The organism is Methylobacterium sp. Leaf117 (assembly GCF_001422985.1).
Classification (GTDB): Bacteria; Pseudomonadota; Alphaproteobacteria; order Rhizobiales; family Beijerinckiaceae; genus Methylobacterium.
In genome coordinates, this window is sequence record NZ_LMNL01000034.1 from 113,774 (window position 1) to 168,636 (window position 54,863).

A 54,863-nucleotide genomic window follows, 5' to 3' on the forward strand; every position below is an offset into this window, starting at 1 on the left:
GATTCGTACCCGTTCACGTGCGGAGTGAGCAATGTCGACTCAGGCGCAGCCGGAGGGCCGTCGTGAAGGGCAAAACGCCCGGAATCCCCCCACATGGCTCAGATCCAATTTGACACCTGGTATTTGGTATGCCACCATTCTTGAACTGACAATGACCTTGTCAGAAATGAATGCACCGCACCCGACACAGTGATCGTAGCGCAATCTCTCTATGTGAGCACCGGTCCCCGAACAGTTTTGCATCTTGAAACTGAATTGGACCAATTTCCACGGATCGTTCACAGCAAAAGCCTCGACCCCGGAAGATACGCCACCGGTACACCGGACCGACGACCGATCCTTCTTTCAGAAACGATCAGGATCTCTGTCTAAGAGCTCGTCCGTCAACACCGCGTTACTCTGATTTACGATCAAGAACGGCGCGTCATCGAAAAATAAGCGCCCGAACCGGAGGAAACCATCATGGATAGAACCGCTGGCTCCGAGACCGCTCAGGCCGTCCACGACGTCGCAACCGGCGTGGGTGTCACGTCCGATCATGCGGGCGAGCAGATCGACGGCTTCCACCTCGTCATCGACGCCCTGAAGCTGAACGGCATCACCAATATCTACGGTGTGCCCGGCATCCCGATCACCGATCTCGGCCGCCTTGCGCAGGCCGCGGGCATGCGCGTCATCTCCTTCCGCCACGAGCAGCATGCCGGAAACGCCGCCGCGATCGCGGGCTTCCTCACCAAGAAGCCCGGCATCTGCCTGACGGTATCGGCGCCCGGCTTCCTCAACGGCCTGACGGCGCTGGCCAACGCCACCACCAACTGCTTTCCGATGATCCTCATCTCCGGCTCCTCCGAGCGCGAGATCGTCGACCTGCAGCAGGGCGATTACGAGGAGATGGACCAGCTCGCCATCGCCAAGCCCCTGTGCAAGGCCGCCTTCCGCGTCCTGCACGCCGCCGATATCGGCATCGCCGTCGCCCGTGCCATCCGGGCCGCCGTCTCGGGCCGTCCGGGCGGCGTCTACCTCGACCTCCCCGCCAAGCTGTTCTCCCAGGTGATGGATGCGGAGGCCGGCACCAAGTCCCTGGTGAAGGTGATCGACGCCGCTCCTGCGCAACGGCCGGCCCCGAGCGCCATCGCCCGTGCCCTGGACGTGCTCAAGGGCGCCAAGCGGCCGCTGATCGTGCTCGGCAAGGGCGCGGCCTACGCCCAGGCCGACGAGGAGATTCGCAACCTCGTCGAGCGCAGCGGCATCCCCTACGTGCCGATGAGCATGGCCAAGGGCCTGCTGCCCGACACCCACGCCCAGTCGGCCGGTGCGGCTCGCTCCCTCGTGCTGAAGGAGGCCGACGTCGTCCTGCTGGTCGGCGCACGACTGAACTGGCTGCTGTCGCACGGCAAGGGCAAGACCTGGGGTGCCCCCGGCTCGAAGAGGTTCATTCAGATCGACATCGAGCCCAAGGAAATGGACTCGAACGTCGAGATCGTCGCCCCGGTGGTCGGCGACATCGGCTCCTGCGTCACTGCTCTCCTCGAGGGCATGGGCCAGAACTGGCAGGCCCCCCCTGCGGCCTGGACCGACGCCATCCGGACCAAGAAAGAAGAAAACCTCGCCAAGATGGCCTCGAAGCTGAAGAAGAACTCGGCTCCGATGGACTTTCACGGGGCGCTCGGCGCACTCCGCACCATCATCAAGGAACGTCCCGACGCGATCCTCGTCAACGAAGGCGCCAACACCCTCGACCTCGCTCGCGGCATCATCGACATGTACCAGCCGCGCAAGCGCCTCGATGTCGGCACCTGGGGCATCATGGGCATCGGAATGGGCTTTGCGGTGGCGGCCGCCGTCGAGACCGGCAAGCCGGTCCTGGCGGTCGAGGGTGACAGCGCCTTCGGGTTCTCCGGGATGGAGGTCGAGACGATCTGCCGGTACGATCTGCCGGTGTGCATCGTGGTCTTCAACAACAACGGCATCTATCGGGGTACCGATACGGATCCCACCGGCCGCGACCCTGGCACTACGGTGTTCGTGAAGGATTCGCGCTACGACAAGATGATGGAGGCCTTCGGCGGTGTCGGCGTCCACGTCACGACCCCGGACGAGCTCTCCCAAGCCGTCAACGCCGCGATGGATTCGGGCAAGCCCACCCTGATCAACGCGGTGATCGACCCCAGCGCCGGGACCGAGAGCGGCAACATCGGGAGCCTGAACCCGACGAGCACGGTGGTTCGCAAGAAGACCGCCTGAACCTCCAGGCCTCCGGAGATCGACGTGGTCTCCGGGGACCATCGAGCGGGCCGGCTCCCCCGGGACGGCTGCCCGCTCGATGCCAGAGAGTTCGGCCAAGCGGCGCCGGAGGCCCTTCGGCCTCTCTCGTCGATCGCCTCGAAGGTCAGCGCTCGAATCCCCGTGCCGAAGTCTCCCTTGAAGCTGAAGTCTCCCGCGAAGGTGAGCCCGTGCCATGAAAGCCCTCGAAGGCGTCAAAATCCTCGACTTCACCCATGTCCAGTCGGGACCGACCTGCACCCAGTTGCTGGCCTGGTTCGGCGCCGACGTGATCAAGGTCGAGCGCCCGGGCGTCGGCGATGCCACGCGTCAGCAATTGCAGGACATCCCGGATGTGGACAGCCTGTATTTCACGATGCTGAACCACAACAAGCGCTCGATCACGCTCGACACCAAGCATCCCAAGGGCATCGAGGTGCTGTGGCGCCTCATCGATGAATGCGACGTCCTGGTCGAGAACTTCGCCCCCGGGGCGCTCGCCCGGATGGGCCTGACCTGGGAGGCGATCCACGCTGCCAACCCGCGCATGATCCTGGCCTCGGTGAAGGGCTTCGGCCCCGGCGCCTACGAAAACTGCAAGGTCTACGAGAACGTTGCGCAATGCGTCGGGGGTGCCGCCTCGACCACGGGCTTTCGCACCGACATCCCGATGGTGACCGGCGCGCAGATCGGCGATTCCGGTACCGGGCTGCATCTGGCGCTCGGCATCGTCACCGCCCTGTACCACCGAACCCAGACTGGCGTCGGCCAGCGGGTCGACTGCGCCATGCAGGACGGCGTGCTGAACCTCTGCCGGGTCAAGTTGCGGGATCAGCAGCGCCTGGAACGCGGCCCCTTACCGGAATACAGCCAGTTCGGCGAAGGCATTCCGTTCGGGGACTCGGTGCCGCGGGCCGGCAACGATTCCGGCGGCGGCCAGCCCGGCCGGATTCTGAAGTGCAAGGGCTGGGAGACCGACCCCAACGCCTACATCTACTTCATCACCCAAGGGGCAGTCTGGCCAAAGATCTGCGACGTCATCGGTGAACCCGCCTGGGCGACGCATCCGGACTACGCCACACCGAAGGCGCGGCTGCCGCACCTCAACGAGATCTTCACCCGCATCGAATCCTGGACGATGTCCAAGACCAAATTCGAGGCGATGGAGATCCTGAACGCGCTGCACGTGCCCTGCGGGCCGATCCTGTCGATGAAGGAGATTGCGGAGGACGAGTCCCTGCGCAAGTCCGGGACCGTCGTGGAAGTCGATCACCCGACGCGGGGCAAGTACCTCACCGTCGGAAATCCCATCCGATTATCGGCGAGCGAGACCGAAATCACCCGGTCGCCGCTGCTGGGCGAGCACACCGATGAAATCCTGACCCAGGTCCTCGGCTACTCCGAGGCCGAGCGTCTCAAGATCTCCGAATCCGGCGCCATCGGCACAACGCAACAGATCGCTGCCGAGTAGGCACGTCCCCCAACCCGGTCTCTCCTCTCCACCCGGTCTCTCCTCCCAACTTGGCACGGCTTCGATCCGTCGAAGCCGTGCTTCTTTTGAGGACGATCGAACCGAGGGATGCCCAGCGGCCCTTTCCGGCGCCGACGATCGGAGTGCGGCCCGAGGCGGACGTGTTATCCTGCTGAAGCCAGTTGGCGGGCTCGCTCGCCCCAGGCGCCAAGCGTACGCGCTTGGCTCGGGATCAGCACTTCGCCGGCATCCCCTAAGGTCGCGTCCATCCGGATCACGCCCAACTCCGTGAGTACGCGGTGGACGATCGGGTCCGCCTCCGCCAGCGCAGGTGCCAGACCGGTCACGCGGCCACGGTCGAGGCGAGCAAGAACGCGGCCGGTGCCCTGTTCGGCAAACCGGATCGTGATCATCCTGCGAAGGCAGTCGCGCAGGAAGCGCATGTCACCGAGCCTGTCCCGGGGCGGTAGGCCGACATACACCGCGTCGGGATCGCGCGCCTGGATGTTGATCGCCCGATAGCGATCGATATCGAGCAGGACCCGCACGTCGAGGATGTTCATGACGCCGCCCACCCCAAAGGCGACGGTTCGTGGCCGTTGGCCGTCCGGCACGCTATTGTCCAGAAACTCGAAATGGACTTCCTTGTCTCGCCGCAGCACCCAGGTGAAGAACAAGCGCGGCATGCCCGTATAGGCCTCCACGTTGTGCGCGAGCAGATCCTCGACCGCTTTGTAGCGGCCGAACTGCTGGCCCCGCTTCCAGGCCCGCTCCACCGTGGCGTCGGGCGGCGTGACCATGAACTGCATGTAGACCTGGTGCCCGAACCGGGTGAGGAGTTGGCTACCCATCTCGGTCCCGGGATTCACCGCGAAGCTGTCGAAGCGGAAGCGATCGATCAGGAGGTGGGAGATCCGACCTGCCTCCGCCTTGCGCGCCATGTAGCCGTCGAGCTTCCGGTCGACGATCTCGACCTCGTGCCCGGTGAGTGGGCCTGCATAGCGCCAGGCCGGGCCGAGGCTGTCGTAGTCGAGCAGATACTTGCGCCAGACATCCGGAGTGATCAGCGCAAAATCCGCCCAATCGAGCCCCAGGGATTCCACCAATGCGCGCTGATGCGGCCGGATCGTACTTTTGCCGGAGGCGGAGGACCCCTTCACGTTCAGAATGACGGGGCCGTCCTGCGGCCTGAGCCGCCCATAGCCCTCGCGGTCGATCACAGTCTGCATCCAGGGCTCGATCATCTCGCCGAGCGCACGACTGCCATAGCTGTTCGCGAAGAGAATGCCGGCGAGCTTGCAAAGCAGCGTCCGGTCGCGGAGCAGGAAGCCGCGACGGCCGATCACGCTGGCAACGACGGAGCGAAGCGCCGCGCAGGCTGCGATCGCCATAGGATCGGCGGCCTCGGCGGCGCGTTGCTGCCACGCATCGAGATGAAGCTCCGCCCTCCGCTCCGGGTCCAAGCCTGCACGCAGCGGGCGCGCCAGCGTAGAATCGTTTTGCCGGAAGGCGCTGGTCCAGAAAGTCAACCAGGACGGCGATGGGCGGATCGGCGGCGCGGACGGCAAGCCCTCGCCCAGCATCGCGGCGACTTCGATCTGGAGAAGGGCCGCAGCTTCCGCACGAAGCGCCGCGAGGCGGGTGGCGATCTGCGGAGCGTGGGCGGCGAGGCCGTCTTGGAGGATGGTGGAGACCATAGCGCGGAAGTTCACGCCAAGGTCGCCGTAGGTCTGCCCCATCGGCACGAAGAGATCCGCCATGACGCGGATCAGAACCTCATGGATCACCAGCCGTTCGGCCCGGAAGACCACGAGCTGAGTCAGTGGCAGACCGCTGACATCACTCATCTCGAAGGCGTCCGCGAGGGACGTCTCCACGTTCTCGATTCGAAACACCGTCGCCAGGGGCAGGATCGTGCGGGGAAGGCCTGACTCGAGACCCGGGTTCCAGGGTCCGCAGACATCATCGCGCGTGGCCGGCGGCGGGTCCTCCAGGGCACGGGTCAGCATGCCAAAACCTTCCGCCCCCCAAGAGACCCTTGCCCCGACGTCCCGGCTGAGACCTCGAAGATGAGAGCCGTCAGGCCGCCTGTGGCTCCTCGATCGCTTCCAGCCGGAGCTGATACTGATCGCCCCAGAGTTCACCGGCCTTCTGATACCAAGCGGTGTCGAAGTAGACGCGGCAGCAAAACTCGCTGGTCCAGATGCAGACTGCGATCAGACGACCATCGATGACCTTCACGTGGCGGCTGATCAGGCCGCCTGTAATTCCAGCTGATGGGCACATATCGATGCTGGTCATCCCGTAGCTGTTCTCGCCACTGAAGATCACGGGGCAGTCGAGGATGGCCAGAAACCGCATGGAAGTCCCTCCTTCATGAACCGACCGAGGATCGAGGCGTCACCGGGTGCGCCCTGTATGCTCGTCGGCGCCGGCCCCAAGAGCCAGCTTTGTTGTGCCTCATCCGCCAGACGAGGGTTTAGAAAAATCTGTGTTCAAACGAGATCAGGGTCAAGACGACCGCACCGCAAAAGCTTTTGTGCAGCACAAACCTTGCCTCACCGAATCTACATCTCGCAGTCCGATAAGTTGAAGACAAATCCTGTCACAACCCAAGCATCGGTGTCCTTTCCGACATCTTCCTACATTCCAACGGCTCATCACGGCGCAAGTTCGGTCACGCGACCTCGGCGCTTACCTCGGCGTTCGCCGTATCGCTTGGAGGCACCGCCGCAACGCAATCCCAGATGCTCTGGACAGAGTGGAGGGCGAACCCGTCCATGATCGCGATATGGTTGGTCTTGTGGGTGCAGAAGACGTGTAGACGATCAGCTGGGGGCGTCCGGATATCGACGGACACAACGTCTGGCGCCGTCAGCATCCACACCAGACTATCCAGGACCTCAAGACCCTGATCCGCCATGGCCTGAAAGATATCGCGCTCCGTCAGTAGACCCATGAAGGACCCGGTGTTCTCGCAACGCCCATCCACGACGATCAGGGCGTCGACATCGGGTAAAGACAAGGTTTGGATCGCTTCGCGAACGGAACGATCCATGCGGATGGCACGAACACGGGAGTCAGGACTGATCGGTGTCTGACGTAACTCCGTCATGCCTCCCCTCCCCGGATCTCGACGTCTTCTCGGATGAACACTGGTATACAGAATTTCAGCCGTCAACGCGCGCGCTGCAATATTATGCAAAAACCAGCAACAGAATCTCCCCTTTGTCGCCTTCGACGCTTCGGCCTGATCAGGCGTTCGCAAGCTGCGTTTTGCGAATCACCTCGGTATTTCGACGATTTCGTGCTGCATCGCAAAAATAATCGATCTGGGAGGCCAGTCTTCGCCTGGAACGGGCCACCCCGCGATTTTTTATGAACTTGGCTGGCAGACACGACCGTCTGGATACGAGAAGGTGCATTATCGCGCAGCTTCCGACCCCGGGAGCGCGAGGGTGCTGTCCGTCGCGGAGGCGCTCCGGTGTCAGGCGCAAAGTCGGTGGAATGGCCAAGCGATTGAGCCCGTTCCCCTCGAACGCACAGGTTGAGAAATCGATTGGCTCTTCCGACGCCAAAGCCCACGCTTTGTTATGAAGGCACTTCCGATTTTAATCCCTGTTGCTGCGTTGCGAAATCGATTTCTTGACCAAAGACCCTTGACGACTGCATCGGCGCGAGCGAGGCTGGTATTCCACATACCAGTCGGCACCAAGTTCGGCGGCGGGTGGCCTTTGCGCCCAGGATCGGCCCTCGAGCCGACCGCGTATCTCGTTTCAAAAAATGATGGAGGAAAGCCATGTCGAGGGCGGAAACTGCACCTGAGCGCGTATCCGACAGTTATCGATGGGGACAGCTCGTAATCGGCGTCATCTGCATGGTGATGATCGCCAACCTGCAATACGGCTGGACCTTCTTCGTCCCGGACATCCAGAAGAAATTCGGCTTCGATCGCGCCGCGATCCAATGGGCCTTCACCTTGTTCGTGCTGTTCGAGACTTGGCTGGTTCCGGTCGAGGGCTGGTTCGTCGACAAGTACGGCCCGCGCGTGGTGGTGCTGTTCGGCGGCCTGCTCTGCGGCATCGGCTGGGTGATCAATTCCTACGCCAGCAGCTTGAACATGTTCTATCTCGGTCAGGTCGTTGCCGGCATCGGCGCGGGCGCCGTCTACGGCACCTGCGTGGGCTCTGCCCTGAAGTGGTTCCCGGACAAGCGCGGTCTCGCCGCCGGCATCATCGCCGCCGGATTCGGCGCGGGCTCGGCCCTGACCGTGGCACCGATCCAGTGGATGATCGCCGATCACGGCTTCCAGGCCGCGTTCTTCAACTTCGGAATCGGCCAGGGCCTCGTCGTCTGCGCGCTGGCCTTCTTCTTCACCTCGCCGAAGAAGGGCCAGGTCCCGGAGGTCGTCGCCAACGCCAACATCATTCAGACCCGGCGCAATTACACGCCCGGTGAAGTCGCCCGCCAGCCGATCTTCTGGCTGATGTACTTCATGTTCGTCATCGTGGGCGCCGGCGGCCTGATGATCACCGCCAACCTCAAGCCCATCGCCTCCGACATCGGCGTCGACAAGGTTCCGGTCACGATCATGGGCATCACCATGGTGGCGATCACCTTCGCGGCCACCATCGACCGCGTGCTCAACGGTCTGACCCGTCCGTTCTTCGGCTGGGTCTCCGACAAGATCGGCCGTGAGAACACCATGTTCGTCGCCTTCGCGATGGAAGGCTTCGGCATCTACATGCTCTACCTCTGGGGCCATGATCCGCTGTGGTTCGTGCTGCTCTCCGGCTTCGTGTTCTTTGCCTGGGGCGAGATCTACTCCCTTTTCCCCTCGACCTGCACGGATACCTTCGGCACGAAGTTCGCCGCCACCAATGCGGGGCTGCTCTACACCGCGAAGGGCACCGCCGCCCTCCTGGTGCCCGTCGCGAACTACCTGCAGCAGGCGACCAACAGCTGGGACGGCGTGTTCCTGGTGGCCGCCGGCGCCAACATCCTCGCCTCGCTGCTCGCCATCGCGGTGCTGAAGCCCTGGCGCAAGCGGGTGGTGGCCCAGGCCCTGGCCGTCTCCGACGAGACCAAGCCGGCCTCGCGGATCGCGGTCGCCTGACTCTTCGGACCGAATGACAGCAGAGCGCGGGGGCCGGACCATCAGTCCAGGCCCCCGCGTCCGTTGCGGCCCCCAGGCAAAGCCTCGGTCTCAAGCAGGCAACGCCACACCTCAGGAGGAGATGTCCGATGCAGCCACTCGCTCCCTGGCGCCCGATGCACACCGCGCCGCAGACGATCGATCGGATCTGGCTCAATCATCTGACGCTCGGGCCGATCCTGGCGGAGGGACGGCCCGGACGCTGGTATGCTCCGAGCGCCGCCCATCAGGTCTGGCGCTGGTATCGCTCCGTCGAGACAAGCGCGATCGAACCGTTCAGCGGCTGGCTGCCCTTCGAGGCCGTGGCGGGCACGGCGCTCCCTGCGCGGCCCGCAGCCGACACCGGATTGATCCATCCCGGCCTGATCCGGACGGAAAGCACGTCGGAGGATCGGACGACGACGCGCACCTGATGTGTGCCGGGTGACCCGTCAGCCTGATCGCCCGGACCGATCCGGTCGCCCCATCGACGCCGGGTTCTGCGCGTCCACAGCCTGGATGCCCGTTCGAGGCATGCGCCGAGCGGCCTGTCCGCAGCGTGCCGAGCGCGTATGGTACAGGCCACGGTTGTCCTCAGGTCGAGACAGGACGTTGGCTACCATGAGCCCTGCCCGAACCCTGCAGCCGGTCGCGGATCTCGACTTCCACGATGTGCAGTCGATCCTGCTTCCCGTTGCGGTCACCCCGCTCGAGGCGTGGAATCTCATGACCGGCGCCCCCCGCCCCCTCATGCGGCTGGCGTTCCGTCTTCGCGATGCGATATCCGCGCCGTTCGGCGTCAAGCGCATCGGCGGATACGGCCGAGCGAACCCGAAGCAGGTCAGGGCCGGGGAGCGGCTGGATTTCTTCCTCGTCGAGCATGCTGAACCCGACGTGCTGATCCTGACCGAGCGGGACCGGCACCTCGACGTCATGATCTGCATCGCCACCGAGGGCCGCCGACTGACGATCACGGCCTCCGTCGTCACCCACAATGCCTTCGGGCGCCTCTACATGCTGCCGGTCGCACCGGCGCATCGGCGGATCGTCCGTCACGATCTCAAGCTCCTGCAGCGAATCCTGCGGGGCAGCGTGGCGAATTCTGCGGCCCCGTAACGTCAGGCGCCGCAGACCGTCGCACTGACCGCCACCGTGCGGTCCGATCCCTGGCCACATCGGAAGGCCGCATCCTCGCAGGGTAGCAGACCGCCCCCGGCGGGCGAACAGACCGCAGATCGTCCGGGCACGAACGAAGAACGGCGCGCCTCGCGGCGCGCCGTTGTATTCATTCTCGGGATGTTGCGGCGGATTTCGCCTCAGACGGCCCGGGCCTGGTGCAGATGCTCGATCTGCTGCTGCGTGTAGCCAAGGTCGAGCAGGACCTCGTCGGTGTGCTCGCCCAGCAGCGGCGAGGCCTTCACCTCGACCGGCATATCCGAGAACTTGATCGGGCTTCCCACCGTCAGGTACGAGCCGAGCTTCGGGTGCGGGACCTCAACGATGGTGCCACTGGCGCGCAGGGACGGATCGACCGAGAGTTCCTTCATCGACAGCACCGGCGAGCACGGGATGTCGAATTTGCGCAGGATGTCGACGGCCTCGAACTTGGTCTTGTCGGCCAGCCACGCCTCGATGGTACCGAAGATGTCCATGATCTTGTCCTGGCGAGCCCGGGCCGTGTTGTAGGCCGGATCGTCGATCCACTCTTCCTTGCCGATCGCCTTGCAGATCGGCGCCCAGGCATGGCCCTGGATGGTGAAGTAGATGTAGGCGTTCGGGTCGGTCTCCCAGCCCTTGCACTTGAGCACCCAGCCCGGCTGGCCGCCGCCGCCGGCATTGCCGCCGCGCGGCACCACATCCGTGAACTCGCCGTGCGGATATTGCGGGTATTCCTCGAGGTAGCCGAGGGCATCGAGACGCTGCTGGTCGCGCAGTTTCACGCGGCACAGGTTGAGCACCGAATCCTGCATCGACACGGCGACCTTCTGGCCCTTGCCGGTCTTGTTCTTCTGATGAAGCGCCGTGAGGATGCCGATGGCCAGATGCATGCCGGTGTTCGAGTCACCGAGGGCGGCGGCCGACACGGTGGGCGGGCCGTCCCAGAAGCCGGTGGTCGAAGCGGCACCGCCCGCACACTGGGCGACGTTCTCGTAGACCTTCAGATCCTCGTAATGGTGGCCGTCCGAGAAGCCCTTCACCGAGGCGAGGATCATGCCCGGGTTGAGTTCCTGGATGCGGGCCCAGGAGAAGCCCATACGGTCCAGCGCACCCGGACCAAAATTCTCGACCATCACGTCGGACTGCTTGATAAGGTTCTCGAGAACCTCCTTGCCCTCGGGGGTCTTAGTGTCGAGCGTCAGCGAACGCTTATTGGAGTTGAGCATCGTGAAGTAGAGCGCATCGGCATCCTCGACATGGCGAAGCTGCGTGCGCGTCACGTCGCCTGCACCGGGGCGCTCGACCTTGATCACGTCGGCGCCGAACCAGGCCAGGAGCTGCGTGCAGGCCGGGCCAGCCTGGACGTGGGTGAAATCGATGATCTTGGTACCCTCGAGCGGCTTGCTCATCGTGGCGTTCTCCCTGTCGCTTAAACCGATAGACTTGGTTGGAAGCCGTTATCCGACATTCTGCCCGGTCGATCCGGGTTCTGGTTTGGCCAACACGACCGGTGAAGACGCGGCTTCAGAGTCGTCCTGGTCCGATCCGGCGCGCCGCCTTCAAGCGACGCGGGATTCGAGGTCTGCGAGGCGCCGGCGCAGGGTGCGCTCGTCGTTCCAGCGTTCGGTCTCGTCGCGGATGATCGCGGCGATTCCGGTGACGTTCTGGTCGGGACCGTGGATCAGCCCGACCGTGAAGGCGATGGAGAGCGCGCGCCCGTCCTTGTGGATCGCCGGAACCCGCAGGACGTCGGCGCCATACTTGGTCACCCCCGTCGCCATGGTTTTGGCGTACCCGTCCCAGTGGCGCTTGCGCTGTCGCTCCGGGGTGATGAGATCGAGGGACTGGCCGATCGCCTCCTCCGCCGCGTACCCGAAGATGCGCGTTGCGGCCGGATTCCAGACGGTGATCGCCCCCGCAGGATCAGACACCACCACCGCGTCCCCCGCCGCCGCCACCAGCGCCGCGAAATCGACGTCCTGCGCCATGGTCATGCCGTCTGCCGGCGGCCTCGCACTCCGCATCGTCGGATCGAAAGGCTCAGGGATTTCGGCATCGGACACTCCTCTGTTCTCCGCCGGGCCGGAACCCAGACGTTGGCGTTGCGAGGACTTGCTGTTTCGACGACTTGCTTTTTCTCTGCTTCCGTCGTTGGTATTTGGTATGCCAACGATTAGAGGGTGTCAACCGAGGCGTTCCGCACCGCTCGTGGGTTTCACACCGGGGCCATGAGGCCGGCCGTGACTGCCCGCGGAAGGGGTCGGAGCAGGGAGGCGAGCCGGAACGTTCTCGGATCGGTGCCGACAGAAAATGGTCGTCTGAGGGAGACACGCGATGGGGCCGAGCCCGAGCATCACAATCACGCAGATCGAAGGCTACAAATTCGCGGTCGATTTCGGCAGCATCCTGCCACACTTGATCGTCGACGAGGCCGTGCCGATCGGCAAGGGCGAGGGTCCCTTTCCCGAGCAGTTGCTGATGAGCGCCGTAACCAACTGCCTGTGTGCCAGCCTCGTGTTCGCGCTCGGAAAGTACAAGCAGGATGCGGGCGGGATTCGGGCCGAGGCCCATTGCGAGGTCACGCGCAATGCCGAGAACCGCCTCCGCATCACCGGGATTACGATCGCCATCATCCTCGGGGCGACGGCCGACGCCGTGCCGCGCATCGACCGGGTGCTGGAGCAGTTCCAGCGCTTCTGCACCGTCTCCGAGAGCGTCCAGGCCGGCATACCCGTCGCGGTGGCTGTCCGCGATGCGGCCGGCACGCTGCTGTCCTGAGAGTCCACCACCTCCGTTACGGAAGGATCTGCCATGACCCATTCGGATCGCACCACCGACACGGCCCCGGCGTCAGCCGCACCTGCATTGACTGCGCAAGCCCCGGAAGATCTGGCCCGCCTCTTCAACGAACGCGCCAATGCGGGTGACGTGGAGGGCCTGGTGGCGCTCTACGAACCGGATGCCGTGCTGGCCGCCGGCCGGGTGGTGGCGACCGGGCATGCCGAGATCCGGAAGTTCTATGCCGACCTGCTCGCCCGCAAGTCGGACTTTCCGGCGGCCGAGGCCCTGCCGGCGATCCGCAACGGTGACCTTGCCATGACCTTTGCGCGCCTGCCCAACGGCACGATCTCGACCGAGACGGCCCGGCGTCAGGCCAGCGGCGGATGGCTCTGGTCGATCGACCAGCTGAAAATCAAACCGCTTCCGGTGGACAAGGCGGACTAGCAGGCCCTCGGCGCCGCCCCACCCATCCGCCACAGAGGTTCGCATGATCGATCCCCAGCTCGCCGGGCGGCTCACCTTCGCCCATCGGCTTCCGACGAAGCCGCCCCTGCCTCCGGGGCGCCATGCCCTGGAATTGTTTGCCGAACGCGACGCGATGCTGGTGGTGCCGGATGGGATCGTGCCGCGCCGGCCGACGCCCCTGGTGGTGCTGTTCCACGGAGGCGGCGGCAGTGCCGAGAAGATCCTGCCGATGCTGGAGGACCACGCAAAGGCACGCGGCTTCCTGCTTCTGGCGCCCCAATCGCTGTTCCCGACCTGGGATCTGGTGATCGGCGGGCATGGTCCCGACCGCGAGCGGCTCGATCAGGCGCTCGCCGAGGTGAGCGCGCGCTACCTCCTCGACCCGACGCACCTCATCTTCGCGGGCCATTCGGATGGCGGCAGCTACACGCTCTCCCTCGGCCTCGCCAACGGCCACGTGGTCACCCACCTCCTCGTCTCCTCGGCGGGCTTCCTCTCCGTCCACCTGCAATCGGGGGCGCCGCGGATCTTCCTGTCGCACGGCACACGCGACGAGCAGATTCCGATCGCCCGCAGCGCCCGGGTCCACGTCGCCCAGTTGCGAGAGGCCGGCTATGAGGTGATGGCGGTCGAGTACGATGGGCCGCACGCCTACGATCCATCCGTGGTGTCCGAAGGGATAAGGGTCCTCCTCGAGGGTACGACCTCCTGAAGGTCCGAACGCGCCGGACGAATGCCCGGAGTCTCGCCGGCCCCTCGCTTCTTTGCGCCGGCACGACCCGGAGGACCTGCTGCAGCCTGATCGACAACGTCCACGATGCGGTCCGACGGCACGCGGCGCTCGGTTTCTGCGCGCCGATCCGAACAGGAGCCACGACAGGACAGGTCGCCCGCAGATCACGCCCCGCTCTACGCGAGCAGATCAACATCAGTGCAGGACTGGCGCCGCAAATATAAGTATGAACCCTTTTCGCCAGCTCGACGTTAGGACGGAGTTAATCCTAATCTTGAGCACCGCGACGATGCCGTTTGGCCCTTGGAAGAACACATCGGATCGCGCTGCGCGAACGCTTGTGATGGCAAATTCACACGCGGACGCTCCGTCCATGCTGGAAGTGTTGGGCAAACGTGGATTGGATATTTCCGTTGCCGCCATCGCGCTCTTTCTGCTCCTCCCGCTGCTGCTGATGCTCGGCCTGCTTGTCTGGGCGAGCGACCGCAAGGCGCCGATCTTCCGCCACATGCGGATTGGACGCGATGGCCGCCACTTCGGCTGCCTCAAGTTCCGGTCCATGATCACGGACGGCGATGCCGTGCTGCGCGCGCATCTGGCGGCGAACCCCGCCGCGCGGCACGAATGGGAGGCGACGCACAAGCTCACTCATGATCCACGGATCACGAAGCTCGGCTCGATCTTGCGCAAGACCAGCCTGGATGAGCTGCCCCAATTGGTGAACGTCTTGCGCGGCGAGATGAGCCTGGTTGGCCCCCGCCCGATCGTTTCCAGCGAGATCGAGCGCTACGGCGCGGCGTTCGCGACCTGCTTTTCGGTCACGCCTGGAGTGACCGGCCTGTGGCAGGTGTCGGGGCGCAGCGATTGCTCGTACGCCGAGCGGGTCGCCCTCGACCTCGACTACGCCACGCGCTGGAGCTTCTCACGCGACATGGCCATCCTGTTGCGGACCGTCCCGACCGTGCTGACGCAGCGCGGCAGCCGCTGACATTCGGCAGCGCAGGCGTCGCTTCACAAGGTCGGGAACTCGATCGGATGGGACCCGGTCCGATTCGCCGGGGTGCCTTGCCTGCATTGCACCCGCACCTGGACCTGAACCCGGGAATCCCGATCGCGGCATGGCCGAACCCATGCCGTGTCTGCATCTATCGCGAAGCGCCCGTCCTGGATCGGGCGCGGTTCTCGGATGAAGACGGGATCGGGAACGGCTTTTCGCGGCGCGCCGGCGCGTGAGACGTCCGCGAACAGAATCAGCTGCCGGCCTCGGTCTTCGGATTGTTAACAATCCGAATTGCGCAGTATCCAAGCGCGTCATAAAATACTTGAACAATTAGGGAGGCCGATCATGGCAGCTGGCGGGAATCTTGCACCTGTGACCCAGGACGATATCCTCGATGTCCGTCCCTATTACGATGATTTTCAGCAGTTCTTCAGCTTCTCGGATCTCACCCAAAACGACAGAGATCCTGAGGATGGCCCTCTGACGCTGGTGGCGATCGAGCCAAAGCCCGGCACCGGCACGGGAGACTGGGCTTCCTTAAGTGACCCCAATACCGATGCCATCTATTTTTCCGTCGGCAATCCGTCCATCCGTGCTGAGGGCGTGGCCACCTTCGTCTACACGGTTGCCGATCAGGAGGGTCTCACCAGCACCGGCACGGTGCAGATCCTTTACGGGGAGCCCGCTCCGGAGCCGCGGTCGATCACGGTTTCGGAGGACACGCGCGTCTTCGTCGCCAGCTACATCATCGCCAATGGCGGAGGGACCAGCTACGATCAGCCCGAACACGGCGTGGTCTATCAAGAAGACGATCCGGAAAACGGCCGCAACCAGCTCATCTACTATCAGCCGGATCCGGACTTCAACGGTACCGATACCTTTGACCTCATATCCGGTCCCAACGGCGGCCCTCTCACTTACGCCCCCATCGTTCTCACGGTCACGCCGGTGGCGGACGCGCCCGAAGCCAGCAACGACAGCGGCGCCACCGGTGCCGGCCAGCCTCTGGTCATTCCGATCGCGCAACTCCTGAGCAACGACACCGACGCCGATGGCGACACGCTCACCCTCACGGCGGTCGGCGACGCCGCCAACGGCTCGGTGAGCCTCGGCAACGGGCAGGTCGTCTTCACGCCGAAGGCCGGCTTCACGGGTCAGGCCAGCTTCACCTACCAGGTCGAGGACGGGACCGGGCTCAGCGATACGGCCACCGTGAGCGTCCTCGTCGGGCAAACCGCGACCGGCAGCTATGTGCGCGGCACGGCCGGCGCCGATACGCTGGACTACGCCTCCGCCACCACGCGCGTGCAGATCGCGGGTCTGGCGGGCGACGACACCCTTCGGGGTGGGGCGGGCAACGACGCGCTCAACGGCGGTGCGGGCAACGACATCGTCACGGGCGGTGCCGGCAACGACAGCCTCACGGGCGGCATGGGCGCCGACCGCCTGGGTGGCGGTGCGGGCAACGACACCTTCCACATCGCGCGCGGCGATCTTTCCCTGACGGGTGCCACCGACCTGATCGTGGATTTCCAGGGCGCAGGCCAGGCTGGGGGCGATGTGATCCGCTTCACGGGCTTTGCCGCGGGCTCGACGCTGGAGCTGGTCGGTGTTTCAGGCAATGCGTGGGTGTACCAAGTCCAGGACGATGCGGGCCTGTCGGAGGGGCAGATCCTGGTCAGCGCGGGCGGTGCGCCGGGTCAGGTGCTGACGACCAGCGACTACGCCTTCGCCTGAACGCCAGGAAGGGGTCCGGTCCGAGCGCCCTTCCTGAAGGGTCCCAACTCCCCGACCGGACACGAGCAGCCTGCGCCCTCACGCGAACCGGCCCACCGGCTCCCCGGCCACACAGTTTGACTGAGATGACCGGCCGCGAGGTCCCGGCTCCGGCAGCACTGGTTCGGACCTGCGTTCGAAGGAGAAGGCCTTCGGTCGGCCTCTAAGCAAGGGCTCGGCTGAGCCCCGCGTTGTCGAGGCGTCCGCCAAAGGTTTGGGGGTGCGCCTTGCCGATGCTGATGCCCTGAATACTAAGGTTCTCGATGTCGCCCCCCAGCATGTCGCGGCCGCCCAAGCCGATGACGGTGGCAGTGCTAGCACCGGCCGTCTCGACGATCTTGGTATTCTGAATCCCGATCGTGTAGACGTCGTTCAAACGCCGCCGATGACGGGGACCTCGCTGGCCGTACGGTGGGACGTATCGGTCTCGAAAGGACTCACCAGGGCTGTATTCCGGTCCAGGCAAACCATCGCCGCGATCGTCCCTGGGCCAATCTCCGGCATCGGGTTGCCGGCATCATCGGGAGCGGGCGATGCGAGGGGCTTGACCGGGGTCTGTAAGAATATTTTCAAGACCAGACCGCATTCTTATAGGACTACATCTCTAGGAATTCAGCACTTTGCCAAATCGGCTAATATATTTCGCGTTGCCAAAAAACAACAAGGCATAAAATTCTGGTAGCGTCGATCTTTGTAGCTTCAAAGAAGCAGGGCTCGCGGTCGGATACAAGCGCGATTGCCTGCGAAATCTGGACGCACTGAGCCAATTACCGGCTCAGGGGTTGCATAAACTTGTTCATAGTGCTCTAGGTTCCCTCCGTCGGAAGCAAAATGTGAGTGACGGATGGCAAGTACAACCCAGTCGAAAGCGCAATACACCGCAGGGACTGCGAACGCGGATCGGATCGATCTCTCTTCTCGCGGCACGCAGACCCAGCTGATCGCGGGCGGCAACGGCAATGACGTCCTCATCGGGGGGACGGGCAACGACAAGATCAATGGGGGCGCCGGTCAGGACACGATTCGTGGTGGCCGCGGCGCCGACACCCTGACGGGCGGGGCCGGAGCGGACCGCTTCGTGTTCAGCAAGGCGGATCTCGCCGGCACGGCCAACCTGACGGGCGCAGCCCTCGATCGGGTCGTCGACTTCCAGGGGGCCGGCGTCGCCGGAGGGGACACCCTGGTGTTTGAGGGCTTCGCCGCCGATGCCAGCGTGGTCGAGATCAGCAGCCGCGGCGCGCTGCACACCTACGAAATTCAGGAGAACGGGACCGCCGTGGGCCGCTTGAACGTCGTTCATGCCGGCGACCTGATGGTATCCGTCGACGTTGTCGGCGCCTCTGCATCGACGACCATTCCGCTGCCGCCCGTGCCGCTGCCGCCGGTGGTGGTTGCCCCTCCGGTCGAGCCCAAGCCCCCCGTGGTGGTCGCGCCACCGGCTGAGACGGGCGAGTCGGCCCGCGCGAGTGCCACACCGACCCACACGATCAAGGCTAACAATGCGGTCCAGACCCTCAGCGGCACGGCCGGTCACGACGACATCTGGGGCTGGGACAAGGGCAATGCTGTCCTGAAGGGCGGCGCCGGCGACGACACCTATCATATCTGGCAATCGAGCGATCAAGTCGTCGAGGCGCCCAGCGGCGGCGTCGATACGGTCATCGTCGCCTGGCGCGACTACATCCTGCCCGACAATGTCGAGAACCTGCGCTTCAGCAACGCCAAGAGCGGCACCGGCAACGGCCTCAACAACATGATCATCGGCGATGGCGGCGCCCAGACCCTCAACGGCAAGGCCGGGAACGACATCCTGACCGGCCGCGGCGGGGCCGATACCTTCGTCATCGCCAAGGGCGAGGGCAGCGATATCATCACCGACTTCACCTCCGGCGTGGACAAGGTCCGCCTGGAGGGGGTGAGCCTCCACAGCTTCGCCGAGCTGAAGACGGCGGCCAAGCAGGTCGGTTCGGACACCGTCATCGCGTTGGGTGGCGGCGAGACGCTGACGCTGGACAATTTTTCCGTCACAAACCTCAAGGCGAAGGATTTCGCCCTGCCGGCGGACCCGTCGCATCCAGGCATGACGTTGAGCTTCGCCGAGGAGTTCAACGGCCTGAGCGCTTCGGCGACGGGCAACGGTACCGTGTGGAAGAGCTCGCTCGGCATCGGCAGCCAGGATCGGACCCTGGGGTCCAACAACGAGGCGCAGTACTACACGGACAAATCCGTCGGCTTGAACCCGTTCTCGATCTCGAACGGCGTCCTCAGCATCACGGCGGCTCCGGATCACGACGGCAACCCGCTGGGTCTGGCCTACACCTCGGGCGTGCTCACCACGGCCAAGTCGTTCGCCCAGACCTATGGCTATTTCGAGATGAACGCCGACGGGACGTGGCCGGCCGAACTCGACGTTCTGGAGTTCCTGGGCCACGACAAGGACACCGCCTACGCCACGGCGCATTCCTCGATCGGCGGCCACACTCTGACGAGCTTCCCCGTCAAGACGGACGACCTCACCGAGGGCTTCCACACCTTCGGGGTCGATTGGCAGAAGGACACGCTGGAATGGTACATCGACGGCGCGAAGGTGGCCGAGATGGCAACCCCGCGTGACATGCACAAGCCGATGTACATGCTGGTCAACCTGGCGGTGGGTGACACCGGCAGCTGGCCGGGCAAGTACGACGCCTCCATGCCGACCACGCAGCTGAACGTCGACTATGTCCACGCGTGGGCCAACGATGCCATCCACTGACCCGCGTCTGTTGGTGCCTTACCTCCGGCCCTGAGATCCGGCGGCTTCGTCGACGCCGCGGCCTGCAGAGGCCCGGGTCTTCGGGACTTCAGATCAGGCAGGGCTGACAGAAAAACACCGGATGCTGCTGGCACAGTCGGGTCGACCGACAGCAGCATCCGGTCCGGTGGCGGATCTTCCTTCCGGCGAGGAAGGTTTTAGCCCGCCACTCCCATGAAAACGATTTTGGCGGAAGCCAGGGCACGGCGCGTCTCGCGCTTTTGGCCACGGCGCACTGCCTCCCGGGAGCGACCTCGTCCGGTGAGGGGGCGACGTCCACCTGACGTCGGAACTCCGGATGGAGGGGTCTGGATCGTGCGGCAGGCCCGCGCAACCGCCCTCGACATAACGCAGTCGCCTGCGCCGGACCGCGAACCGATATCCGCCGCCCTCCCTGCCCATTGACGGCACGTCCGGGCGCTTGGCCAGATGCAGGCCGCGACCAGCTCCCGCACTCGCTCCATCCGGGGCCTTTGAACTCAATGTTTAGATTAATTTGTCTGTGTCGCGGTACTGATCTTTAACGAAACAAGTACCTCACTACGCTAAGTTGGGGAACAACCGGCAGTATTTGCCCTGCATTAACTTGGCTGCTCGCATCGTCCGTCATCGATCGCGAGAAAGTAAGCGACCCATGGCGGACACGGCATTGTTATCGGCTCAGTACACCGCAGGCAAAGCGGGTGCGGATCGGATCGACCTCTCGTCGCGCGGGACGCGCGCACAACTGATTGCCGGCCAGGATGGTGATGACATCATCATTGGTGCATCAGGCAACGATACAATCAACGGTGGCGCCGGAAACGACATCATGACCGGTGGGCTCGGCGTCGACACCCTGACGGGTGGAGCCGGGGCCGACCGCTTCGTGTTCAGCAAGGCGGATCTCGCCGGTACGGCCACCCTGACGGGCGCCGCCCTCGACCGGATCACCGACTTCGAGGGCNGGCCGACCGCTTCGTGTTCAGCAAGGCGGATCTCGCCGGTACGGCCACCCTGACGGGCGCCGCCCTCGACCGGATCACCGACTTCGAGGGCGCCGGCGCCGCGGGCGGCGACATGGTGGTCTTCCGCGGCTTTGCCGCCAATGCCAACGTGGTCGAAATCGCCCGGCAGGGCACGCTGCACACCTACGAAATTCGGGAGAACGGCGTCGCCGTCGGCCGTTTCACCGCCGTCCATGCCGGGGAGGCGCTCAAGTCAGGCGACTTCGTGTTCGAGGCGTCGGAGGCGTCCGTGGTCAAGCCTTCGCCGGAAGCGCTGATCACGCCGGCGGCGTCGAGCACGCTCGCGCCGGTGGTTTCCGCAACCGCACCGGTCAGTTCGAGCAGCGGCCCGATCGCACCCCTGGGCAACGACACCATCAACGGCGGCGCCGGCAACGACATCATCACCGGTGGGCTCGGCGTCGACCTGCTGACGGGCGGGGCCGGAGCCGACCGCTTCGTCTTCAGCAAGGCGGATCTGGCCGGGACGGCCGGCCTGACGGGCACGGCCCTCGACCGGATCACCGACTTTCAGGGGGCCGGCGCCGCCGGCGGGGACACACTGGTGTTCCGCGGCTTTGCCGCCGATGCCAACGTGGTCGAGATCGCCCGTCAAGGTACGCTGCACACCTACGAGATTCGCGAGCATGGCACGGCCGTCGGCCGCTTCACCGCCGCCCATGCCAATGGCACGCTGAAGTCCGGCGACTTCGTCTTCGAAGCCTCCGCGGAGACGCCCGTTGTCGCTGCTCCCCCCGTGCTGTCGAAGCCGCCCTTGGTCGTGGCTCCGCCCGTGCTGGCTGCGCCCTCGGCTGAGACGGGCGAGGCAGCCCGCGCAAGTGCCACGCCGACCCACACAATCAAGGCCAACAATGCCGTCAAGGCCCTGAGCGGCACGGCCGGGCACGACGACACACGACGACATCTGGGGCTGGGACAAGGGTGGTGCGGTCCTGACCGGCGGCACCGGCGACGACACCTATCACATCTGGCAATCGAGCGATCAGGTCGTCGAGACGCCCGGCGGCGGCGTCGACACGGTCGTCGTCGCCTGGCGGGATTACACGCTTTCCGCCAATGTCGAGAACCTGATCTTCAGCAACGCCAAGAGCGGCACCGGCAACGGCCTCAACAACATGATCACCGGCGATGGCGGCGCCCAGACCCTCAACGGCAAGGCCGGCAACGACATCCTGACCGGCCGCGGCGGGGCGGATGTCTTCGTCATCGCCAAGGGCGAGGGCAGCGACATCATCACCGACTTCACCTCCGGCGTCGACAAGGTCCGCATGGAGGGGGTCAACCTGCACAGCTTCTCCGAGCTGAAGCTGGCAGCCAAGCAGGTCAGTTCGGACACCGTCATCGCGCTCGGCGGCGGCGAGACGCTGACCTTGCAGAACGTGGCGCTCACGAACCTCAAGGCCGGCGACTTCGCCTTGCCGGCGGACCCGTCACATCCGGGCATGAAGCTGAGTTTCGCGGAAGAGTTCAACACCCTCAGTGCCTCGGCCAACGGCAAAGGCACGGTGTGGAAGACGACGTACGGCATCGGCAGCCAGGATCGGACCCTGGGGGCCAACAAGGAGGCGCAGTACTACACGGACAAATCCGTTGGCACGGACCCGTTCTCGATCTCGGACGGCGTCCTCAGCATCACGGCGGCCCCGGATCACGACGGCAACCCGCTGGGCCTGGCCTACACCTCGGGCGTGCTCACCACGGCCAAGTCGTTCGCCCAGACCTACGGCTATTTCGAGATGCGTGCCGAGCTGCCGGCGGGCCAGGGCATGTGGCCGGCTTTCTGGCTGCTGAACGCGGCCAACAATGGACGGACCGAACTCGACGTCATGGAGCTTCTGGGCCACGACACGGACACCGCCTACGTGTCAGCCCATTCCAAGATCGGCGGTCACACCCTGACGAGCTTCCCCGTACAGACCGAGGATCTGACGGAAGGCTTCCACACCTTCGGGGTCGACTGGCAGAAGGACACGCTCAAGTGGTATATCGACGGGGCGAAAGTCGCCGAGATGGCGACACCACGCGATATGAATGAGCCGATGTACATGCTGGTCAACTTGGCCGTCGGCGACACCGGCAGTTGGCCGGGCAAGTACGACGCCTCCATGCCGACCGCCCAGATGAACGTCGACTACGTTCGGGCGTGGGCCAACGACGACCTGCTGTAAGATCCAGCTGGCTCGATTGAAGCGCTGATTTGCATCAGCCCGGCAGGCGTGTGGCTGCCGGGCTGAACGACACCGACCGCGTTCCGCATCCACGGCTCGGCAGCGTCTCACCTGCCCGAAGCAAGCGATCGACAGGCGCCTTCTCCGCCGAATCTCACGCCTCGTATCGGTGCAGAGCGCGCCAGGACCACCTCCGCACACATGACCGACAGGCTAAATGCGAAGCGGTGGAACCGCAGCGCAGGCAGGATCCGGCGACCGTGGCGCCAGCCGAGACCGGCCCCGATTGGACGAGCCGTCGTCATGATGTTCGCAAGATTCCGAAAACACAAAAGCTCCGGACGTAGGTCCAGAGCTTCGGCCGTCTGAGGAGATTTGGTGGGTGCACAAGGGTTCGAACCTTGGACCCGCTGATTAAGAGTCAGCTGCTCTACCAACTGAGCTATGCACCCAACGCCTTGCGGCGGTCGCTGCGGCCCACCAAGTCCGCCGCGACGAGGGGGCTGATAGCAAAGGGCTCCGGAGGTGTCCACCCCCGGAGCGTTATTTTCTCGGCTAAACCGCCGCCGGGCTCTGGGCGTGCAGGCGAACGGCCGAGGCCGAGAGCTTGTTGAGGGCGGAGAGATAGGCCCGGGCCGAGGCCACCAGGGTGTCCGGGTCCGCGCCGCGCGCGGTGACGCTGCGTTCGCCGCTCTTCAGGCGAACCGAGACCTCGGCCTGGGCATCGGTGCCCTCCGTGACCGCGTGGACCTGATACAGCTCGAGGTCGGCCTCGTGCGGCACCAGGGCCTGGATCGCGTTGAAGACGGCATCGACCGGACCGTTGCCGTCGGCCTCCTCGGTGACCACGCGTCCCTCGATGTCGAGCTTGAGGGTGGCGCGCTGCGGGCCGCGCGTGCCCGCGATCACCGACAGGGAGACGAGACGGATGCGGTGGTGCGCGGTCGTGAGGTTCTCATCGACCAGGGCCTCGATATCCTCGTCGTAGACATGCTTCTTGCGGTCGGCCAGGGCCTTGAAGCGCTCGAACACGTCCTGCATCTGGTTGTCGCTCAAGCTCAGGCCGAGCTCTTCCAGCTTCGAGCGGAAGGCGGCGCGGCCCGAGTGCTTGCCCATCACCAGCGACGTCTTGGCGACGCCGACCGAGGCCGGGGTCATGATCTCGTAGGTCTCGGTGTGCTTGAGCATGCCGTCCTGGTGGATGCCGCTCTCATGGGCGAAGGCATTCCGACCGACGATCGCCTTGTTGTACTGCACGGGGAAGTTCGTCGCGTGGCTGACCAGCTTCGAGGCGCGCGTCAGCATCGTCGACTCGATGCCGGTCTCGTAAGGCATCACGTCGCCACGGGTGCGGATCGCCATCACGATCTCCTCCAGGGCGGCATTGCCGGCGCGCTCGCCGATGCCGTTGATGGTGCATTCCACCTGCCGTGCACCGCCCTCGAGCCCCGCCAGGGAATTGGCGATGGCGAGGCCGAGGTCATCGTGGCAATGCACCGAGAAGATCGCCTTGTCGGCGTTGGGCACGCGGTTTCGGACGTCCTGGAACATTCGACGGTACTCGTCCGGCGTGGCGTAGCCCACCGTGTCGGGCAGGTTGATGGTGGTGGCGCCCGATCGGATCGCCGCCTCGACGCAGCGGCAGAGATAATCGATCGGCGTACGGGTCGCGTCCATGGCCGACCATTCGACATCCTCGACAAGGTTGCGCGCCTGGGTCACGGTTTTCAGGATGATCTCCACCACCTCGTCCTCGGACTTGCGCATCTGGTGCGCGAGATGGATCGGCGATGTCGAGACGAAGGTGTGGATCCGTCCCCGGACAGCGTGGCGCACCGCCTCGCCCGCGCGGGCGATATCGGCCGGGATCGCCCGGGCGAGACCCGCGATCGTGGCGCGCTTGGCCCGGCGCGCGATCTCGGACACGGCCTCGAAGTCGCCATGCGAAGCGATCGGGAAGCCCGCCTCGATGATGTCGACGCCCATCGTGTCGAGGAGTTCGGCCACCGCCAGCTTCTCGTCGAGCGTCATGGTGGCGCCGGGGCATTGCTCGCCGTCGCGCAGGGTGGTGTCGAAGATGAGGACGCGGTCTTTGGGTGTGGAATCGGTCACGGAAGCGGTCATCGGAGGAATCCTGTCGCGGCGTGGCCCCGGACGGGCGCGGACGCCGGTGGTGTCGAGGGAGCCCGGGCGGCCAGCGCCGTCACGGGTCTCGCGGATGCGCTCCCCTGAGAGCCCAGGCGCACGCGCCCGGACGGCCCTCAGGGGCGGATAAGGAGACGCAGGAGGACGAGAGACGCGCGCGACCGAGCCGCCGCGGAAGCGGCGTCGGTGAAGCGGCGCGTGGAGCCGGCACTGGCCAAGGCTCGTCTCTCCCGAGGGGCAAGGGCGCGTCGACGGGGCGCGCGAACCGTTGCGAAGGCGGCTGTCGTAGACCCTGGGCCGCGGATTGACAAGGTTCGGGGCTGGCTGGGCAAGCTGCAAGCTGCGGCCGGGACGCAGGAATTTCGGTCGAAGGCAGCTCCGGGGCGGTTCTGGCGCACGATCGCAGGCGATAACCACCACGATCGGATCGCTGCGCATTGCCGCCAGCGCAACTCTGCCTAGCTTGCCATTCGGGCCTCGCACGGTCCGGCGGGCAAAACAGTCCGCTCACCCAAGAAAAAACATCAGGAAGGAACCCCCACCATGCTGCGGACGCTCACGCGCACCCTCGCGCTGCCCACCCTCGCGCTCCTCGCCGGCACCCTCCCGGGCTATGCCCTCGACGTCGCCAAATCCACCGAGGTCGCGGCGCCCCCGGCCAAGGTCTGGTCGACGATCGGGGATTTCTGCGGGATCGGCCAATGGCATCCGGCGATCGAGAAGTGTGTCCTGTCGCAGGAGGGCGGCAAGTCCCTCCGGACCCTCAGCCTGAAGGGCGGCGGTACCATCGTCGAATCGCAGACGGCCCGTGACGACAAGGCGATGTCCTACACCTACGCCATCGTCTCCGGCCCGTTGCCGGTCAGCGATTACAGCTCCACTCTGTCGGTCATGCCGAAGGGCACGGGCTCGACGGTCAAGTGGACCGGCAGCTTCAAGGCGAAGGGCGCTCCGGACACCGTCGCGGTCGATGCCATCTCGGGCATCTACGAGTCCGGCCTGAAGGCGATCGCCGACAAGTCGAAATAACGGCGCCAAATAGCGGCAGGGCGACGCCTTCGCGCCGTCCTGCCGTGTTTTCCGCCTCCGGAGCTTCGCCGGGACGGAGCGGCATGCCGGATTGACCGGCCCTGCGAGGCAGCGCAGAACCGGCCCGGATCAAGCTGTGCCGTTTGCCGGCACCTTCGTTGTCAGGAGCCGCCGTGTCCCGCGTCAGCCTCGTCGTCGTCCTCGTCACCGCCGGCCTCGTCGGGGCCTGCAAGCCGACCGCCTCAACCCCATCGGCCGCGGCCGTCGCCGCCGCTCCCGTGGTCGCCGCGCCTCTTCCACAGGGCAGTGGCTGCGGGCCGGCCATCGCCCGGACTCAGGCGGTGGTCGACAGCGATGTCGCGACCGGCAATCTCAACGCCCCCGTGGGCGAGCGCTTCAGCACCGACCTGCGCAATGCCGCGACGGCCTGCCAGGGTGGACGCGACCGGGAAGCGCTCGGTCTGCTCGCGGCCGCGAAGGCGCGCTACGGCTACCCGTAGGTCCCCGCGAAGGCGCCCTCCAGGTAGGCCCGCACGAAGGGGGGCATGCGGGTGGGATCGAGGTCGTCGCGCCCCCGCACGGTGACGAAGCCGGCGAGTTCCGGCGCCGCCTCGGCCCGGCGATGCGCTTCCATCCGGGCCAGCAGCGCATCGGCCTCCTCCGCGAAGCGGACCGGCCGCAGGAAGGCGCGCTGGCTCTCACCGCTGAGGAGAACCCACGCCTCCGCCGCGTCCGGGGCCAGGGCGATTCCCGTCTCTTCACGAAACTCGCGGGCGGCGCTGCCGGCGAGATCGACCTCTCCGCCCGGGCGGATGTCGTCCCGGTCCGGCGTTCCGCAGGCGAAGTAGATCTGGCCCGCATTGGCGGTGTGCGACCCCATGATGCCGAGGAGAGCCGCGCCGTCGGCGGTCCACGGCACGATGGCCGCGAAGGCGTTGGTCACTGCGGGATCGGGCGATCCGGCCTGCCGGAAGGCCAGGAACTGCGAGTACGCGACCTCGAACAGGTCGATCTCGCAGCGATCCCCCGTGATGCGGCAGGCGCGGGCGAGGAGAACGCGCCCGTCGAACAGGCCGGACCGCTCCGCGCAGCGCCGCGCCCAGGTGGCGGCGATGGTCTCGGCATTGTCGCGGGCCCAGGCCCAGTCATGCGCCACCAGCCGCGCTTCGAGGTGGCGCAGCCGCGTCCACGTGAAGGACTCAGACAAGCAGGGTTCCCTCGCTGACCAGCACGGCGCTGCCGCTGATCTCCACCGAGCGCAGGGCGCCGGCCTCGATGCAGAGTTGCACCCCGATGGTGCTCGGGCGGCCCATCGCGACGCCCTGGGTTAGGACGATGTCGTGCTCGCCCTCGCCGAGGGGCTCGAACTGCATCATCACCCCCGCGAAGGCCGCCGCCGCCGACCCCGTCGCCGGGTCCTCCGGCACGCCCAGATGAGGCGCAAACATCCGGGCCTGGTAGCGATGGCCGAGCCCCTCCGGGTCGGGCGTGTAGCAATAGAGCGCCGCAGGCGGTCCCAGGGCCGCGAGCGCGCTCGACACCACGCGTGCGCGCCCGAGGGCTTCGCGGCTCGCCAGCGGCACGAACAGGAAGCCCGGTCCGGCCCCGTGGCGGCTCGGGGCATGACGCAGGAAGCCGATCTCGGCGGGCTCCAGGCCAAGTGCGGCGGCGACCGCGTCCGGCTCCGGGCCATCGCCCAGGAACTCGGGCAGGACCGGCATCTTGAACCGGCCGGTGCCGCGTCCCTCCCCCGGCACGATCACGCAGGCCAGGGTCCCGAGCGTGGTTTCGAGCCCGAAGGCCAGCGCGTCGGTCAGGCCGGCCCTTCGGTCGCGGAGCGCCAGCAGCACGGCCGTGCCGAGGGTGGGGTGCCCCGCGAAGGGCAATTCGGTGGCGGGTGTGAAGATGCGCAGGCGGGCCCGGTGGCGCGACGCCTCGGGCGGCAGCACGAACACCGTCTCGGACAGGTTGAACTCGCCCGCGAGGGCCTGCATGGCGGCCGTGTCCAAACCCTCGGCATCCAGCACCACCGCCAAGGGGTTGCCGGCGAGGGCGGTGTCGGTGAACACGTCGAGGGTCACGAAGCGGCGCGTCATGGTGAGGATCTCCGAACGGGGGGCGATACAACCCTGGAGGGTCTTGCCTAGACCGCCTTACCTTAACCGTCCTGGCTCAACCGTCTCGCGTCAACCGTCTTGGCTAACCCGTCTTGGCTAGACCGTCTCCACCGGGAACGTCTCGCTCGGCGTGACGAACTCGTCCTGCGCGGCCACCGTCAGGATCTCGCGCGAGCCGGCCTCGGCCGTCCGCCGAAGCAGTCCATAGACCGACGCCCCCGCCAGCCCGAGGGCCTCGGCCGCCGAGCCGGTGCGGGCATAATGCACCAGGAACAGGGCCGCGATGGCGTCGCCGGCCCCGTTCACGTCGAGATGCAGGCGTGGCGTGCGCAGCCGCCAGAACCGCCCGCCCTCCCCGGCCATCAGGTCGATGGCGTCGGCGGGGGTGTCGTCGGTGATCAGCGACGTGACGAGCACGACCCGGGGGCCGAGGGCCTGTACCGAGGCCACCGCGCGCTTGGCCTGCGCCAGGGTCCCGGTCGGCAGGCCCGAGAGGTGATTCAGCTCGAACTGGTTCGGGGTCACGATGTCGGCGGCGGGAACCGCCTGGTCGCGCATGAATTCCGGGATGCCAGGGCGCACGTAGATGCCCCGATCGGTATCGCCCATCACGGGATCGCAGGCATAGAGCGCCTTCGGGTTGAGCGCCCGCACCGAGGCCACCGCCCGCACGATGGCGGTGCCGATGTCGGCCGAGCCCATGTAGCCCGACAGGACGCCGTCGCAGGTGCCGAGCACCCCGCGCTCCGCGATGCCGGCGACGAGATCCTCGATCGCGGGTCCGTCGAACACCCGGCCGCGCCAGGCGCCGTAGCCGGTGTGGTTGGAGAACTGAACCGTGTGGATCGGCCAGACTTCGACACCGAGGCGCTGCATCGGAAACACCGCGGACGCGTTGCCGACATGGCCGAAGGCGACGTGCGACTGAATCGAGAGGATGTTCAAACCGTTTTCTCCCAAAGACGCGCGCCGAAGGATCGGTCGTGCCAGCCCTTACCGCAAGGTCTCCCGCCTTCGCACCCTCCTTCGTGTGACCCCGGCTTGCCCCGGCACAGGGCTTTCGCCACAGCGGCGCAACCGGTCCGGTCCGCATTCGGGGTCAGGGCTCCGACCCGCGCCCGACACACTCAGCCATGATGGATTTCCGGACGACATGGATTTCGAAGCCCTCCGCACCAGCACCCTCGCCTTCGTGGAGGCGAACCAGGGATGGACGCCGCTCATCGTCGGCATCCTCGCCTTCTGCGAATCCCTGGCCTTCCTGTCGCTGCTGGTGCCCGCCACCTTCCTGCTTCTCGGCATCGGGGCGCTGATGGGCTCGGTCGGCATCCCGTTCTGGCCGGTGATGCTGGCCGGCGCCTTCGGCGCAGCCCTGGGCGACTGGGTCTCCTACGAATTCGGGCACTACTACAAGGAGGGCGCCAAGCAGATGTGGCCGATGCGGCGCTACCCCGCGCTCGTCGAGCGCGCCGAGCGCTTCTGCCATAAGTGGGGCGCGGGCGGCATCCTGATCGGGCGCTTCATCGGCCCGGCCCGCGCCGTGGTGCCTCTCATCGCCGGCGTGTTCGGCGTTAAACGCCTGCCGTTCCAGATCGCCAACGTGACCTCGGCCCTGGCCTGGGCCTTCCTGATGCTGGCTCCCGGCGCCGGCCTGCTCGCCTACTTCAAAGGCTGAGCGCCATGCGGTGCTTTCCACCCGAGCGCATCGTCTGCCTGACGGAGGAGACGGTCGAGACCCTGTATCTGCTGGGACAGGAGGACCGCATCGTCGGGGTCTCGGGCTATGCGGTGCGGCCGGCGCGGGTCCGCCGCGAGAAGCCGCGGGTCTCGGCCTTCACCTCGGCCGACCTGCCGAAGATCCTGGCCCTCAGCCCCGATCTCGTGCTCGCCTTCTCCGATCTGCAGGCGGAGATCGTGGCCAACCTGGCCCGGGCCGGCATCGCCGTGCACCTGTTCAACCAGCGCGACCTGCCCGGCTGCCTCGCCATGATCCGCACCGTCGGTGCCCTGGTGGGCGTGCCTGCCGACGCCGACGCCCTGGCCACGCGCCTCGCCGAGCGGATCGACTGCGTCGCCCGGGAGAGCGTCGGCCGGCCGCGGCCGCGCGTGTATTTCGAGGAATGGGACGCGCCGATGATTTCCGGGATCGGCTGGGTCTCGGACCTGATCGCGCAGGCGGGCGGCGACGATGTCTTCGCAGACCTCAGCCGGGAACCGGCGGCCAAGGATCGGATCGTCACCGCGGAGGCGGTGATCGCCGCGCGGCCGGACGTGATCCTCGCCTCCTGGTGCGGCAAGCGCGTGAACCCGGATCGTATCCGCGCCCGCCCCGGTTGGGACGCGATCCCCGCCGTCGCGGCCGGCCGCATCCACGAAATCAAATCGCCGCTGATCCTGCAGCCGGGTCCGGCCGCGCTCACCGACGGATTCGATGCGATCCGGGCGGCCCTGCACGCCTCGGACGTTCTGACCGTCGGGTGATGCTCGGCGGGTGATGCTTAGCGGGTGATGCTTGGCGCCGATGCCCGCGCAACGGGGTCGCAGGTGACAAGCCGCGCGGCGGCTGATTTCCTGTGGTCGATCCCGATTCGGGACAAATTCCCGATCCATCAGAGCCGTATGTCAGCAGCCCTCGCGACCGTCCTCCTTCCGCCCGACCGGCGTCAGTCGGCCACCGCGCTCCAGGTCCAACGCGGCGTCCGGCGTCTGTTCGCCGAACTCGGCCACGTCACCATTCCGGAATTTTCCCTGGCGAACGGTCGGCGCGCCGACATCATCGCCCTGTGCCCGGCCGGGCGCCTGACCATCGTGGAGATCAAGTCGAGCGTGGCCGATTTTCGTGCCGATCGGAAATGGCCGGATTACCGCGACTATTGCGACCGCTTCTACTTCGCCATCCCCGAGACGCTCTCCACCACCCTGACGCCGGAGGAGGCCGGCCTCATCGTCGCCGATGCCTTCGGGGCAGCCATCCTGCGCGATCCCGCCGATCATCCCCTGAGCGGTCCCCGGCGCAAAGCCGTGACCCTGCGCTTCGCCCACAACGCGGCGCGCCTGCTGCACGCCCTGGCCGATCCCGGCGCGATCCGCGAAGGCGCCCTCTGAGATCCCGTTCGCCGGATCGCCGGCGATGATGCTCTCCCGCGGATCACTGCCGGTCGGCGCACCGTCGAGACCCGCCATTCCTGGCTTCACGGGTTGCGAGAAGTGCGGGACCTCGTCAAGTGCGGGACCTCGTCCTGGCCAGGGCGACGCAGCGCTGCGGCCGAACCGTGCCACCTGCGAGACGCGCGGTTCGGAGTTGTTATGACGCCGCGGACGCACAGGGTGCTAAGCCCCCGCGATCCCTCCAATCGATCGTCCCGTCATGCGCATTCCGTCCCGTCGCCGTCCGAACCTGGGTGACCCCACCATCCTGCGCCGCCTCCAGGCGGCTTCGGGACGCCGCTCGCTGGTGCTTCATCTCGTCATCGTCCTGGTGCTGCTCGCCACCGCGCAGGGCTATGACGGATCGAACCACTCGGCCCATCACTGGGTCGGCCTCAGCATCTACGCGCTGTTCTCCCTCGGCCTCGGTCTCGCCGACTGGCGCGCGAGCCAGAGCGACCGGGCGGGCGAGCGCACGACCGAATGGCTGGCCTGGACGGCAACGCTACTCAATGCCGGCGTGGCCCTGTTCCTCCTCGTCGAGCACATGCTGGTCGGCGCGGTGGAGACCGAGGAGACTGCCACGGCCGTCAGCCGTCTGCCGGCTTTCCTCCTGCTGCTCCAGACCGGGCTCAGCATGCGGGTGTGGCACACGGCGGCCTTCTCAGGGCTGGTGGGCCTGGGATGGGGCCTCACCCTCCTGTTCGCCTTCCTGGTCCCCGAGAGCGCGCTGCTCGGCCCGCACGTGACCTTCGAGGAGGAAGTGCCCGGCCTCCTGACCTTCCTGGCCGCCAGCCTCGTGGTGATCGACGGGGTGCGGCGCCTCCAGGCGGCGGTGACCACGGCCCTGCGCATGGAGCGGGAGCGCACCAGCCTCGCGCGCTTCGTGCCCCGCCGGGTCGCGGGCGCCCTCGCCGAGAGCGGCGGCGGGCTCGGCACCGTACAATCCCGCCACGCCTGCCTGTTCGGCCTCGACCTGCGCGGCTTCTCGGCCTTCTCGCGCAACCACGCGCAGGAGGAGGTGGTGCGGGCGCTGCTCGACATGCGCGCCCTGACCCATGTTGCCGTCACCGAGCATGGCGGCATCGTCGACAAGTACGTCGGCGACGGCATCCTGGCCCAGTTCATCGTCGGACGCCCCCAGGCCCAGGCTCAGGCGGCCCTCGCCTGCGGCCGGACCATCCTGGCGCGCCTCGCGCGCCTGAACGTGGAGCGTCGCGACGAGGGCCGTCCCGTGCTGCGCATCACCCTTGCGCTGCATGCCGGCGAGGTTCTGGTCGGCGTCTTCGACGACGGGCATCGGGCCGAATTCACCGTGCTGGGGACGCCGATGAACCGCCTCGCCCGGATCGAGGCGCGGGCCAAGGCCGCAGATCTGTCCGTCGCGGCCTCGGACGACGTGATCCGCCTGCTGAGCCCGACCACCCTGGCGACGCTGCGGCTCTCGGCCATGCCGCCCTCGGATTGTCGCGACACCCGCGACATGCGGCTCTTTGCGGTGTCGTGGGCCGATGACGCGGATGCCCCGGAGACCGAGCCCGCCCTCCCGTCCGTCGCCTGAGGCGGCGGCCAGACAGCCGCCGCCCAGGTTTGCGTCAGGCCGCGTGTCCGGTCGTCATCACCCGGGCGCTCGGAGCGTCGGCGACCGGAAGCGCCGCGCCGTCCGCGAGGCCCACGAAGCGCGACTGCGCGCCGTCATAGGCCAGGACCTCGCCGGTCTCGATCTCGAAGAACCAGCCGTGCAGGCGCAATTCGCCCTTGGCGAGACCGGCGGCGACGCTCGGATGCGTGCGCAGATGGTTGAGCTGGACCACGACGTTCTCGAGCGCCAGGACCCGCGCATGGGTCTTGGGATCGAGATCGGCCGGATAGGCCTCGCAGACGATCTTCTGAGCGGCGTGGCTGTGGCGCAGCCAGGCGGCGACGCTCGGCATCGCCTCCAGGGCCTTGGTATCGGCCAAACCCTTCATCGCCCCGCAATCCGAATGGCCGCAGATCACGATGTCCTTCACCCCCAGCGCCACCACGGCGTACTCGATGGCCGAGGAGACACCGCCGTTCACCTGCGAGAACGGAGGCACGATGTTGCCGGCGTTGCGGCACACGAACAGGTCGCCGGGGCCGGCCTGGGTGATGTGCTCGGGCGAGACGCGGGAATCCGCGCAGGCGATGAACAGCGCCTGAGGCTGCTGCCCGTCGCGGACCAGCTGGCGATACATCGCCTCCTGCCCGGGGAAGACGTTGCCGCGAAACTGCGAAATGCCCTGGATGAGCGTATCCATACCTGTTCCTTCGCTGGTGATGGCCTTGCCCGACGCGCCGAGGCGCCGGGATGCAAGCCGCTGAGATTCAAGCCGGTGAGATGCGAGGCGCCGAGAGGCAGGCAGGAGCGGACGATGCGCGCCTGCATCCGTTCGACCCCGCCGCGTTCTCTCGTTGATGTAGGAAGAACAGATTAGGTCGCAACATCGCGATGGAAAGTGCAGAACTGCACAAGTATAGAGATTTATTTTAATCCATTCGCCCCATCGCCCGGGTGCGCGGCGGCACGAATTCGGCGATCAGACTGAAATACATTGGGATTAACCGCCCTTCGGCAGCCTGCGCAAAGACCTGGATCTGCCTCACGCGGGGAACGAACCGTGTGTCCCGACAGACGAAACCCTCCGTGGCTTTCCGCGCCAAGGAGGGTTTGATGGTCGATCGGTGCTTGAGGATCCGCGATCGATTTTGGCGATCCCGGCCGGCCCGGTGTCCTCAGCCCGAGAACGAGCCGAAGCCCTCGAAGGCGGTCGGCTTGATCAGGGCGGAATCCGGTGCCGGACGTTCGATGCCGGCCGAATTCGGCGGCGGGGTGTCAGCTTGGGCAGGCTTGGGCTCCGGGCCCGTCCGCGTGTCGGGAACGGGTGGCCAGATCGGACGATCCGGCTTCACTGTCTGTGTCATCGATGCACCTCTCGGCATGACGCGAGAACGCCACTTGGAATACGGTATACCAACAACTTTGCAAGGGGATGGTTCGCGGGGCCAACTGGTTTCGGCGCGCGTCCCAATGCGGGATCAGCCCTCCGCCTTGTCGCGCTGCCCGGTTTTCATGCCGCCCATCGGGTCGGTTTCATCCGGGTCGGACGCGTCCTCGCCGGTCCGACCCTGCGGGGTCAGGCGTGGTCCGTCGATGGCTCCCGCGATCCCCCCGGTCCGCGCGGCCTGCTCGGCGTTTTCGGTTCCGGGCCGCTCCATCGGCTCACCCGGAGCGTCCCGGACCGCGCCGCTGACGGTATCGCGCGGACCGGTGGCGAGCGATTCGGACGATGTCGTGCGTGTGTCGACCATGGCTGAAGGTCCTCCTGGCTTAAGAACGCTCCGCCGGCCGGACCTGTTCTGGAAGCACCGATAACCGCGTGCCGGTGCTCCCTGGGTGTCAGGTGCCGCAGAAGGTGCGCAGCACCCGCTCGTGCGGCTGGGGCGGCTCGGCATAGGCCGCGAAGGCAGGCTGGTCGTCGTAGGGCTTGGCCAGCACCGTCACGAGTTCGTGGAAGGGGCCGAAATCGTCGCGGGCGATCGCCGCCTCGATGACGGCTTCGACTCGGTGGTTGCGCGGGATGAAGGCGGGATTGACCCGGTTCATCGCGGCCCGACGCGTTTCGGGGTCCATCGGTTCGGCGGCGAGCCGCTCGCGCCAACGCACCGCCCAGGCGTCGTAGGCCCCGGGATCGTCGAACAGGGCGCGCACGCCGGCGTCACCCTCCGGTCCGAGGGCGGCCTCGCCGAGGCGGCGGAACGTCAGGGTGAAATCCGCGTGGTTCGCGCCCATGATCTCCAGCAGTGCCCGGCCGAGGTCCTTGTCGGCTTCCTCCGCACGAGTCAGGCCGAGCTTGGCCCGCAGGCCGCCGTAATACGCTGCCTCGAAGCGCGGCCCGAAGGCCCCGAGGAGATCCTGCGCCACTGCGACACCGTCCTCCGTCTCGCGGGCGAGCAGGGGCAGCAGGGCCTCGGCCAGACGGGTGAGGTTCCAATGCAGGATGCCGGGCTGATTGCCATAGGCGTAGCGGCCGTTCTCGTCGATCGCGCTGAAGACGGCGGACGGGTCGTAGGCGTCGAGGAAGGCGCAGGGGCCGAAATCGATGGTCTCTCCAGAGACCGCGCAATTGTCGGTGTTCATCACCCCGTGGATGAAGCCGACCAGGAGCCAGCGCGCGACGAGATCCGCCTGCCGCTCGACCACCCGCGTGAGCAGGGCCTGATAGGGATTGTCGGCTTGCGCCAGTTCCGGATAGTGCCGGCCGATGACGTGATCGGCGAGATCGCGCACCCCGTCGACATCGCCCCGCATGGCGAAGAACTGGAAGGTGCCGAAGCGGATGTGGCTGGTGGCCACCCGGGTCAGGACACCGCCGGGTAGGACCGTCTCGCGCATCACGGAATCGCCGGTGAGCACGGCCGCCAGGGCACGGGTGCTGGGAATGCCGAGCGCCGCCATGGCCTCGCTGACCACGTATTCCCGCAGCACCGGACCGAGGGCGGCCCGGCCGTCACCCCGCCGCGAGAACGGGGTCGGGCCCGACCCTTTGAGCTGGATATCGCGCCGGATGCCGTCGCGGCCGACCACCTCACCGAGCAGGATGGCCCGGCCGTCGCCGAGCTGCGGCACGCGGTTGCCGAACTGGTGGCCCGCATAGGCCATGGCGAGCGGCTCGGCGCCCTCCGGCACCCGGTTGCCCGCCAGCACCGCGACACCGTCCGGGCTGGCGAGCCAATCGGGATCGATACCGAGCAGGGCGGCCAGTTCGGCGTTCACCCGGATGAGCCGGGGCGCGGCGACCGGCGTCGGCGCGACTTCGGCGAAGAAGCGCTCCGGCAGGCGCGCGTAGGTGTTGGCGAAGGGAATGGCGGAGGGAATGGCGGAGGAGGTAGCGGGTGTCATCGAAGGGGTGATCCCGTGTGGGGCGCGGCGGCCATGTCGATCCCCGAGCTGGGGTCTGGCAGCCCGCAAGGCAAATCCTGCGCGGCGACGTTCATGGGGTATGGCTCCGGTCAGTTGTCCCGACCAGAGGGATCACGGTGCCTTCGGAGAGGCGGCGCCACCCTGATCTCGGCGCTCGGCGTCGAAAATCCTGGCAGCGGGTGTGGTAGCGATGAGCCGATGTGAAGCGCCGATCCGGACCGCAGGAGCCGTTATGCCGGACAACGCGGCCCGTCCGCGGCGGGTTCAGCGGCGCCCCGCGCCCTCGGGCGAGACCAGACCCGCCGCCGCAGGATCGAGCGACCGCCGATGACGACGGCGGACAGGGCGAAACCCGCCAGGAGATCCGGCAGATAATGTCCGCCGGCCCCCAGGGTCGCCACCATGATCACGGCGTTGAGAAGGATCGCCAGCGGGCCGACGACCGGAACCGGCGCCAGCGCCCAGGCGGTCAGGGCGGCGAGGCAGACATGGAAGGACGGAAAGGTCACGAGGCCCCGGATGTCCCCGAGGGCCAGGGTGTGCAGGGTGCCGGCCCTCAGGTGCTCCAGCGCGTCGAGGTGCCAGAGCGCCCCCATCGTCTCGATCGACCCGTCCGGGTCGGTCGGAAGGCCGTATTGCACGAAGGGACCGGCGGCCGGCACCAGGGCGGCGATCAACACCACGGCGACGAGCAGGACGGTGAACATCCGGACATAGGCCCAGAGCCGGCCGAGGCGGCAGGTGGCGGCGAGCACGATCACCGTCAGCCCCACCTGCGGGCCGCTGGTGTGGTAGGCGAGCGCCAGCCACCAGGCGAGGCGCGGATGCGCCTGCAGAAAGGCGAGATAGGCCGGCCAGTCGAAGCCGAGCGCGACCTCCGTGCGCGCCAGGCGGGCATCGGCGAGCGGCAGGGCCCAGGTGGCGGTGAGGTAGTGCAGCACCGCGATCGGCAGCGTCACGGCGATCAGACAGGCACTTGCGAGGGCCATGGCCCGCAGCTTCGGTTCGGACAGGATCGGCCCGAACAGGAAGGCCAGAGCGAGCAGCGCCCCGACGAGCCCCGCCGCCACGGTGAATCCCTGCGGCGCCACGGCGATCCCGAGCCGGCGCAGCCAGAGCGCGTCGAGAAGTGCGACCGCGCCAGCGAGTCCCCAGAGACCGGGATGCGGCGCCGCCAGGGCCGCGGCGAACCGGTTGATCCGCCCGACCGGCGTCTCGAGACGGGAGCGGACGAAACGGGTCGGGGCCAGGAACACCGGAACGACATCGGCACGCCACCGGCGCGCGCCGCGCACGGGCATCGAGATCGGTGTTGCGTCGCTCACACGGGGTCCTTCGCGGTTCGTCGAAGCCGGAACTCGGCTTTGTGCCGGTTTGTTGCCCGGCATCGTTCCTTTTCCCGTACCGATCCTCTCGACCCCGAGCCGTGGCCCCACCGATGGTCCGCCCGTGACCCGCATCGCCTTCTTGGATTTCGAGGCTTCGTCGCTGGCCAAGACCAGCTATCCGATCGAGGTCGCCTGGGTCTTCGCGGACGGGCCTTCGGAGAGCTACCTGATCCGCCCGGCCCCAGGCTGGACCGATTGGTCCCCGGAGGCGGAGCGGGTCCACGGCCTGGAGCGCGCGCGCCTGATCCGGGAGGGCGTGGCTCACGACTGGGTGGCGCTGCACATGCTGACCACTTTGCGCGACGTCGCCCTCTATGCCTCGGCGCCGTCCTGGGACGGCCAATGGCTGAGCCGGCTCCTGCGCGCGTCCGGCCTGCCCCGGCACGCCCTCCGGCTCAGGGCGACCCGGGAGGCGCAGCGCAGCGCCATCCTGGACGTGCTGGCCCAGGGCGGCATCCCGCTCCCGTCGCGCGACGGCATCGCGGGCAAGCTGCTCGCGGACCTGCGCCGGGACGCGCAGGCCGACCCCGCCCCGGACCATCGCGCCCTGTCGGATGCGCATCGCGAGTGCCGGCGCTGGGAACGGGCGCGGTCCCTGGCCGAGGCCACGATCCGCGCGGCTGAGCCGGGTTTTGCCGACTGAGCCGTTTCAGGCCGCCCCGAGATAGGCGGCCTCCAGGCCGGCATCGGCGCCGAGTTCGGCCGCCGTCCCCGCGGTGACGACCCGGCCCTGCTCCAGCACGTAGCCGCGATCCGCCACTGTCAGGGCGAGAGCCGCCATCTGGTCGACGATCAGGATGGTCACACCCTGGTCCCGCAGGTCCGCCACCACGGCGTAGAGGGCGTTGATCATCGCCGGCGCGAGACCGAGGGAGGGCTCGTCGAGGAGGAGGATGCGCGGCTGCGCCATCATCCCGCGGGCGATCGCCAGCATCTGCTGTTCGCCTCCCGAGAGGAGGCCGGCCCGGCTCGTTGCCCGGTCGCGCAGACGGGGGAACCGGGTGAGCAGCGCCTCGATCTCGGCCGGGTCGATCGGCGCCTTGCGGCCATGCGCCCCGAGGCGGATGTTCTCGATGACGGTGAGTTCGGGAAATACCTGCCGGCCCTCGGGCACCAGGGCGAGGCCGAGGCGGGCGATGGCATGGGCCGGCAGGTGCGCGATGCTGCGGTCCTCCAGGACGATCCGGCCCTCCACCGGCCGGAGCAGCCCGGCGAGCGCCCGCATGGTGGTCGACTTGCCGGCGCCGTTGGCGCCCAGGAGCGCCACGGTCTCGCCGGGGCGGACCTCGACGCTGACGCCGTCGAGGACCGGGGCGGCGCCATAGCCGGCGGTGAGGCCCAGGGTCGAGAGCACCGCGTCGGCCGGGGGCGTCCATGCGGCCGCGCGGGGCCGCGCCGGCGTGTCGGCGCCGCCCAGATAGGCGCGGATCACCGCCGGGTCGCGACGGATCGCGGCCGGGGTCCCCTGCGCGATCGGCCGCCCGGCATCCATGACCAGGATGGCGTCGGAAACGCTCATGACGAGGGGCATGTCGTGCTCGACCAGCACCACGGCGATGCCCTGCCCGGCGATCCGGCGCAGGAGCCCGCCGAGCACATCGGTGTCGGCCCGGGTCAGGCCGGCGGCGGGCTCGTCGAGGAGGAGGATGCGGGGCCGGCCGGCGAGCGCCCGGGCGATCTCCACGAGGCGGCGGTCGACATGCGGCAGTTCGGATGCGGGTCGGTCCGGAGCGCCCGCATAGCCGACGAAATCCAGCAGGGTCGCGGCCGCGGCGCGATCCCGGGCACGGGTGCGCCGCCACAGGCGCCCCGGGTCGAGGGCGAGGGCCACGTTGTCGAGAACGCTGAGCGAACCGAACAGGCGCGTGGTCTGGTAGGTGCGGGCGATGCCGGCCCGGGCGATGACGTGGGCCGGAGCGCCGGCGAGGTCGCGCCCTCCGAGGCGGATCGTCCCGGCCTTAGGACGGTAGAACCCCGAGACCATGTTGAGCACGGTGGTCTTGCCGGCGCCGTTGGGGCCGATGAGGCTCGTCACCGCCCCGGCCTCGGCCCTCACCGAGACGCCCTCCGCCGCGCGGATGCCGCCGAAGCTGATGCCGATGCCCTCGACCACCAGGGCCTCGGCCGCGCGCTGCCCGATCAGTTGCCCGAAATCCGTGGCCGGCGGGACGGTACCGGCGCGCGGCCGCGGCAGCAGCCGGGCCGCGCTGCCAACGATCCCCGAGGGCACCAGCCACAAAACCACCAGGGTGGCGAGGCCGAAGAACAGCAGCCGGTACTCGGCGAGCCCCGCCAGGGTCTCGGGCAGCAGCACGGTGACGAGGGCACCCAGCAGCGGCCCGAGCACGGTACCGGCCCCGCCGACCACCACGGAGAGCACGAACAGGATCGACTGCGAGAACGGGAAGGAGCTTGGGGCGATGAAAAGCATCAACGGCGGCAGCACAGCCCCGGCGAGCCCCGTCAGCGCGGCCGAGATTGCGAAGGCCAGGGTCTTCACCCGCACCGGGTCGAAGCCCAGGGACGCGGCCGCCACGTCGGCATCGCGCACCGCCCGCATGGCCCGGCCCAGGCGGCTGCGGGCGAGGCGGTGGAAGCCGTAGAGGCTCAGGCCTGCGCCCAGCACGGCGAGGCAAGCCAGCTCGCGCTCGGCGAAGAGAACTCCGAACAGGCTCGGCCCGGTGGTGACCACGAGGCCGTTCTGGCCACCGGTGAGCGACCCGCCCTCGATCAGGGCGTGCTCGATGATGAAGCCGAACGCGATGGTGACCATCGCGAGGTAAGGCCCCTTCACCCGCATCGCCGGCACCGCCAGCCCGGCCCCGACCAGGCCCGAGAGCAGGCCCGCGGCCGGAACCGCGAGCCAGAAGCTCAGGCCGGCCCCGGTCAGGATCGCGCTGGCATAGGCGCCGATGGCGTAGAAGCCGGCATGGCCGAAGGAGATCAGCCCGGTCAGCCCGAGGAGGACGTTGAGCCCGGTTCCCGCCACGGTGGTGAGCGCCACCAGGGCGATGACGAAGTGGCTGTAGCCGCCCGTCAGTCCCACCAGGGCGAGGCCCGCCAGGGTCAGGGCCAGGATGGCGACCGGCATCGCACCCGGGGCGCGCAAGATGTGCATCGGGCTCAGACCTTGTTGATCGCGGCGCGGCCGAGGAGCCCGTCGGGACGCAGCGCCAGGGCGACGATGATCACCGAGAACACCACGAGCTGGGTGTAGGTGGAGCCGAGGGTCGCGGTGACGCCGGCCTCGACGAGGCCGTAGAGCAGGCCTGCCAGCACCACGCCGGTGGCCGAGCCGATGCCACCCAGGATCGCCACCGCGAAGGCCTTGATTCCGAACAATGCGCCCATCTCGGCCGAGACCGAGAACAGCGGCGCGATGAGGAGGCCGGCCGCCCCGGCGAGCAGGGCCGAGAGCGCGAAGGCGCAGGCGACCGTGCGCCGGACGTCGATGCCCATCAGACGGGCGGCGTCGGAATTCTGCGCCACCGCCAGCAGCACCCGGCCGAGATCGGTGCGGCGGAACAGGGTCTGGATCGCCGCAGCGACCGAGAGGCCGACGACGGGAATGAGGAGCTGGAGCGGGTAGATGCCGGTGCCGAGGATTTCCACCGGCGTCACCGCAAGCGACGAGGGCAGGCTGCGCGGCTCCTTGCCGAAGGTGAACAGCATCGCGTTGTCGAGGACGATGCCGCCCGCCACGGTGGCGAGCAGCCAGGCATCCGAACCCTTCTCGACGAAGGGCCGCACCAGCAGCCGCTCGACCACGAGGCCGAGGACGGCGCAGCCCAGCAGAGCCCCGAGGATCGCCACCGGCATCGGCCAGCCCAGGGTGACACCGAGCGCGTAGCCGAGCACGGCCCCGAGCGTGACGGCGCTGCCCTGTGCGAAGTTCACCGTGCCGGAGACCGCGTAGGTGATGTGGAAGCCGAGCGCCACCAGCCCGTACATGCTGCCGAGGCCGAGGCCGGTGATGAGGGTGCTGGCGAGCATCGGCGCGGCGCCTTCAGTTCGTGACGGCGACGATCTCGCCATCCTTGAAGCGGGTGAAGACGTAGTCCTGCGGCCCGAGGGCGTCGTGCTGCCCGGGCGCGAAGGGCTTGTCGTAGGTCTTGATCAGGCCCGGATAGGCCGCGACCTTGTAGAAGCCGTCGCGCACCTCCGGTCCCTTGGTCGAACCGGCGGCCTTGATCGCCAGGGCGAGCAGGTGGATGGCGTCGTAGGCGTTGGCGATGCCCACCGCCGGGGTGACGTCGGCCATCGACTTGATCGCCGGATACTTCTTCTTCAGCGCCTCGAGCACGGCCAGCGCCTTCGGGGCGCTGTTGCCCGCGAAGGTGAAGGTCTGGATGAAATGGACCTTCGCGGCGCTCGGCCCGGCAAGCTCGTCGAAGCGTCCGCCGGCCGGCCCCCAATGCGAGACCACTGGCACGCTCCAGCCCATCCGGTCGAGGGACTTCACCACCTGGGCCGAGGGGCCGACATTGCCGACGAGGAACAGGGTGTCGGCGCCGGCCTCCCGCAGGCGGGTGAGCTGGGGCACCATGTCGAGGTCGGCGGCCTCGTACTTCTCGATGCCGGCGGCCGGCAGGTTGGCGGCCTTCAGCGCCGCCGTCAGGCCCTGCTGGTTCGACTCGCCCCAGGCGTTGTTGACCAGGATCATCCCGGGCTTCTTCGCCCCGTGAGTCTTCACCGCGTAGGCCACCAGCGCCTCGTCCACCAGGGCATCCACCGCCGAGACCCGGAAGGCGTAGTTGTCGGCGGCCCCGTTGCGGGTGATGCCGGTGCCGGCGGCCCAGGGGCCGAGGAACGGCACCTTCATCTGGTTGGCGATGGGCACCAGCGCCATCGAGACCGGCGTGTCGAGACCGCCGACCAGCGCCACCACGCCGACCCGCTGGATCAGCTCCCGGGCGGCGAGCACGCCCTTCGACGGGTTGGCCTCGTCGTCGCGCGCCACCAGCTCCAGGGGCCGCCCGAGCACGCCGCCGCCGGCGTTGATCTCGTCGATGGCGAGGCCGATGCCGCGGGAGATCGCCTCGCCGGATTTCGCCGATTGTCCGCTCAGCGCCGTGACGAGGCCGATCCGGATCGGCTCCGCGGCCCGCGCCGCACCGGTGAGGGGCAGCCCCAGGAGCAGGCAGGCGCCGAGCGCGAGGCGGCGGGTCAGGGGCGGCGTCGATCGGCGGGGCATCGGGTCTCTCCGGCGGGGAATTTGGCAACCCGTCCGCAACCGCCATGCCATCGGGCACACCGCTGACATCGCTGGGAAATTCTCGGGGCTGTCCGCGTCGGTGCCTCACGATGCGCCAAAGTGCATACAGTTGTTGCATGCACTTTGGCGGCATTTGCGTCAGGTTTGGCGACGCCTCGGAGACCCGACCATGCCCGATACCTCCCTCACTCAAGACATCACCGCGCGCGACGCGGCCAACGTCACCGCCTATCTCGAAGCCTCGATGGTGCCGGACCCCGAGCGGGCCGCGACCTACATGGCACCGGGCATCAGCATTGTGTTCACGGGGGCCCGCACCTTCGCGCATCCGCGCGAGGTCACCGCGTTCAATGCCGGTCGCTACGCCTGGGTGAAGAAGCGGATGGAGCGCCTCGACGTGGTGCCGGGCGATGGCGTCACCACGGTCTACAGCCTCGGCACGCTCTACGGTGCCTGGCCGGACGGGACGCCGTTCGAGGGCAACCGCTACGTCGACCGGTTCACGGTGCGGGACGGTCTGATCGTGACCATGGAGGTCTGGAACGACAGCGCCGAGCGGCTGCTCACCCGCGCCGGCCTCGACACCTGAGCCGGGCTCAGCCGTCCACGGCCTCGATGTAGGGCGCCAGCAGGCGGCCGAGGTCGCGCTCGCGCGGCGGGGTCGCGACGATGCGCGCCCGCTCGGCGACCGCGTCGAGATGATGGTCCATCAGGGCGCTCACGCGCTCCGGATCGCCGGCGATCAGGGCGGCCACCAGGGCGCGGTGCTCGCTGACACCGCACTCGGCCGAATGGGGTCGGCTGTAGAGCGAGAGCACCAGGGCGCAGCGGTATCCGAGTTCGGCCACGTAGCGCTCCAGCACGGGGCTGCGGGTCATCTGGGCCAGCAACAGGTGGAACTCGGTGGCCAGCCGGATCGACCCGGCCTCGGAGCCTCCCTGCGCGGCCTCCTCCAGCGCGATATGCGCGAGCAGCGCCGCCTGCTGCGCCTCGGTGAGGCGCCCGGCCAGGCGGGCGACCACCAGCCGCTCCAGGCAGATGCGGACATCGAAGGTGTCGCGGGCCTCTTCCCAGCTCGGCGTTGCCACCACGGCGATCCGGTTGCGCCGCAGCTCCACCAGCCCCTCGCTCGCCAGTTGCCCGAGGGCCTGACGGGCGATGGTGCGGCTGACCCCGAAGCGTTCGCCGAGGGCATCCTCCGGCAGACGGTCCCCGGGCACGATGGCCCGCTCGACGATCGCGCGGCGCAGGGCCCGGCAGATCGACCCGACCCGATCCTTGGTCCCCGCCCGCGTGTTGTCGTCCTGCGAGTGGCTCCGCAAGTGACTCTGCATGTGGCTCTGCAAGTGACTCTGCCTTTCGTCCCGTATGTGGTCCCGATTCGTCCCGGTGGTTCGGAAGCACGAGCGGGACCAGACAGGGTCCGATGCCTCCGGTCGAGGGGCCACGGGACGCTGCCTGGTGCGAAAGGCGGGAATCGTCACGGGCTGCGCCCCGGCTGGGCGCCGGTGACCAGGGCGGCGGCGAGGCACCCGAGCCCGATCAGCGCGAGGCTCAGGCGCTCGCCCTGCAGCATGCGGAGGACAGGAGGCCGATCAGGCGTGGCGACCAGGCTACGGTGAGCGGCTCCTCGACGGCGAGGGCGGCAACCGGCAGCGGGATCGCCGCCGGCAGCATCTGCCAGGGCGCGAGTTCGAGGGAGTGGGCGGTCCAGTTGTGGCGGCGGACATGCAGGATGGCGATGGCCCAGCCCAGCCGGCGATGATCGATGATGAGTATCGGATCGTACAGCGAGACGGCCCCACTGCTCATACCATCCGGATGTCAACATAGATCAAAATTCGGACCGCGAAACAAAGTGATCCGGGCGCGGTTATCGTGACAGAACCGACCCAACACACCGGGACACGTCGCAGGCCGACGCACGATACAAGGATGCGGCGCGGTCAGATCTGGTCCTCGGGTCTGCCCCCGACCGCTGCACCACCGCCACGATGCCGAACCGCCCTTCCGGGACATCCTGATCCCGTGCGCGGCGCGGCCTGCCGGTGCCCCGAACCCGATCCGCCACCCCTCAGGAAGAGTTTCGCGATGACGGACTTCCCGAAGCCGCCCTTCGACAAGCAGCGCCAGCTCACGCCGCCGGCCCGCGACGCCGACATGGACCCGCGCCCCGATTACGGCGAGGCGCATTATCGTGGGTCGGGGCGGCTCACCGGACGGAAGACCATCATCACCGGCGCCGACAGCGGCATCGGTCGCGCCGTCGCCCTGGCCTATGCCCGCGAGGGTGCCGACGTGCTGGTCGCCTATTACGACGAGCACGACGACGCGAAGGAGACCTGCCGCCTGGTCGAGGAGGCCGGACGCAAGGCCGTGGCCGTCGCGGGCGACATCAAGGACCCCAAGCATTGCCGCGCGATCATCGACCGGGCGGTGGCGGCCTTCGGGCAGGTCGACGTCCTCGTCAACAACGCAGCCCACCAGAAGACCTTCGAGAAGCCCGAGGACATCTCCGACGAGGAGTGGGAAGTCACCTTCGCCACCAACATCCATGCGATGTTCTATCTGGTGAAGGCCGCGCTGCCGCACATGAAGGCGGGTGCGGCCATCATCAACACCACATCGGTCAATGCCGACACGCCGAGCCCGCAACTGCTCGCCTACGCCACCACCAAAGGCGCGATCCAGAACTTCACCGGCGGTCTGGCCCAGATGCTGGCCGACCGCGACATCCGGGTGAATTGCGTCGCGCCGGGGCCGATCTGGACGCCGCTGATCCCCTCCACCATGCCGATGGAGAAGGTCCGGAGCTTCGGATCGCAGGTGCCGATGCAGCGGCCCGGCCAGCCCTGCGAACTGGCCCCCGTCTACGTCATGCTGGCGAGCCCGGAAGCCAGCTACGTCTCCGGCGCCACCATCGCGGTCACCGGCGGCAAACCTATCATCTGATCACGCCCGTCATCCGAGAGCGCCCATCCTATGGCCCTGTGATCCTGTGATCAGCCGATCCTGTGAGGAGATCGCCATGAACGCCCCCCGGAACCGCCCTGATGCGCCCGCGCGCCCGAGCTTGCGCGACTTCGATGCCTCTACCGACCGGAACGGCCAGGATTTCGGTCAGGACGAGGCCCGCGATGTCGGCCGCCCGGACCGGTTGCAGCACGCGTTGGACTCGGACCCGAGCTGGCAGGCCGAGACGGCGCGCGTCGCCTCCGGCTTTCCCCGCCAGGATTCCATCGGCGGCGGCGATATCGCCAGCGTCGAGGCGACCGAGGCAGAGACGCCGGCCGCCAACCTGCGCCGCATCTCCGATCCAAGCCCTGCTTCCGATGCAAGCCTTTCCTCCAAGGCAAGCCCCGCCTCCAAGGCAAGCCTTCACTCCAAAGCAAGCCCCAATTCCAATTCGAGCCCCGATTCCGATCCGCGTCCGAGCGTGTCCGGTTCGAAAGAAACGCTCTGACACGAAGGCCGACAGCGATGATTCCCACCCGCCAGCACGCCGTGGCCGAATACCTGCTGCCGGCCGCCATCGCCGCCCTCTCGCTCTCGCCGCGGCGTGGGCGCGCGACGCGCCGGATCATGAGGGTCGGGCCGGTCTGGCACTACGGCTACACGATGCTCACCCGCTACGAAGGCGGTCTCGTTCCGGCGATCGGAATGCCGACCCATCTGGCGTGCGATGCCGTCGGTGCCCTCGGCTTCGTCGGGGCGGCCGCCCTGCTGCAGGACGAGCCGGCCCGGGACCGTCTGCTGCTGGCCGCCATCGGTCTCGGGGAACTCGCCGTCATCGCGGCGAGCCGCCGGCATCCGCCGTGGGACGCGCGCGCGACGACCGATGGACGGCAGCGCTAGCGGCTCACCGAACGCCTTCCTGATCGAACCACGGGAGCCCGCCATGGAGCGCGACATCGAGGACTCGACATCGGACAAGCCGGACTCCACCGGCACCAACGCGCGTCCGCGTGAGACAACCATCGCTCAGACCGGAGACGGTATTCCGGACGACAGCGGCCGTCCGGTGCAAGTCGATGACACGGAACTCAAGCGCATCGCCGACAAGATCCGCACGCTATAGCCTGGCACCGATGCGACAGCATCGCGACGGAACTGTTCGGATGCGGAACGATTGATTCCTTACCCACCCGAAACCGCAGACAGGAGCCGCGCATGACGGCCAAGGCACCGCCCGTTCCGCCCGCCAACCAGTCCGATAAGGGCCCCGGGAGCGCACCGGAAGCGCCCCTTGCCACAGGTCCGAAGGGGTCGAGCCAGACCCAGAACCCCGACAAGATCGGGCAGGCCGGCAATTCCAAGGTGAACACCACGAACCAGGGCTACCAGCAGGATCGCTAATGAGCACCTCGAAGAAGACGCCCGCCGCCGACCGTCATCACGGCGGCCCCGGCAGCAGCCATCAGGACGCGTCCAAGCCGCAGGCGGACGTACGGCACGGCCCGATTCCGGGCAGTCCGACCAACGACGCGACGTCCCATGTATCCGGCGGCGGCGGTGAGCGCGACCGCCATCATGCCCACGATGCCGAGGGTAAATCCGCCGCCCGATCGCACTGAGTCGGCTTCTTCGGAGCTGACTTTTTCGGAACTGACCTCTGCCGAGCCGGCGTCTTCGGTGCCGGCGCCAGCCCTCAGGATCTCAACATCTCAGGAGACGCAGCGATGGCGAACGCCGATCGACACAAGATGGGTCCGGCCGCACAGGGCAAGGGCACCGGAACCGGCGCCATGACGGACCTGCCGGACGGAATCCTGGAAGAGAACATGGTTCTCAGCAATCGCGACAAGTCCCGGCACAACGACATGCGTGGGCTCGACAGCAAGATGGTCCAGACCGAGCAGTATCAGGACCATGCCGCCAACCGGGAGATTCCGGCCGACGCGATCGAGTCGGGTCCGGCCGAAAACACGACCGGGCTCGCCAGCCCGAAGTCGGACCTGTCCGGCGCTCAGAGCAGCCTCGCCAGCCAGGATAAGCCGTAGGCCGCAGAAGATCTTGCTCACGAGGATCTTGCCCGCGAGGATCTTGCCCACGAGGATCTTGCCCATGCAGACAACCACGCAGCTTCGCGACCAGGGCCGCCCCGAGACCGGCGGCCCCCGTCAGGGTCCGGGTTCCGGCGACGGTCGGACCGTCGATCAAGCCGATCAGGTCAGCAGCCTGGTGCCGCTCGGCCTCGCCATCGTGGGCGCCGGCGTGGTCGTGACCCTGGAAGCCTTCATCCACTGAGCCGGGCTTACCGACGGACGCGGGATCGGCTTCGGATCTCGCGACCGGATGCAATTCGGGAGATCCTTCGTGCCGCCCATCGACCATAAACCCAACCCTGTGCGGACGAACCGCTTCGGATGGATCGCCGCCGGTCTGCTGGTAGCAGCCCTGATCGCCTACACGATCTACTTCGTCATGATCCCATCGCCCCTGCCGCCGCAATGATCGGCATCAGCAAGGTGCTCACCTTGAGCCGGGCACGGGTCGCAAGGTCATCATCGGATAGTCTACTCATTGATCGAAGTTAAGATCTTTTCTAATCTGAAAATCGACCCGGCCGCATCCGACAAGTGGGAACAAGCAACGGCGAACTGAGATTCACGGAAATGATCACGCCTTAAGATCAAAATCCTGTTCTCTCAGCTCGAAAGACTGTTTCCATGGATCGACGTTCCGTTCTGTTTGCTATGGTAGGCCTGGTCTCGGCCGTGCCGCTGGCCCACGCCCAGCCCGCTTTCGACCTCGGCTCGCCGGATCAGTTCCGGCTGTCGGAACTGATGGGCGGCGAGTTCGCCATCCAGACCAGCCGGCTCGCTCTCGAGCGCTCGCGCAGCCCCGCCATCCGCAACTTCGCGCAACTCGAGATCAACGAGCAGACCGCCGTGGCGGCCGCCCTCGGGGCGACACCGGGCAACGTGCAGCCGCGGCCGGACCAGATGGCGATCCTGCAGCAACTACAGGGCCTCTCGCCGGGTCGAGCCTTCGACCGTGCCTACGTGCAGGGACAGATCGCCGGTCATGAGGAGTTGCTGGCGCTGAACACCGCCTATGCGCAGGGTGGCTCCGACCCCCGCAGCCGCGCGGTGGCCACCGTCGCGGTGCCGTCGGTCCAGACCCACCTGTCCATGCTCAGCAGCCTGCGCCGCGGCGGCCACGTCTGACGCGGATCGGAGAATCCCGCGGGGCAGACTGCGTCATGCCCCGCGGATCTCGTGATCGACCCGTAGGGCTGGCGGCTCAGCCGCCGCCGATCCCGCTGGTGATGGTGCCGGTCCCCCGGCATTCGGGGCAGGGCTGGGCGTTCAGCAGTCCGGTCCACTGGCAGTGACGACACAGGTTCTCGCCGGTCCCCGGCGCGCCAGGCGTGGCCTCGTCACCGGGTTTGGGCGGTTCCGGATCCTGCATTCGTCGCTCCTCATAGCTTTCGATTGTCAGATCCTGGTAAAAACTCAAACGACAACGTGTGTTCCCCTTGGGACAGCAGAGCCATTACAGGAACTGTACGGATCAGGACTGAAGTATCGCGTGTCTCAGGACTGAGGAACGAGCGCGATATTCGGCGGTTGCCCTGACATATCTCCTCTTCGGAAAGCCTTCGTAGCATGTCCCTCGTGAAAACGTCCGCGCCCCTTCTCGGAGCCGCCCTCATCGCCGCCGTCACCGGCCTGTCCGTCTCGGCCCAGACCGGCGTCCTGCCCGAGCGCGGGCCCGGTGGACGCGGCACCATCGTCGAGAGCCAGCCGAACACCACCGGAAACGATCCCGACGTGGTGATCGCGCGGGGCGCCAACGGAGCCGACACCATCACCACCGACTCGGCCGCGGGCGGCAACGCCAACCTGCCCGAGCGCGCCATCCCGAACGGCAGCGCGGGCGGCGGCGGCGGCGGTCGCTGATCGCACAGGCCGATCACCTCGGACCCAAACGCAGCCAGAAGAGTCCCGAACCCTGGTTCGGGGCTCTTCTGGCATTCCGGCTGCGTCACAGCGTGGCGCCGCCGGAGGGCGTCGAACGGCCGGTCGGATTGACGCGTTGGCCCCGCACAGACACCCGGAGACCTCCATGGCCCTGCGATCCGAAACCCCACCCACCCCGGGCGATCTCTCCGTCGAGACGCCCCCGGACTCCGAGCGGCCCACCACCGCCATGCTCAAGGCGGATATCGACAGCGGGCGGACCGGCGACAAGATCGCCCATTACGACACCGGCCTGTCGCAACTCGGCACCGACGACGAGGCGGCCGGCAATGCCCCCTCGCATGCGCGCATCGCCCTGGCACGCAAGACCGAGGCGGCCCCCCCGAAGGTCCGCGCCGCAGCGAAGCCCGAGGGTCACAACCGGTGGATCCTGCCGCTGTTCATCGGGTTCGCCGCGATGGTCCCCGTGGTGGTCGGTACGTCGCTCTACCTGTTCGGACGATAGGCGACCGCACGCCGCGGGAAGGGCCGGACCTCAGACGGTCCGGCTGCGCCGGCGGGCGACCTCGGCGAGGGCGGCGAGGTCCTTGTCGGCATCGCCGTGGTCCATCGCCGCGATCAGGGTGTCGCGCAACACGTCGGCGAAGGGCATCGGCACGCCGGCCGCCCCGGCGGCGTCCAGGGCGAGGCCGATATCCTTGGCGCCGAGCTTGAGGGCGAATCCCGGCGGCTCGTAGCGATGGTCGGCGATCAGGGCGCCGTAGTTCTTGTAGACCGGCGATGCGAACAGCGTGTTGGTGAGAAGATCGAGGAGATCGGCCCCCGTGACCCCGTGCCCCTCCACCAAGGCGGCCGCTTCGCCCATCGCCTCGATCGCCGAGATCAGCATGAAGTTGCCCGCGAGCTTGACCGCGTTGGCCCGGTGCGGCTCGGACCCGAAGGCCCAGGTCCGGGCGCCCATGGCATCGAGCAGCGGCTGCGCCCGGGCGACGGCTGCGGGATCGCCCGCCGCGACGATGTTCAGCTTGCCCATGGCGGCGACATCGGGGCGCCCGAAGACCGGGGCCGCGACGTAGGGCACTCCGGCGCGCGCATGGATCGCCGCCAGATCCTCGGCCAGGGCCACCGAGATCGTGCTCATCGACAGGTGCAGGCCCGGGCGGGTGCCGCCGTCGAGGAGACCGCCCGCGACGATCACGGCGCGCAACGCCGCGTCGTCCGCCAGCATGGTGATCGCCGCATCGCCCGCGAAGGCTTCGGCGGCCGTGGCCACCGGCACCACGCCTTCCAGCCCCTCGCCCCCCGCCGGGGAGCGATTCCAGACCCGAACCCGGTGACCGGCCCGCACGAGGCTCGCCGCCATGCCGCGTCCCATCCGGCCGAGGCCGATCACGCCCACATCCATGAACCGTCTCCCGCGTTGCGTCGTCTCAGTGGCCGTTGAGGAATTCGAGGGTCAGCGTGTTGAACTGGTCCGTCGCTTCCAGGTGGACGAGGTGGCCGATGCCCGGCAGCACCACGGCGCGGCCGTTCGGCATCCGAGCGGCCAACGTGCGCGCGTGCTCGGCGTTGCGCCCCATGTCGGCCCGGAGCGATTCCGGCGCGAAGGGCTTGCCCGGGGCATTGTGGTCGTTCTCGCCCATGAGGAAGAGGGTCGGCACCGGGATCAGCGGGATCTCATGCACCACCGGCTGGCCCCAGATGGCCTGGTAGGAATTGACGAAGGACTGGAGCCAGCGCGGATACTCGCCCGAGCCCTTGACCCGCTCGCGCACGGAGACGAACGGCTCGATGGCGGAGGACGGCAGCGACAGGGCATAGTTCGTCATCAACTGGCGGCGATAGGAATCGGCGGTCGCGTCGCCCTCCAGGCGCAGCAGGGTCGCGTCGGAGACGGGCGGCACGGTGAACCGGTAATCCTCCAGACCGATCGGGGCTTCGAGCACGAGGCTGTTGATGCGGGCCGGGGCATTGCGGGTCAGGCGCACCGCCAGCATTCCGCCCATCGAATGGGCCACCACGTCGACGCGCGGCAACCCGAGGGAATCGAGCAGGCCCACCGTGTCGGCCGCCATGGCGTCGAACGTGTACGGGCCGACGGGCTTGGCCGATTTGCCGAATCCGAGCTGATCCGGAACCAGCACCCGGTACCCGGCGCGGCTGAGCGCCAGGATCACCGGTTGCCAGTAGCTCGACGGGAAATTGCGCCCGTGCAGGAGCAGGACGGTGCGTCCGTTGGCCTGCCCCTCGGCGGGCACATCCATATAGGCGAGGCGCTGGCGCTCGCCGTCGCGCATCCGCTCGAGGAAGAACACCGGATAGGGATAGGCGAAGCCTTCGAGGGCGATGCCCAGGGGAGACGCGTCGTCGGCCCTCGTCTGCGCGGCGGCCGGTGCCACGGTGAGCTGGGCCGCCAGAAGGAGGGCGGAGACTGAGCGGAGCGCGTCCATGTGTGTTCCCGACAACGGCGCGCGGTCGCACGCATCGGCTGACATAGCGCAGGTTCCGGCCGCATGCCGCCCGATCCGGGTGACAAAGGACACGCGGAGTCTCCGGCCCCCTTGCGGAAACCGGCGCCGCGTCCCACGCCTCGGCCATGAATGCCGACGCGCCCCGCCACGCCTCGCCCGAGCCCGTACCGGATGGCTTGCCGGTGCGCGAACGCATGCTGGCGCTTTTGGCGATCAGCCTTGCGATGACCATGGCGGTGCTCGACGGCGCCATCGTCAACGTGGCCCTGCCGGTGATGGCGAAGGATCTGGCGGTGGAGCCCTCCGCGGCGATCTTCGTCACCAACAGCTTCCAGATCGCGGTGACGGCCTCCCTGCTGCCTCTGGCCTCGCTGGGCGACATCCTCGGTTATCGCCGGGTCTACCTCACCGGCCTCATCCTGTTCACGGCGGCCTCCGTGGCCTGCGCCTTCGCCCCGACCCTCGACTGGCTGGTGGCGGCGCGGATCGCGCAGGGGTTCGGCGCCGCCGGCATCATGAGCGTCAACATCGCCCTGGTGCGCTTCATCTATCCGCATCGCCTGATCGGGCGTGGCGTCGGCAACGTCGCCCTGGTGGTGGCCATGGCCTCGGCCGCCGGGCCGACGGTGGCGGCCGCGATCCTGTCGGTGGCGACCTGGCCCTGGCTGTTCCTGGTCAACCTGCCGGTTGGGGTGATCGCCCTCGCGGTCGGCGCCCGCACCCTGCCGGCGACGCCGAAGAGCGGCGGCCGCTTCGACATCCGCAGCGCGCTTCTCAACGCCCTGACCTTCGGGCTCCTGATCACCGGCGTCGACGGCCTCGGCGATCCGGCCACGCGGGGCGTCGCCCTGGCGGAGATCGGCGCGGCCCTCTGCGTCGGCGCCCTCTTCGTCTGGACGCAGACCCGGATGACCCGTCCGCTCCTGCCGGTCGATCTCCTGCGGATTCCGGCCTTCGCCCTCTCGATGGCGACCTCGATCGCCTCGTTCGGGGCGCAGATGATGGCCTATGTCGCCCTGCCCTTCTACTTTCAGGACGTGCTGCACCTGTCCGAGACGCAGACCGGCTTCCTGATGACGCCCTGGCCCATCGCCATCGCGGTGATGGCCCCCCTGTCCGGGCGCCTCGCGGACCGCTACGCTCCAGGGCTGCTGGGCGGCCTTGGTCTCGCCCTGATGGCGACCGGCCTCGCGGCGATCGCGCTGCTGCCGGCGGACGCCTCCCATCTCGACATCGCCTGGCGCCTCACCCTGTGCGGCCTCGGCTTCGGGCTGTTCCAGTCGCCGAACAACAAGGTCATCATCACCAGCGCCCCGCGTGACCGCAGCGGCGGGGCCAGCGGCATGCAATCCACCGCGCGTCTGACCGGACAATCCTTCGGGGCCGCCCTGGTGGCGGTGATCTTCGGGTTGCACCAGGGCGCCGCTGCGGCCGGACCGGTGGCCGCGACCCTGTGGTGCGCCGTCGGTCTCGCCGCCTTCGGGGCAGTGGCCAGCGTCTTGCGGCGCCAACAGACAGGATGACGCTTCGGAGAGACGAGACTTCGGAAAAACGGTCTTCCGAACGTTGACCGAGCCCCGGCAGAGCCGCGCCGATGGCATGATCGCACCAGGGCCGTTCCGGCGCGTTGACCCGGTGCCAGCTCCACCGAGGACAACACCATGCAACTCGACCTGTCGGGCAAGCGCGCCCTCGTCAGCGGTTCCACCACCGGCATCGGCTACGCCATCGCCAAGGCCCTGGCGGAGCTCGGCGCCACGGTGGCGATCAACGGGCGCACCCAGGATCGCGTGCGCGACGCCGTCGAGCGCCTCAAGCGCGAGACCGGCAAGGCGACCTTCATCGGCGCGCCGGGCGACGTCTCCACCCCGGACGGGGCCGCGCGCGTGGTCGCGGGGCTGCCGGACATCGACATCCTGGTCAACAACACCGGCATCTTCGAGCCGAAGCCGTTCTTCGACATTCCGGACGAGGACTGGCACCGCTTCTTCGAGACCAACGTGATGAGCGGCGTGCGCCTGTCGCGCGCCTACACGCCGGGCATGGTCCAGCGCGGTTGGGGCCGGGTTGTCTTCATCTCCAGCGAATCCGGCGTGAACATCCCGGTGGAGATGGTCCATTACGGCATGACCAAGACGGCCCAGCTCGCCGTGGCGCGCGGCCTCGCCGAGACCGTGTCCGGCTCCGGCGTGACCGTGAACAGCGTGCTGCCGGGACCGACCCTGTCCGAGGGCGTCGCGGACTTCATGAAGAGCATGGCCAAGGACGACGGACGCGGCGGCGACGTCGACCTCGATGCCGCTGGCCGCGCCTTCGTGGCCGAGCACCGCCCGACCTCGCTGATCGGCCGCCTCGCCACCGTCGACGAAGTCGCCAGCATGGTGGCGTACATCTGCAGCCCGGCCGCCAGCGCCACCAGCGGGGCGGCCCTCCGGGTCGATGGCGGCGTGGTGCGCAGCATCGTGTGACGCCCAAGTCACAGGGGGCCGAGGACTCGATTGAGAAGGGCCGGGATCGAAAAGGACTGAAAAAAGCGCGCTGTCATTAACGATTTGGTCATCCTTCCATTCGAGGTTCCCGGGCCGATGGGAGGATGCCGATGGGAGATTACGCGCTTGAGGGACCGCGCTGGGGCCGAGGTCCGGCGGGGACAGGCGGCGGCATGGTCACCTGGGCTCTCGACGCAACGATTCCCGCGAGCTTCGTCGGCGTCATCCAGGCCGCCTTCGCC

The 54,863-nt window shown here is 67.6% G+C and carries 59 protein-coding genes, 1 tRNA gene and 1 pseudogene (1 of these 61 cut by a window edge); 36 read left to right on the top strand and 25 right to left on the bottom strand.

Annotated features, from left to right (window positions below):
- Positions 1 to 462 precede the first annotated feature (462 nt).
- Both oxc and frc (ASF57_RS15040) read left to right on the top strand, forming a co-directional pair.
- Entirely contained in the window at positions 463 to 2,244 is a 1,782-nt protein-coding gene (gene oxc / locus ASF57_RS15035; protein ID WP_244476955.1) for an oxalyl-CoA decarboxylase, read from the top strand.
- Between the two features lie 214 nt (positions 2,245 to 2,458).
- Positions 2,459 to 3,733 (top strand): formyl-CoA transferase, encoded by a 1,275-nt coding sequence (gene frc, locus ASF57_RS15040; protein ID WP_056484785.1) that lies wholly within the window; start codon positions 2,459 to 2,461, stop codon positions 3,731 to 3,733.
- A gap of 164 nt (positions 3,734 to 3,897) precedes the next feature.
- Here frc (ASF57_RS15040) and ASF57_RS15045 read toward each other — a convergent pair whose 3' ends face one another.
- The 3 genes from ASF57_RS15045 to ASF57_RS15055 form a co-directional block, all read right to left on the bottom strand.
- Positions 3,898 to 5,544 carry a hypothetical protein gene (locus ASF57_RS15045; protein WP_244476956.1) on the bottom strand — a complete coding sequence of 549 codons (1,647 nt, stop codon included), beginning with the start codon at positions 5,542 to 5,544 and terminating at the stop codon, positions 3,898 to 3,900.
- 268 nt (positions 5,545 to 5,812) lie between these two features.
- Entirely contained in the window at positions 5,813 to 6,094 is a 282-nt protein-coding gene (locus ASF57_RS15050) for a hypothetical protein (RefSeq protein WP_056484789.1), read from the bottom strand.
- A 316-nt stretch (positions 6,095 to 6,410) separates the two neighbouring features.
- Positions 6,411 to 6,848: a hypothetical protein gene (locus ASF57_RS15055; RefSeq protein WP_244476957.1), complete on the bottom strand. Its 438-nt coding sequence runs from the start codon at positions 6,846 to 6,848 to the stop codon at positions 6,411 to 6,413.
- 684 nt (positions 6,849 to 7,532) lie between these two features.
- On the opposite strand from ASF57_RS15055, the gene oxlT reads away from it, so the two are divergent.
- From oxlT to ASF57_RS15070, 3 genes are all read left to right on the top strand, one after another.
- Positions 7,533 to 8,849, top strand: a complete 1,317-nt coding sequence (gene oxlT, locus ASF57_RS15060) for an oxalate/formate MFS antiporter (RefSeq protein WP_056182039.1) — start codon at positions 7,533 to 7,535, stop codon at positions 8,847 to 8,849.
- Positions 8,850 to 8,977: 128 nt separating this feature from the next.
- Positions 8,978 to 9,301: a hypothetical protein gene (locus ASF57_RS15065; RefSeq protein WP_156376167.1), complete on the top strand. Its 324-nt coding sequence runs from the start codon at positions 8,978 to 8,980 to the stop codon at positions 9,299 to 9,301.
- Between the two features lie 187 nt (positions 9,302 to 9,488).
- A complete protein-coding gene (locus ASF57_RS15070) occupies positions 9,489 to 9,983 on the top strand; it encodes a DUF2867 domain-containing protein (RefSeq protein WP_056484796.1) in 495 nt (164 codons plus the stop codon).
- 200 nt (positions 9,984 to 10,183) lie between these two features.
- Here the strand turns inward: ASF57_RS15070 and frc (ASF57_RS15075) are convergent, their stop codons facing one another.
- Both frc (ASF57_RS15075) and ASF57_RS15080 read right to left on the bottom strand, forming a co-directional pair.
- Positions 10,184 to 11,434: a formyl-CoA transferase gene (gene frc / locus ASF57_RS15075; RefSeq protein ID WP_056182032.1), complete on the bottom strand. Its 1,251-nt coding sequence runs from the start codon at positions 11,432 to 11,434 to the stop codon at positions 10,184 to 10,186.
- 150 nt (positions 11,435 to 11,584) lie between these two features.
- Positions 11,585 to 12,019 carry a PAS sensor domain-containing protein gene (locus ASF57_RS15080; protein WP_056182260.1) on the bottom strand — a complete coding sequence of 145 codons (435 nt, stop codon included), beginning with the start codon at positions 12,017 to 12,019 and terminating at the stop codon, positions 11,585 to 11,587.
- Between the two features lie 340 nt (positions 12,020 to 12,359).
- Here ASF57_RS15080 and ASF57_RS15085 point away from each other — a divergent pair, with 340 nt between their 5' ends.
- The 5 genes from ASF57_RS15085 (at position 12,360) to ASF57_RS15105 (ending at position 16,741) form a co-directional block, all read left to right on the top strand.
- Positions 12,360 to 12,803 carry an OsmC family protein gene (locus ASF57_RS15085; RefSeq protein ID WP_056182029.1) on the top strand — a complete coding sequence of 148 codons (444 nt, stop codon included), beginning with the start codon at positions 12,360 to 12,362 and terminating at the stop codon, positions 12,801 to 12,803.
- Between the two features lie 33 nt (positions 12,804 to 12,836).
- Entirely contained in the window at positions 12,837 to 13,250 is a 414-nt protein-coding gene (locus ASF57_RS15090; protein ID WP_056182025.1) for a nuclear transport factor 2 family protein, read from the top strand.
- A gap of 43 nt (positions 13,251 to 13,293) precedes the next feature.
- Positions 13,294 to 13,983 (top strand): esterase, encoded by a 690-nt coding sequence (locus ASF57_RS15095; RefSeq protein WP_056182023.1) that lies wholly within the window; start codon positions 13,294 to 13,296, stop codon positions 13,981 to 13,983.
- Positions 13,984 to 14,377: 394 nt separating this feature from the next.
- On the top strand, positions 14,378 to 14,992 hold the full coding sequence (locus ASF57_RS15100; RefSeq protein ID WP_244476958.1) for a sugar transferase: 615 nt from the start codon (positions 14,378 to 14,380) through the stop codon (positions 14,990 to 14,992).
- Between the two features lie 384 nt (positions 14,993 to 15,376).
- Positions 15,377 to 16,741 carry an Ig-like domain-containing protein gene (locus ASF57_RS15105; protein WP_056484801.1) on the top strand — a complete coding sequence of 455 codons (1,365 nt, stop codon included), beginning with the start codon at positions 15,377 to 15,379 and terminating at the stop codon, positions 16,739 to 16,741.
- Between the two features lie 202 nt (positions 16,742 to 16,943).
- On the opposite strand, the gene ASF57_RS15110 is transcribed toward ASF57_RS15105, so the two are convergent.
- A complete protein-coding gene (locus ASF57_RS15110; RefSeq protein WP_056484803.1) occupies positions 16,944 to 17,156 on the bottom strand; it encodes a hypothetical protein in 213 nt (70 codons plus the stop codon).
- 468 nt (positions 17,157 to 17,624) lie between these two features.
- Here ASF57_RS15110 and ASF57_RS15115 point away from each other — a divergent pair, with 468 nt between their 5' ends.
- On the top strand, positions 17,625 to 19,535 hold the full coding sequence (locus tag ASF57_RS15115) for a family 16 glycosylhydrolase (protein ID WP_056484805.1): 1,911 nt from the start codon (positions 17,625 to 17,627) through the stop codon (positions 19,533 to 19,535).
- Positions 19,536 to 20,208: 673 nt separating this feature from the next.
- A pseudogene (locus ASF57_RS15120) lies at positions 20,209 to 20,520 on the top strand (hypothetical protein); the annotation flags it as partial.
- Between the two features lie 184 nt (positions 20,521 to 20,704).
- On the opposite strand, the gene ASF57_RS26590 reads toward ASF57_RS15120, so the two are convergent.
- On the bottom strand, positions 20,705 to 20,965 hold the full coding sequence (locus tag ASF57_RS26590) for a hypothetical protein (protein ID WP_156376168.1): 261 nt from the start codon (positions 20,963 to 20,965) through the stop codon (positions 20,705 to 20,707).
- Positions 20,966 to 21,696: 731 nt separating this feature from the next.
- On the opposite strand from ASF57_RS26590, the gene ASF57_RS15130 reads away from it, so the two are divergent.
- A complete protein-coding gene (locus tag ASF57_RS15130) occupies positions 21,697 to 22,749 on the top strand; it encodes a glycoside hydrolase family 16 protein (RefSeq protein WP_056484811.1) in 1,053 nt (350 codons plus the stop codon).
- 376 nt (positions 22,750 to 23,125) lie between these two features.
- Here ASF57_RS15130 and ASF57_RS15135 read toward each other — a convergent pair.
- Together ASF57_RS15135 and ASF57_RS15140 are read right to left on the bottom strand one after the other, a co-directional pair.
- Positions 23,126 to 23,201, bottom strand: a tRNA-Lys gene (locus tag ASF57_RS15135).
- Positions 23,202 to 23,304: 103 nt separating this feature from the next.
- Positions 23,305 to 24,873, bottom strand: a complete 1,569-nt coding sequence (locus ASF57_RS15140) for a 2-isopropylmalate synthase (protein WP_056484813.1) — start codon at positions 24,871 to 24,873, stop codon at positions 23,305 to 23,307.
- Between the two features lie 564 nt (positions 24,874 to 25,437).
- On the opposite strand from ASF57_RS15140, the gene ASF57_RS15145 reads away from it, so the two are divergent.
- Positions 25,438 to 25,923 (top strand): SRPBCC family protein, encoded by a 486-nt coding sequence (locus ASF57_RS15145; RefSeq protein ID WP_056484815.1) that lies wholly within the window; start codon positions 25,438 to 25,440, stop codon positions 25,921 to 25,923.
- 173 nt (positions 25,924 to 26,096) lie between these two features.
- On the top strand, positions 26,097 to 26,423 hold the full coding sequence (locus tag ASF57_RS15150) for a hypothetical protein (RefSeq protein WP_056484817.1): 327 nt from the start codon (positions 26,097 to 26,099) through the stop codon (positions 26,421 to 26,423).
- Here the strand turns inward: ASF57_RS15150 and ASF57_RS15155 are convergent.
- From ASF57_RS15155 to pdxY, 3 genes are all read right to left on the bottom strand, one after another.
- Positions 26,414 to 27,130: an NUDIX hydrolase gene (locus ASF57_RS15155; protein ID WP_056484819.1), complete on the bottom strand. Its 717-nt coding sequence runs from the start codon at positions 27,128 to 27,130 to the stop codon at positions 26,414 to 26,416. The two genes, ASF57_RS15150 and ASF57_RS15155, sit on opposite strands and share 10 nt — an antisense overlap.
- A complete protein-coding gene (locus ASF57_RS15160; protein WP_056484824.1) occupies positions 27,123 to 28,019 on the bottom strand; it encodes a PhzF family phenazine biosynthesis protein in 897 nt (298 codons plus the stop codon). Before ASF57_RS15160 ends, ASF57_RS15155 begins: the two co-directional genes overlap by 8 nt.
- 117 nt (positions 28,020 to 28,136) lie before the next feature.
- Positions 28,137 to 28,985, bottom strand: coding sequence for a pyridoxal kinase PdxY (pdxY, locus tag ASF57_RS15165; protein WP_056185769.1), 849 nt, complete (start codon positions 28,983 to 28,985; stop codon positions 28,137 to 28,139).
- A 208-nt stretch (positions 28,986 to 29,193) separates the two neighbouring features.
- Between pdxY and ASF57_RS15170 the strand changes: the two genes are divergently transcribed.
- The 4 genes from ASF57_RS15170 to ASF57_RS15185 all read left to right on the top strand — a co-directional run bounded on the left by ASF57_RS15170 (position 29,194) and on the right by ASF57_RS15185 (position 32,748).
- Positions 29,194 to 29,715 (top strand): DedA family protein, encoded by a 522-nt coding sequence (locus ASF57_RS15170; RefSeq protein ID WP_056484826.1) that lies wholly within the window; start codon positions 29,194 to 29,196, stop codon positions 29,713 to 29,715.
- Between the two features lie 5 nt (positions 29,716 to 29,720).
- The gene (locus tag ASF57_RS15175; RefSeq protein ID WP_056484828.1) at positions 29,721 to 30,521 is read left to right on the top strand and encodes a cobalamin-binding protein; all 801 of its coding nucleotides are present in this window, start codon (positions 29,721 to 29,723) and stop codon (positions 30,519 to 30,521) included.
- 138 nt (positions 30,522 to 30,659) lie between these two features.
- Positions 30,660 to 31,145: an MmcB family DNA repair protein gene (locus ASF57_RS15180; RefSeq protein ID WP_056185847.1), complete on the top strand. Its 486-nt coding sequence runs from the start codon at positions 30,660 to 30,662 to the stop codon at positions 31,143 to 31,145.
- A gap of 262 nt (positions 31,146 to 31,407) precedes the next feature.
- Positions 31,408 to 32,748, top strand: coding sequence for an adenylate/guanylate cyclase domain-containing protein (locus ASF57_RS15185; protein ID WP_082504019.1), 1,341 nt, complete (start codon positions 31,408 to 31,410; stop codon positions 32,746 to 32,748).
- A gap of 34 nt (positions 32,749 to 32,782) precedes the next feature.
- On the opposite strand, the gene ASF57_RS15190 is transcribed toward ASF57_RS15185, so the two are convergent.
- The 5 genes from ASF57_RS15190 to ASF57_RS15210 form a co-directional block, all read right to left on the bottom strand.
- Entirely contained in the window at positions 32,783 to 33,469 is a 687-nt protein-coding gene (locus ASF57_RS15190; protein ID WP_056484831.1) for a carbonic anhydrase, read from the bottom strand.
- Positions 33,470 to 33,944: 475 nt separating this feature from the next.
- A complete protein-coding gene (locus ASF57_RS15195) occupies positions 33,945 to 34,133 on the bottom strand; it encodes a hypothetical protein (RefSeq protein ID WP_056484833.1) in 189 nt (62 codons plus the stop codon).
- Between the two features lie 114 nt (positions 34,134 to 34,247).
- Entirely contained in the window at positions 34,248 to 34,520 is a 273-nt protein-coding gene (locus ASF57_RS15200) for a hypothetical protein (protein WP_244477026.1), read from the bottom strand.
- 88 nt (positions 34,521 to 34,608) lie between these two features.
- Complete coding sequence (locus ASF57_RS15205) at positions 34,609 to 36,111, bottom strand: protein adenylyltransferase SelO (RefSeq protein WP_056484835.1); 1,503 nt, start codon at positions 36,109 to 36,111, stop codon at positions 34,609 to 34,611.
- A 251-nt stretch (positions 36,112 to 36,362) separates the two neighbouring features.
- Entirely contained in the window at positions 36,363 to 37,457 is a 1,095-nt protein-coding gene (locus ASF57_RS15210; protein ID WP_244476959.1) for a phosphatase PAP2 family protein, read from the bottom strand.
- A gap of 124 nt (positions 37,458 to 37,581) precedes the next feature.
- On the opposite strand from ASF57_RS15210, the gene ASF57_RS15215 reads away from it, so the two are divergent.
- Positions 37,582 to 38,163: a transcriptional regulator gene (locus tag ASF57_RS15215; RefSeq protein ID WP_244476960.1), complete on the top strand. Its 582-nt coding sequence runs from the start codon at positions 37,582 to 37,584 to the stop codon at positions 38,161 to 38,163.
- A gap of 6 nt (positions 38,164 to 38,169) precedes the next feature.
- Here the strand turns inward: ASF57_RS15215 and ASF57_RS15220 are convergent, their stop codons facing one another.
- The 3 genes from ASF57_RS15220 to ASF57_RS15230 are packed head-to-tail and all read right to left on the bottom strand — an operon-like array spanning position 38,170 to position 42,714.
- A complete protein-coding gene (locus ASF57_RS15220) occupies positions 38,170 to 40,638 on the bottom strand; it encodes a branched-chain amino acid ABC transporter ATP-binding protein/permease (RefSeq protein WP_056484839.1) in 2,469 nt (822 codons plus the stop codon).
- A 5-nt stretch (positions 40,639 to 40,643) separates the two neighbouring features.
- Positions 40,644 to 41,513, bottom strand: a complete 870-nt coding sequence (locus tag ASF57_RS15225) for a branched-chain amino acid ABC transporter permease (protein WP_056185791.1) — start codon at positions 41,511 to 41,513, stop codon at positions 40,644 to 40,646.
- A 13-nt stretch (positions 41,514 to 41,526) separates the two neighbouring features.
- Positions 41,527 to 42,714 carry an ABC transporter substrate-binding protein gene (locus ASF57_RS15230; RefSeq protein ID WP_056484841.1) on the bottom strand — a complete coding sequence of 396 codons (1,188 nt, stop codon included), beginning with the start codon at positions 42,712 to 42,714 and terminating at the stop codon, positions 41,527 to 41,529.
- A gap of 190 nt (positions 42,715 to 42,904) precedes the next feature.
- On the opposite strand from ASF57_RS15230, the gene ASF57_RS15235 reads away from it, so the two are divergent.
- Positions 42,905 to 43,324, top strand: a complete 420-nt coding sequence (locus tag ASF57_RS15235; RefSeq protein ID WP_056185796.1) for a nuclear transport factor 2 family protein — start codon at positions 42,905 to 42,907, stop codon at positions 43,322 to 43,324.
- Positions 43,325 to 43,331: 7 nt separating this feature from the next.
- On the opposite strand, the gene ASF57_RS15240 is transcribed toward ASF57_RS15235, so the two are convergent.
- Positions 43,332 to 44,069 (bottom strand): GntR family transcriptional regulator, encoded by a 738-nt coding sequence (locus ASF57_RS15240; protein WP_056185799.1) that lies wholly within the window; start codon positions 44,067 to 44,069, stop codon positions 43,332 to 43,334.
- A 220-nt stretch (positions 44,070 to 44,289) separates the two neighbouring features.
- Positions 44,290 to 44,547: a hypothetical protein gene (locus tag ASF57_RS15245; protein ID WP_056484843.1), complete on the bottom strand. Its 258-nt coding sequence runs from the start codon at positions 44,545 to 44,547 to the stop codon at positions 44,290 to 44,292.
- 279 nt (positions 44,548 to 44,826) lie between these two features.
- Between ASF57_RS15245 and ASF57_RS15250 the strand changes: the two genes are divergently transcribed.
- From ASF57_RS15250 to ASF57_RS15290, 10 genes are all read left to right on the top strand, one after another.
- Positions 44,827 to 45,687 carry a glucose 1-dehydrogenase gene (locus ASF57_RS15250; RefSeq protein ID WP_056185807.1) on the top strand — a complete coding sequence of 287 codons (861 nt, stop codon included), beginning with the start codon at positions 44,827 to 44,829 and terminating at the stop codon, positions 45,685 to 45,687.
- 76 nt (positions 45,688 to 45,763) lie between these two features.
- Positions 45,764 to 46,198 carry a hypothetical protein gene (locus ASF57_RS15255; protein ID WP_244476961.1) on the top strand — a complete coding sequence of 145 codons (435 nt, stop codon included), beginning with the start codon at positions 45,764 to 45,766 and terminating at the stop codon, positions 46,196 to 46,198.
- 17 nt (positions 46,199 to 46,215) lie between these two features.
- Entirely contained in the window at positions 46,216 to 46,590 is a 375-nt protein-coding gene (locus ASF57_RS15260) for a hypothetical protein (protein ID WP_056484845.1), read from the top strand.
- A 43-nt stretch (positions 46,591 to 46,633) separates the two neighbouring features.
- Positions 46,634 to 46,813, top strand: coding sequence for a hypothetical protein (locus tag ASF57_RS15265; protein ID WP_056485962.1), 180 nt, complete (start codon positions 46,634 to 46,636; stop codon positions 46,811 to 46,813).
- Positions 46,814 to 46,905: 92 nt separating this feature from the next.
- Positions 46,906 to 47,091 carry a hypothetical protein gene (locus tag ASF57_RS15270; RefSeq protein ID WP_056185813.1) on the top strand — a complete coding sequence of 62 codons (186 nt, stop codon included), beginning with the start codon at positions 46,906 to 46,908 and terminating at the stop codon, positions 47,089 to 47,091.
- Positions 47,091 to 47,309, top strand: a complete 219-nt coding sequence (locus ASF57_RS15275) for a hypothetical protein (protein ID WP_056185816.1) — start codon at positions 47,091 to 47,093, stop codon at positions 47,307 to 47,309. Before ASF57_RS15270 ends, ASF57_RS15275 begins: the two co-directional genes overlap by 1 nt.
- Positions 47,310 to 47,414: 105 nt before the next feature.
- The gene (locus ASF57_RS15280) at positions 47,415 to 47,735 is read left to right on the top strand and encodes a hypothetical protein (RefSeq protein WP_056484847.1); all 321 of its coding nucleotides are present in this window, start codon (positions 47,415 to 47,417) and stop codon (positions 47,733 to 47,735) included.
- Between the two features lie 64 nt (positions 47,736 to 47,799).
- Positions 47,800 to 47,982 carry a hypothetical protein gene (locus ASF57_RS15285; protein WP_056484853.1) on the top strand — a complete coding sequence of 61 codons (183 nt, stop codon included), beginning with the start codon at positions 47,800 to 47,802 and terminating at the stop codon, positions 47,980 to 47,982.
- A gap of 69 nt (positions 47,983 to 48,051) precedes the next feature.
- Positions 48,052 to 48,189, top strand: coding sequence for a hypothetical protein (locus ASF57_RS25840; protein ID WP_156376169.1), 138 nt, complete (start codon positions 48,052 to 48,054; stop codon positions 48,187 to 48,189).
- A 215-nt stretch (positions 48,190 to 48,404) separates the two neighbouring features.
- Entirely contained in the window at positions 48,405 to 48,905 is a 501-nt protein-coding gene (locus ASF57_RS15290) for a DUF4142 domain-containing protein (protein ID WP_082504021.1), read from the top strand.
- A 76-nt stretch (positions 48,906 to 48,981) separates the two neighbouring features.
- Here the strand turns inward: ASF57_RS15290 and ASF57_RS26470 are convergent, their stop codons facing one another.
- Positions 48,982 to 49,149 carry a hypothetical protein gene (locus ASF57_RS26470; protein WP_200935882.1) on the bottom strand — a complete coding sequence of 56 codons (168 nt, stop codon included), beginning with the start codon at positions 49,147 to 49,149 and terminating at the stop codon, positions 48,982 to 48,984.
- A 197-nt stretch (positions 49,150 to 49,346) separates the two neighbouring features.
- Between ASF57_RS26470 and ASF57_RS15295 the strand changes: the two genes are divergently transcribed.
- Both ASF57_RS15295 and ASF57_RS15300 read left to right on the top strand, forming a co-directional pair.
- A complete protein-coding gene (locus tag ASF57_RS15295) occupies positions 49,347 to 49,640 on the top strand; it encodes a hypothetical protein (RefSeq protein WP_056484857.1) in 294 nt (97 codons plus the stop codon).
- A gap of 166 nt (positions 49,641 to 49,806) precedes the next feature.
- Positions 49,807 to 50,166, top strand: a complete 360-nt coding sequence (locus ASF57_RS15300) for a hypothetical protein (RefSeq protein ID WP_056185830.1) — start codon at positions 49,807 to 49,809, stop codon at positions 50,164 to 50,166.
- 30 nt (positions 50,167 to 50,196) lie between these two features.
- Here the strand turns inward: ASF57_RS15300 and ASF57_RS15305 are convergent, their stop codons facing one another.
- Entirely contained in the window at positions 50,197 to 51,066 is an 870-nt protein-coding gene (locus tag ASF57_RS15305) for an NAD(P)-dependent oxidoreductase (protein ID WP_056484859.1), read from the bottom strand.
- A 25-nt stretch (positions 51,067 to 51,091) separates the two neighbouring features.
- Positions 51,092 to 52,111 (bottom strand): alpha/beta hydrolase, encoded by a 1,020-nt coding sequence (locus tag ASF57_RS15310; RefSeq protein WP_056484862.1) that lies wholly within the window; start codon positions 52,109 to 52,111, stop codon positions 51,092 to 51,094.
- 146 nt (positions 52,112 to 52,257) lie between these two features.
- Here ASF57_RS15310 and ASF57_RS15315 point away from each other — a divergent pair, with 146 nt between their 5' ends.
- The 3 genes from ASF57_RS15315 to ASF57_RS15325 form a co-directional block, all read left to right on the top strand.
- The gene (locus ASF57_RS15315) at positions 52,258 to 53,655 is read left to right on the top strand and encodes an MFS transporter (RefSeq protein ID WP_056484864.1); all 1,398 of its coding nucleotides are present in this window, start codon (positions 52,258 to 52,260) and stop codon (positions 53,653 to 53,655) included.
- Between the two features lie 138 nt (positions 53,656 to 53,793).
- A complete protein-coding gene (locus ASF57_RS15320; protein ID WP_056185843.1) occupies positions 53,794 to 54,600 on the top strand; it encodes an SDR family oxidoreductase in 807 nt (268 codons plus the stop codon).
- Between the two features lie 194 nt (positions 54,601 to 54,794).
- Positions 54,795 to 54,863: the start of a matrixin family metalloprotease gene (locus tag ASF57_RS15325; RefSeq protein WP_056484866.1), read on the top strand. Its footprint extends 891 nt past the window's final position; the window shows 69 of its 960 coding nt (coding positions 1-69); its start codon is at positions 54,795 to 54,797; the stop codon falls past the right edge of the window.

Coding starts and splice junctions, on each gene's coding strand:
- oxc (WP_244476955.1), top strand. CDS start 463: ATGGATAGAACCGCTGGCTCCGAGACCGCTCAGGCCGTCCACGACGTC.
- frc (WP_056484785.1), top strand. CDS start 2,459: ATGAAAGCCCTCGAAGGCGTCAAAATCCTCGACTTCACCCATGTCCAG.
- ASF57_RS15050 (WP_056484789.1), bottom strand. CDS start 6,094: ATGCGGTTTCTGGCCATCCTCGACTGCCCCGTGATCTTCAGTGGCGAG.
- ASF57_RS15055 (WP_244476957.1), bottom strand. CDS start 6,848: ATGACGGAGTTACGTCAGACACCGATCAGTCCTGACTCCCGTGTTCGT.
- oxlT (WP_056182039.1), top strand. CDS start 7,533: ATGTCGAGGGCGGAAACTGCACCTGAGCGCGTATCCGACAGTTATCGA.
- ASF57_RS15065 (WP_156376167.1), top strand. CDS start 8,978: ATGCAGCCACTCGCTCCCTGGCGCCCGATGCACACCGCGCCGCAGACG.
- ASF57_RS15070 (WP_056484796.1), top strand. CDS start 9,489: ATGAGCCCTGCCCGAACCCTGCAGCCGGTCGCGGATCTCGACTTCCAC.
- frc (WP_056182032.1), bottom strand. CDS start 11,434: ATGAGCAAGCCGCTCGAGGGTACCAAGATCATCGATTTCACCCACGTC.
- ASF57_RS15080 (WP_056182260.1), bottom strand. CDS start 12,019: ATGACCATGGCGCAGGACGTCGATTTCGCGGCGCTGGTGGCGGCGGCG.
- ASF57_RS15085 (WP_056182029.1), top strand. CDS start 12,360: ATGGGGCCGAGCCCGAGCATCACAATCACGCAGATCGAAGGCTACAAA.
- ASF57_RS15090 (WP_056182025.1), top strand. CDS start 12,837: ATGACCCATTCGGATCGCACCACCGACACGGCCCCGGCGTCAGCCGCA.
- ASF57_RS15095 (WP_056182023.1), top strand. CDS start 13,294: ATGATCGATCCCCAGCTCGCCGGGCGGCTCACCTTCGCCCATCGGCTT.
- ASF57_RS15100 (WP_244476958.1), top strand. CDS start 14,378: ATGCTGGAAGTGTTGGGCAAACGTGGATTGGATATTTCCGTTGCCGCC.
- ASF57_RS15115 (WP_056484805.1), top strand. CDS start 17,625: ATGGCAAGTACAACCCAGTCGAAAGCGCAATACACCGCAGGGACTGCG.
- ASF57_RS26590 (WP_156376168.1), bottom strand. CDS start 20,965: ATGATGTCGTTGCCGGCGCCGCCGTTGATGGTGTCGTTGCCCAGGGGT.
- ASF57_RS15130 (WP_056484811.1), top strand. CDS start 21,697: ATGATCACCGGCGATGGCGGCGCCCAGACCCTCAACGGCAAGGCCGGC.
- ASF57_RS15140 (WP_056484813.1), bottom strand. CDS start 24,873: ATGACCGCTTCCGTGACCGATTCCACACCCAAAGACCGCGTCCTCATC.
- ASF57_RS15145 (WP_056484815.1), top strand. CDS start 25,438: ATGCTGCGGACGCTCACGCGCACCCTCGCGCTGCCCACCCTCGCGCTC.
- ASF57_RS15160 (WP_056484824.1), bottom strand. CDS start 28,019: ATGACGCGCCGCTTCGTGACCCTCGACGTGTTCACCGACACCGCCCTC.
- ASF57_RS15170 (WP_056484826.1), top strand. CDS start 29,194: ATGGATTTCGAAGCCCTCCGCACCAGCACCCTCGCCTTCGTGGAGGCG.
- ASF57_RS15175 (WP_056484828.1), top strand. CDS start 29,721: ATGCGGTGCTTTCCACCCGAGCGCATCGTCTGCCTGACGGAGGAGACG.
- ASF57_RS15180 (WP_056185847.1), top strand. CDS start 30,660: ATGTCAGCAGCCCTCGCGACCGTCCTCCTTCCGCCCGACCGGCGTCAG.
- ASF57_RS15185 (WP_082504019.1), top strand. CDS start 31,408: ATGCGCATTCCGTCCCGTCGCCGTCCGAACCTGGGTGACCCCACCATC.
- ASF57_RS15190 (WP_056484831.1), bottom strand. CDS start 33,469: ATGGATACGCTCATCCAGGGCATTTCGCAGTTTCGCGGCAACGTCTTC.
- ASF57_RS15195 (WP_056484833.1), bottom strand. CDS start 34,133: ATGACACAGACAGTGAAGCCGGATCGTCCGATCTGGCCACCCGTTCCC.
- ASF57_RS15200 (WP_244477026.1), bottom strand. CDS start 34,520: ATGGTCGACACACGCACGACATCGTCCGAATCGCTCGCCACCGGTCCG.
- ASF57_RS15205 (WP_056484835.1), bottom strand. CDS start 36,111: ATGACACCCGCTACCTCCTCCGCCATTCCCTCCGCCATTCCCTTCGCC.
- ASF57_RS15220 (WP_056484839.1), bottom strand. CDS start 40,638: ATGCACATCTTGCGCGCCCCGGGTGCGATGCCGGTCGCCATCCTGGCC.
- ASF57_RS15225 (WP_056185791.1), bottom strand. CDS start 41,513: ATGCTCGCCAGCACCCTCATCACCGGCCTCGGCCTCGGCAGCATGTAC.
- ASF57_RS15230 (WP_056484841.1), bottom strand. CDS start 42,714: ATGCCCCGCCGATCGACGCCGCCCCTGACCCGCCGCCTCGCGCTCGGC.
- ASF57_RS15235 (WP_056185796.1), top strand. CDS start 42,905: ATGCCCGATACCTCCCTCACTCAAGACATCACCGCGCGCGACGCGGCC.
- ASF57_RS15240 (WP_056185799.1), bottom strand. CDS start 44,069: ATGCAGAGTCACTTGCGGAGCCACTCGCAGGACGACAACACGCGGGCG.
- ASF57_RS15245 (WP_056484843.1), bottom strand. CDS start 44,547: ATGAGCAGTGGGGCCGTCTCGCTGTACGATCCGATACTCATCATCGAT.
- ASF57_RS15250 (WP_056185807.1), top strand. CDS start 44,827: ATGACGGACTTCCCGAAGCCGCCCTTCGACAAGCAGCGCCAGCTCACG.
- ASF57_RS15255 (WP_244476961.1), top strand. CDS start 45,764: ATGAACGCCCCCCGGAACCGCCCTGATGCGCCCGCGCGCCCGAGCTTG.
- ASF57_RS15260 (WP_056484845.1), top strand. CDS start 46,216: ATGATTCCCACCCGCCAGCACGCCGTGGCCGAATACCTGCTGCCGGCC.
- ASF57_RS15265 (WP_056485962.1), top strand. CDS start 46,634: ATGGAGCGCGACATCGAGGACTCGACATCGGACAAGCCGGACTCCACC.
- ASF57_RS15270 (WP_056185813.1), top strand. CDS start 46,906: ATGACGGCCAAGGCACCGCCCGTTCCGCCCGCCAACCAGTCCGATAAG.
- ASF57_RS15275 (WP_056185816.1), top strand. CDS start 47,091: ATGAGCACCTCGAAGAAGACGCCCGCCGCCGACCGTCATCACGGCGGC.
- ASF57_RS15280 (WP_056484847.1), top strand. CDS start 47,415: ATGGCGAACGCCGATCGACACAAGATGGGTCCGGCCGCACAGGGCAAG.
- ASF57_RS15285 (WP_056484853.1), top strand. CDS start 47,800: ATGCAGACAACCACGCAGCTTCGCGACCAGGGCCGCCCCGAGACCGGC.
- ASF57_RS15290 (WP_082504021.1), top strand. CDS start 48,405: ATGGATCGACGTTCCGTTCTGTTTGCTATGGTAGGCCTGGTCTCGGCC.
- ASF57_RS26470 (WP_200935882.1), bottom strand. CDS start 49,149: ATGCAGGATCCGGAACCGCCCAAACCCGGTGACGAGGCCACGCCTGGC.
- ASF57_RS15295 (WP_056484857.1), top strand. CDS start 49,347: ATGTCCCTCGTGAAAACGTCCGCGCCCCTTCTCGGAGCCGCCCTCATC.
- ASF57_RS15300 (WP_056185830.1), top strand. CDS start 49,807: ATGGCCCTGCGATCCGAAACCCCACCCACCCCGGGCGATCTCTCCGTC.
- ASF57_RS15305 (WP_056484859.1), bottom strand. CDS start 51,066: ATGGATGTGGGCGTGATCGGCCTCGGCCGGATGGGACGCGGCATGGCG.
- ASF57_RS15310 (WP_056484862.1), bottom strand. CDS start 52,111: ATGGACGCGCTCCGCTCAGTCTCCGCCCTCCTTCTGGCGGCCCAGCTC.
- ASF57_RS15315 (WP_056484864.1), top strand. CDS start 52,258: ATGAATGCCGACGCGCCCCGCCACGCCTCGCCCGAGCCCGTACCGGAT.
- ASF57_RS15320 (WP_056185843.1), top strand. CDS start 53,794: ATGCAACTCGACCTGTCGGGCAAGCGCGCCCTCGTCAGCGGTTCCACC.